Raw genomic sequence first — 57,671 nt, forward strand, 5'->3', positions numbered from 1 at the left:
TCCTTCTGGTCCTCCGCCGCGGTATTGCGCAGTTCTTGCTCTGCCATCAGCTTGTCTCCTTCAATAGGCTATAAGTCATAGTAGTGGCTAGACTCGAATGAGACGACCAATTTTACGAAAATACGGCATCCTGCGCGGTGATTGCATGGCGACGGCACGTCGATCGCACTCCCGATCGCAGGGCGATGGCACGGCGAATGATCGTGGGCGGCCGCGAAATCGGGGATCGGAGCACAATTATGGCGGCACGACGGAAGACCGGGCGGCACGGCGTGAGGCGATCGTGGCCCACCACCGTGTCCATTGTGCTCATTCTGGCGCTCACCGGCTGGCTGCTCACCGTCAATGTGCGCATCAACCGCACCGCGTACGACACCTCGGACACGGCCGGGCTCGTGGAGGAGCAGACCAATCGCATGCAGCAGCTGAGCGGCGAGGTGAACGATCTGAGCAGCCAGATCGACACCCTGCAGGGCCTGATCTCCGACAGCTCCACCACCGGATCCTCGGCCAACGACGCCGGATCGGGCACCATGCTCGCCGCGCTCACCGGGCCGGGCATCACCGTGACGCTGGACGATTCGCCGCTGAGGGAGCAGGCCGCGAACGACCCGAAGAACGTGGACGCGTACGTGATCCACCAGCAGGACATCGAGGCCGTGGTCAACGCGCTGTGGAACGGCGGCGCGGAGGCGATGATGATCATGGACCAGCGCGTGCTCGCCAGCACGGCCGTGCGATGCGTGGGCAACACCCTGCTGCTGGAGGACAAGAAGTACGCGCCCCCGTACACGGTTTCGGCCATCGGCCCGTCCAAGACGATGATCGCCGCGCTCAACAATTCCGAGGCGATCAAGATCTACAAGGAATACGTGAAGGTGTACGGTCTGGGTTGGAAGGTGCAGACCGTGGACAGCCTTGATTTCCCCAAGACGTCGTCGCAGCTCCAGCAGCTCAAGTACGCGACCGTGGCGGAATCGGCCCAGCCCGGCGGCTCGGGCGATCAAGGCTCGGGCGATCAAGGCGCGCAGACCAATCAAAGCGCGCAGGGCACGCAGAAAGGGGACCAGTGATGGCGGGACGGCATGGAGCGCCTTCGCATGCAAGGGGCACACGCAACACGCAGGGCGCGCGCAACGGGCGGAACGCCGGATTCGCGGTGCTGGGCATCATCGGCGAGATCCTCATGACCCTCGCGGCCCTGTGCGCGCTGTACATCGCGTGGCAGATGTGGTGGACCGGCGTGATCTCCGAGCAGACCCAGATCCAGACCCGCGAGACCGTGGCGTGGTCGGATCCGGTCGCCGCGGGCAGCAGCACCAAGGTGGCGCAGGCCCAGCAGGGGGACGCCCCCGTGCAGCCCGAATCGGCCGCCGACGGCGATCTGGTGGCCCAGCTGTACATCCCGCGCTTCGGCACCAACTGGCAGCGCAACATCGTCGAGGGCATCAGCGGCGAGCAGCTGGCCAAGCACGGTCTGGGCCATTACCCCACCTCGCAGATGCCCGGCCAGGTGGGCAACTTCGCGATCGCCGGCCATCGCGGCGGCTACGGCGAACCGCTCGCCTACGTGGACCAGCTGCAGGAGGGCGACCCGATCATCATCCGCACGCAGGACTACTGGTACGTCTACCGCTACACCACGTACAAGATCACCGTGCCCACCGATGTGGCTGTGGTCTCCGCCGACCCGTTCAACGCCGGCGGCACGCCCACCAAGCGCTACATCACGCTGACCACCTGCGAGCCGCGCTACAGCCCCACGCCGGCCTCCAAGCGCTGGATCAGCTGGGGCGAACTGGAATACTGGGCCAAGGTGTCCGACGGTGTGCCCAAGGAGCTCGCCACCACGGACTCCTCCGGGCAGGTGAAGTTCACCGCGCAGGAGTCGCCCTCGGTGTTCGCGAAGGTCGGCTCGCTGGACGGCGTGGTGGCCTGGCTGCTTGTGGCGTACGCGGTGGTGTATCTGGCCGCGCTGGTGGCGTGGCGCTATCCGCTCTTGAGGGCCATCCGCGATGGGGAGCGCAGGCGGCCCGATGCGAGCTTCTACGGGTGGATCGATCGCCGTCAGCCCGGCCCGATGCCCGTGCGCCTGCTGCTCATGATGATCCTGATCGTGGCGGCTTCGGCGGCCCTGTTCCAATGGGTGTTCCCGTGGATGGCCGCGAACATCCCGATGTTCCAGCAGATGAGCGCTTACGTCTCTGTGGAATAGGAACGGCCGATCGGACGCGGGTGCCGTCGGGTGCCCAAATGGACGCAATCGCCGCCGATTCTGTCCATTTGGGCACCCGCCGGCCTCTGTTACCCATAAGGGGTACAGTGGCCCTATGACTGATTCCGCGCGCATTCTCGTCATCGACAATTACGATTCGTTCGTCTACACGATCGTCGGCTATCTGAAGACGCTCGGCGCCACGGTGGACGTGGTGCGCAACGATGCCGTCGACCCCGCCAAGCCCGGTCTGCTGGACGATTACGACGGCGTGCTGATCAGCCCCGGCCCCGGCGCCCCGGCCGAATCGGGCGCGAGCGAGGACATGATCCGCCTGTGCGCGAAGACCGGCAAGCCGATGTTCGGCGTGTGCCTGGGCATGCAGGCGCTCGCGGAGGTGTTCGGCGCCACCGTGAGCCACGCGCCCACGATCATGCATGGCAAGACCAGCCCGGTGGAGCATATCGACGATGAGATCTTCGCCGGCGTCTCCAACCCCATGACCGCCACCCGCTATCATTCGCTGGCCGTGGAGCCCGATTCGATCCCGGACACGCTGGAGCTGACCGCGTGGACGCAGGGCGATCATATTGTGCAGGGCCTGAAGGTCAAGGGCAAGCCGATGTACGCCGTGCAGTTCCACCCCGAATCCGTGATGACGCAGGACGGCTACCGCCTGCTGGCGAACTGGCTCGCCGTGTGCGGTCAGGAGAACGCCGTGGCCAAGTCGATCGGCCTGCAGCCCAACGTGGCAAAGTAACAAACGAAGGGGCGAATGCGCAGAGCGGATTAACGTCATTCTGAGCACTGAGCCGTTAAACGGGTCCTTCTCTTTGTCATCCTGAGCGCTGAGCCGTTAAGCGGGCAGCCCTGTGGGCTGCCTGTAGGCGAGGGGAGCCGCCGCCAAGGCGGCGACGGTCCGGCGCAGCCGGACACCGTAGGGTGAAGTCGAAGGATCCTTACTACTCGCATCGAGTCACCGTCCCCGACATTGCGCGGGGAAGTTAAGGATCCTTCGACTCCGCCCTATCGGGCTCCGCTCAGGATGACAAAGAGGGAGCCGTTACGGCTCAGTGCTCAGGATGACGGAGAGAGGACTCTGCAAACTGGGCAGATCGGGACGCTGATTTTGCAAACTGGGCAGATCTGGGTTTCTAGAGCTCCAAATCGGCCTCCAGATGACCGGATTTGCCCAGTTCGCGAATGCAACGGCCGGATTTGCCCAGTTCGCGTCACCAGCTAGGTCAAACTGGGCAAATCCGGCCGTTGGAATGGGGTAATGGGCGTGGTTAAGGATCCTTCGGCTGTCCGCTTCACGGCTCAGTGCTCAGGACGATGGTATGGGAAAGCCCCGCACATTGCGTGCGGGGCTTTCCCATACCATCAGTTGGACCCGGTCGTGCCGCTGCCGGTTCCGGAGCTGGACCCGGTTCCGGAACCCGTGGACCCGGACCCGTTGCCGTTTCCGGAGCCATTGCCCGTGCCGCTGCCCGATCCGGATCCGTTCCCGGAGCCGGACGATCCGGCGGCGCGCGCGGTCAGCGTGATCGTGGTGCTCTTGTCCACCGGGGCGCTGGTGCCCGCGGTGGGGCTCTGCGCGGTGACGATCGCCGTGTCGTCCGAGGAGCCGGTGACGGTCACGGTGTAGCTGGACAGCAGCTTCTTGGCCTGCGCGACCGTCTTGCCCACCACGTTCGGCACGGCTGCGGAGGCGGCCTGCGTGGTCAGCGTGACCGTGGCGCCCTTGTCCGCCGTGGAGCCGGCCTCGGGGGACTGCGAGACCACGGTCGCGTCGTTGTCCGAGGAGCCGCTGATGCTCACCTCGAAGCCGGAGAGCATCTTCTTGGCCTGCGCCACGGTCTGGCCGGTCACGTCCGGCACGTTGACCTGCGTCTTGCCGCCGGAGACGTAGACGGTGATCGTCTCGCCCTGGGACATGCGCGTGCCGGAGGCCGGGCTGGTGCGGGTCACCGAGCCGGCGGCCACCGAATCGGATGCCTCGGTCTGGAAGACCGCGGTGAACTGGCTGTAGTCGGACTTGAGCGTGCTGGCCGCCTCGGACTGGGTTTTGCCGGTCAGATCGGGCATGGTGGCCATGCCGTTGGAGATGTACAGCGTGATCTGCGAGCCCGCCTGCGCGCTTTCGCCGGCCGCGGGCGAGGTGCGGGTCACCTTGTCCTTCTCGATCGTGCCGCTGTTCTCGGTCTTGTTGGACGGATTGACCGTGAAGCCGAGCGCGGTGAGCTTGGCCGTCGCCTCGCTCGGGTCCAGACCCTCAAGGCCGGACGGCACCTGCTTGGTGGACGGGCCGGTGGAGAACCACACCTTCACCGAGCTGCCCTCGACCACCTGCGTGCCGGCGGCCGGATCCTGCTTGGTCACCGTGCCCTCCGCCTTGGTGGAGTTCGCGTCCTCCTGCTTGTCCAGCTTGAGGCCCGCGTCCTCCAGGACCTTGCGCACCTGCGCCTCGGTCATGGTGTCCGTGATCTGCGGGACGACCGCGTACTTGGTGGTGTCGCGGCCCATGTAGGCCCATGCGCCCACCACGATGCCGGCGAGCACCAGCAGGCCCACGATGATGCCGATCACCGTGTTGCGCTTGCGCTTCCTGGCGGCCGCCGCGCGCTGGGCCGCACGGGTCTGCGGCAGCGTGCCGGTGGCGGTTGCGGCGTTCTGCGCCGGCGGGACCACCTCGAACTGGCCCGTGAGCGGATTGAAGGCCTGCGTGGCCGTCTGGGCGGCCTGGGGATTCTGCGCCGGGGACGACGGCATGCCGGCCTGAGCCGGGGACGTCGCAGACACGCCGGGCATGTTGAGCGCCTGCGTGGTGGCGGCCGTGTCCTGCGCCGGTGGCAGGGCCACCGTGGTGGTGCCCACGCCCGTCGCGCGCTGCTCGGCGGCGGTCTCCGCGGCCTTGCGCGCCTTGATGTTGTTGAGGTCCGTGAGCGGGTTGAACGCGGCCGCCACGGGCATGCCGCCATTCATGAAGGTCAGGACGTCGTTGCGGAACTCCGCGGCCGTGGCGTAGCGGTTCATGCGGTCCTTGGCCATCGCCTTGCCGCAGATCGAGTCCCACATGGTGGGCAGGCCCGGCACGAGCGTGCTGGGCGGCGTGGCCACCTCGGAGACGTGCTGGTAGGCGATCGCCACCGCCGAGTCGCCGGTGAAGGGCGGACGGCCCGTGAGCATCTCGTACAGCACGCAGCCGGCCGAGTACAGGTCGGAGCGCGCGTCCACGACCTCGCCGCGCGCCTGCTCCGGGGACAGGTACTGCGCGGTGCCCACCACGCCCTGCGACTGGGTCATGGTGGCCGCGGAATCGTCCAGGGCGCGCGCGATGCCGAAGTCCATGACCTTGACCATGCCTTGGTCGGAGATCATGATGTTGCCCGGCTTGATGTCGCGGTGGATGATGCCCATGCGGTGCGAGTAGTCGAGCGCGTTGAGCACGCCCAGCATCACCTGCTCGGCGTCGCGTTGGCTCAGCGGGCCGTTGGCCTTGATGATGTCCCTCAGGGTCTGGCCCTTGACGTACTCCATGACCAGATACGGGACGCGCTCGGACTGGCCGTTGCCGGCGTCGAACATCTCGTCGCCCGAATCGTAGATGGATACAATGTTCGGGTTGTTCATCTTGGCCACGGACTGCGCCTCGCGGCTGAATCGGGCCAGGAAGATGGCGTCGTTGGCCAGATCGGATCGCATGATCTTCACGGCGACGGTACGGTTCAGGCGCGTATCCAACGCCATGTAGACCTCGGCCATCCCTCCATGGCCGATGACGCTGTCCAGCCGGTAGCGGCCGTTCGCCAGCGTGCGGGGAGTAAATGCGCTCATCGCGATACCTCCTGATTGGTCCTGTTCATTCCCGCGGCGTCGAGCAGGCGGGCCGTGTGCGGCGCGCTCATCACCATGCGGGGAAGCTTCTTGCCGGCGCCGAGGATCATCTCGGTGTTCGGCGTCTCCTGATCGAGCAGCCGGCGCTCGATCTTGGCCAGCGTGCGCGCCACCATGAGCGCGTCCGTGGGCCGGTCCTTCGGGTCCTTTTCCAGCATCGCCATCACGAAGCGGGCGAGCTGCGTGTCCACGGCGTCCGGCAGCGGCGGGACGGGGTCGTTCACGTGCGCGGCCGCGATGTCCACGGCCGTGGCCCCGGTGAACGGGCGATGCCCGGCCAGACCCTCGTAGGCCACCACGCCGAGCGAATAGATGTCCGACTGAGGCGTGGCCGTGAGCCCCTGCGCCTGCTCCGGGGAGATGTACTGCGCGGTGCCCACCACCATGCCGTCCTGCGTGATCTGCGCCTGATTGGTGGAGTACGAGACGCCGAAGTCGGTGATCTTCACCTCGCCGGTGTCCGAAACCATGATGTTGGCCGGCTTGACGTCGCGGTGGATCACGCCGTGGCTGTGCGCCACGAACAGGCCGCGCGCGGTCTGGATGAGGATCGGCAGCAGCTCGAGGGCCGGCATGGCCCCGCGCTCGTGGTAGATGTCCGCCAGCGACTTGCTGGGCACGTATTCCATGATCAGGAACCCGATGCCGTCATGCTCGTAGTACTCGAACAGCGCGGCGATGTTGGGATGCGCCAGATTGGCGGAATTGTGGGCCTCCGCGCGCAGGCGCTTGAGCTTGGCCTCGGTGTCCTGCGTGTCCCGCCGCAGCGCCTTGATGGCCACCGGACGTCCCAGCTGGATGTCGTAGCCCTTCCACACCTCGCCCATGCCGCCCTGGGCCAAACGCCTGTCCAGACGATAGCGCCGGTGGATGAGCTGACCTTCGACGAGTCTCATTTCAGCGCCTCCTGCATCACTCTCTTCATCACCGGACCGGCGGTCGCCACGCCGAATCCCTTCACGTTGTGGACCACCACGGCCACCGCGATCCTGGGATTGTCCGCGGGGGCGAAGCCTACGGTCCAACCGTCGTTGCTGCCGTTGCCGATCTGCGCGGTGCCCGTCTTCGCGGCCACGCCTTGGCTCAGCTGCAGGGACGGGGCGTCGCTGTTGACCACCGAGACCATCATGTCCTTGAGCGCGCTCGCCGTCGAGGACGAGAAGGCCTGGGACATCACGGACGCCTTGGTTTCCGAGATCACGCTCAGATCCGCCCCGCGCACGCGATCGACCAGCGTCGGCTTCATGAGTTTACCCCCATTGGCCACCGCGGCCGCCACGAGGGCGTTCTGCAGCGGGGTGATCACGTCGTCGCCCTGCCCGATGGACGCGAGGGCAAGCTTGTCGTCGCTGGCGGTGTCCGGGAACTTCGAGGCGATCGCGCTGAGCGTGATGTCGCCGCCGGACTGCGAATCGTCCACCGTGATCGCACTGCCGAAGCCCAGCTTGCTGGCCTGCTCGGCGATCTTCTGGTTGCCCAAGGCCACGCCCAGCTGCGCGAATGCGGTGTTGCTGGACCACGTGAGCGCGTCCTTGAGGCTGATCTGCCCGTTGGAGCCGGCCGCCTGGGAGGTGGTGTTGGTGAGGTTCGTGACCGTGCCGGGCAGCGTGTAGCTGGATCCGGCCGGGATCATCGTGTCCGTCTTGTACTGTCCCGATTCCAAGGCCGCGGCGGCCACGACGAGCTTGAACGTGGATCCGGGCGGGTAGTGCTCGCTGGTCGTGCGGTTGAGCATCGGATTGCCCTTCGCGTCCACGGCCGACTGGTAGGCGGCGATCGCCTGCGAGCCGTCGTGCACGGCCAGCGGGTTCGGGTCGTAGCTCGGGGTGCTCACCATGGCCAGGATGCGTCCGGTGCTCGGTTCGATCGCCACCACGGCCCCCTCGCGGTCGCCCAGCGCCTCCAGCGCGGCCTTCTGCAGATCGGGGTCGATGGAGGTCTCGATGCTCGCGCCTTTGGTCTCCGAGCCGGTGAACAGGGTCTTGACGCGATCGAGCCACAGGCTGTCCGACTGGCCGGACAGCAGCGCGTTGCGCGAGGCCTCGATGCCGCGGTCGGACCGGCTGGTGATCGAATAGTATCCGGTGATGGCCGCGTATGTGGGGCCGTCGGTGTAGGCGCGCTGGTACTTGAACGAGTCGGTCACTGGGGTCGATTCGGCGATCACCGTGCCGTCCGAGGCCAGGATCGAGCCGCGCGGGGTGCCGTATTCGGCGTACAGGCTGCGGCGGTTGCGGGCGTCGGAGTTGAGCTCCTTGGCGCGGATGGCCGTGATCCACGTGGTGGACAGGCCGAGCACCACGAACAGGGCGATCACCGCGGTGAAGAGTTGGCGCAGCGATTTGTTCATCGTCCGTCCCTCCTCATGTCATTGGCGATGTCATTGGCGTTGCCGCCGGTCGTGCCGTTGTCTCCGGCGGCGTGCTGCGCGTGGCGCGCGTGCTCCTCAAGCATCTCGTCGTCGATCCGGGGCTGCTCGTGCGTTTCCTCGTCCACGATGTCCTGGTCGGCGGTCTCCTCGAACTCGTAGCCATCGTACCCGTCGTCCCCCTCATCGGGGTTCGCGCCGAGCAGGGGCTTGGTGCTGATCACCTGCGTGGCCAGCGCGTTCTGCGCCTTCTGGGCCTCCACCTGCGCGGCCCGCTCCTTGACCTCCTGCTCGCGCAGGGCGGCCAGCGCCTCGTACTGGAAGGTGTCCGACGTGGTGTCCGGCTGCGGCTTGTTCGCCGCGTTGGAGATCACCACCAGCAGCATGGCCAGCAGCATGTTCGCCACCAGGCTCGATCCGCCGGCGGCCATGTACGGCATGGTCAGGCCGGTCAGCGGGATGAGCAGCGTGACGCCGCCCACCACCGTGAACACCTGGAAGGCCATGGTGAACACCAGTCCGGAGGCCAGCAGCTTGCCGAACCCGTCCTTGATCTTCATGGCCGTGACCATGCCGGTGGCGATGATGATCAGATACAGCAGCAGCACGGCGAGCAGGCCGGCCAAACCCAGTTCCTCGCCCACCGAGGTGTAGATGAAGTCGGAGAAGCTCAGCGGCGTGATGTACGGATGGCCCTGACCCAGACCGGTGCCCGCGAGCCTGCCGGCGGCCAGGCCGAACACGCCTTTGACCAGCTGCTCGGAGCCGCCCACCGCGTTGTACACGTCGGCGTCGAACGGGTGCAGCCAGGCGGTGATGCGGTTGCCCACATGGCTGAAGATCGAGGATGCCGCCACCGCGCCCACTGCGAACGCGCCCACGCCGATCGCGATCCAGCTCGCGCGGCCCGTGGCCACGTACAGCATGGAGACGAACATCGCGAAGAACATCAGCGAGGTGCCCAGATCGCGCTGCATCACCAGCACGCCCATGGACACGAGCCACACGATGATGATCGGGCCCAGGTCCCGGATGCGCGGCAGACGGAAGCCGAGCACCTTCTTGCCGCCCACGGCCAGCTGGTCGCGATGGTCGAACAGGTACGCGGCGAAGAAGAACGCCAGGAACAGCTTGGCGAATTCGGCCGGCTGCATGGTGTAGCTGCCGAACTTGAGCCAGATGCGCGATCCGCCCTCCTCATGGCCCACCAGGGGCAGCATGGGCGCGAGCAGCAGGGCCAGGCCCACCACCATGCTCACATAGGAGAACCGGCGCAGGATGCGGTAGTCATGCAGACCCGCCACCAGCGCGCAGCACAGCACCAGCGAGACCATGATCCACAGCAGCTGGCGGCCGGCCACGCCCGTGTTCTGGGCCGCGTCGATGCGCGCGATCAGCATCACGCCGATCCCGGAGAGCAGGACCAGACACGGCACGAGCGTCTGGCTGCCGTAGGGCTGGAACTTGGCCATCAGCGCCCACAGGACCACGAACAGCGCGGCCACCACGATCAGGCGGATCGTGAAGTCCATGGGCATGGATCCCTGGGTGCGCATGAACATCTGGAAGAAGCCCACGCCCACGATCAGGAAGGAGAACAGCAGCAGGAAGAACTGGCGCAGGCGGATGGCGGTCATTGCTGGCTCACCTGCCCTCCTGTGCTCGCCGTGCCGGTGCTCGCCGTGCCGGTGTTCGCAGTTCCGGTGCCCGCCGGGGAGCTTTGCCCGGCCGCGTCGCCCGAGGTCCCGCCGGCGCCCGTGCCCTCCGCGCCGGATGCCGTGGCGGAGGCGGTGGGGCTCGGGGTGGCCGCGGCCGATTCCTTGGCCGCCTGCTGCGCCTGCAGGTCCTTGTTCTCCTGCCCTATGTACCGCGCGCGCTCGCGGGCCGCGTCGAGGCTGTCCACCGAAATGCCCTGCCTGAGCTGCTCCTGCCAGCTCTGCGGCAGATCGCTGATGGGGATGGGGGTGTCCTCCACCTCATGGGAGAGCTGGAAGCCGAAGATGTTCGTGGGCACGCCCTGGTAGATGGACACCATGCCATCCGATTCGCCCAGGTAATAGCGCGTCTGGCTCCACGCATAGGTGCCGTACGCGCCGCCGCACAGCACGGCCGCCACCAGCAGCACGGCGATCGTCACGATCATGCGGCCCCGGCGCCTGCGCTTGCGGTTGGAACGGTCCTTGGCCTTGTGCTCGCGCTGGATGGCGTTGACCACATCCGGATCGAACGGATCGTCCGTGGTGCGGCCGTCGCGCTTCATGATCACCGGGATCTCGCCGGTGTCCGGCATCTGCAGCTCGCCGGTCTCCGCACGGGTGGTGGACGGCTGGGCCACGCGCTGGCCCTCGTCGGGCTGCGGCTGGTCCTCCGCCTTGCCCTGCAGCTTGCCTTGGAGCGAGGGTTTGCCGGATTTGGCGGACGGGGTCATGATCTCGTGCTCGGTCGATTGGATCAGCGCCGCCGCGCGGCTGGCCGGGGATCCGGCGTCCTTGAGCTTGGGGGCTGCGGCCACCGGCTTGTCCAGAATGTCCGCGATCGGCTCAAGGCTCGCGCTCGCGGCCCCGCCGATCAGCGGGGTCTGGTGGGGCAGATCGAACGCATTCGCGTCCAGGGCCAGCGTGGCGTCGCCCACCACGGCGGTCACGTTGTCCGTGCTGCCGGCCTTGAGGGCCATCTGCACCAGATGCTGCGCGCACTCGTTCTGATCGGGCGTGGTGGCGAGCGTCTCGGCGATCGTCGAGTCCTCCAGCACGCCGCACAGGCCGTCGGAGCACAGCAGCCAGCGGTCGGCCGGCTTGGCGGTGTGCACCAGGATGTCCGGACGTGGGTCGATGTCGAAATCGCCCAGCACGCGCATGACCACATTGCGCTGCGGGTGGGTCTTGGCCTCGGAGGGCGTGATGTGGCCGGTGTCGATCAGGTGCTGGACGTAGCTGTGGTCCTGCGTCATGCGGATCAGATGGCCGTCGCGCAGCAGATAGGCGCGCGAGTCGCCGATGTGCGAAAGCACCCAGTAGCCGCCCACAAGGGCCACGGCGGTCACCGTGGTGCCCATGCCGGAGAGCTTGCGCTCGCGGCGGGCCTTGCCCACGATCGCGTCGTGGGCGGCCAGCACGGAGGCCTCCAGCATCTCGGCGACGGCCTTCACATCGCCGGTGGTGTCGTCGTGCTCGATGTGCGCGAGCGAGCGGATCGCGATGGTGGACGCGGTGTCGCCGCCTGCATGGCCTCCCATACCGTCGCAGATGGCGATCAGATGTTCGCCGGCGAACGACGAGTCCTGGTTGTTGCTGCGAACGTACCCCACGTCCGAAATGGTGGTGGAGTAGAGGAAAAGCTGTGCGGAATCAGGCATTGGCGACTACCTCAATTCGAGGGTGGTGGCGCCGATGCGCACCGGGACCCGGGCGGGAAGGATGGTTGGACTGGAGATGCGCTGGCCGGCGACCACGGTGCCGTTCATGGAACCGAGGTCCTCGATGGCCCACTGGCCGGTGTTGGGATCCACGTACACGCGGGCGTGGTGGCCGGAGACGAACTCGTCGTTCAGCACCACGGTGTTGGAGGCCGCGCGGCCGATCGTGATGGCATCGCCGCTCAGCGGCACGGTGGCGCCCGCGAGCGGGCCGTCGATCACCACAAGCAGGGCCGGGCCGCTCTGATTGGAGCCATCCGGGCTGGGCGGGGCGGGCGCGGCATGCGAGGCGTGTCCTCGGGGCGCGGGCGCGGGATTCTGCGGCCTGGCCTGGGGCACGGGGGCCTCCGCGGCCTTGCGCGCGGCGCGTTCCCTGCGGCGGCGCGAACGGGACGGCTTGGGGCTGAACGCGGCGATGTCGCCGTGCAGGGAGCGCACGGCGAGCCATACGAACGCCCACAGCAGCACGAGGAATCCGTACTTGAGGAGCGCGAACGTCAATTCGGTCATGATCGGGACCTTCGGGACCTTGGGATCCGCCGGATGTCGGCGGACTAGGCCTGCTCCTGGGACGAGGCCCAATAGAGGATGCGCGTGCGGCCGATCGTGATGGTGTTGCCGTCCAGCAGCGTGGCGGCGGGCACCTGGTGGCCCTCCACGTAGGTGCCGTTGGTGGAACCGAGGTCGCGCGCGATCACGCCCTTGTCCGTGATGTCGATCTCCAGATGCTTGCGGGAGATGCCCGGATCGTCGATCACGATGTCGCAGTTGGAGCCGCGGCCGAGCGTGGTCTGCTGGGCGGTGAGCAGGTACTGGCGGCCGTTGATCTCCAGCACCGGGCAGTCCTTGGTCTCGCTCGGCGTGGTGACGGGCGCGGCGTTGCCCTGCACGGACTCGGAGGTGAGGTGGAAGTCGCCCTTGGTCAGGTCCAGGTCCTCCTCGAAGATCACCACCACCGGGCCGATGAACGCGTAGTGCTGGCTTTCGGCGTACTTGGTGAGGTTGTCCGCCAGCTCGTTGGCCATCGCTTCGCTGCCCCAGGACTCGATGCGATCGAAATCGGGGGTGCTCAGCTTGAAGCGATATTCGTTGGGTGCCACGGTGCGATCGCGGCCGACGGGCATGGCCTGCGCGTCGATCTCGCGTTCCAGGGCGCTGGAGAGGTCGACCGGCTGCAGGTCCTTGGAACCGAACTTCGCGAAGACGCCGTTGACCGTTCCTTCGACTTTCTTCTCAAAGCGATCGAGAAAGCTCATGGTACTCCCTTTCTTCATACTGCTTCAATGGTACGCGGGTTGGCGCTTGGGGAACATTCGTCTTGTGAAACACTTGCAAGTATTCGGCGTGTTTCTGGTGAAATATGGTGAAATCGCCATCGATTTGCCTATATTTGCGCCCGATTTTGACGGCTGGGTGGGGAAGCGCGCGTGGAAATGCGCGAAAGTGCCCTGCGCAGGCGCGTGTCGGGCGGGGCTGTCGGGCGGGGTGACGGCGGCCACCGGATCTGCTCATTTTGCGCTTCGCAGTGTGCAAAATGAGCGGATTCATTGCGGTGGGGGCCCGATTCGGTCAGTAAGCCATCGGATTTGCTCATTCTGCGGAGATTGCGTCGCAGAGTGAGTGGAATTCATGGCTCAGCGCCCAGGAAGTCGTGGATTTCGCCCTGCGGTGCCCGGTATCCGGCGCCCGGTGCCCCGACCAAGTTGCACGATCTGCCAGCAAGTCGTTCGTCTTTCCTGTTTGCTGGCAGATCCTGCATCTTAGCGGTCTGCTGGAGGCTCTCAGATGCAAGTTCTGCCAGCAAACAGGAAAGCGGGGGAAGTTGCTGGCAGATCTTGCAATTCGGCGGGGTGGGAGCTACCCCCGGTCATTGCACGCATGGGCAGCCCATCGGATTTGCTCATTTTGCGGTCCGTGGCGTGTGGAGTGAGCGGATTCATTGCGGTAGGGGCCCGATTCGGTCAGTAAGCCATCGGATTTGCTCATTCCGTGGTTCCGCGGGTGCAAAGTGAGCGGAATTCGTGGCTTGGACGCCCCCGAAGCCTGTTCCCGGTCCTCCTGAGTGGAGGCGCAGCCGGAGTCGAGGAATCCTCAACCTTCTGCACTGTGACTGTGTGCGAAGGGGCGAAGGATCCTTCGACTCCGGCTGCGCCTCCACTCAGGATGACGATGGAAGGGCCGTCGCTCGCTCAGGATGACGTGGGGAACCGCCTGCTGTCATCCTGCGCGGCGGGGACTGCGCGGTGATAGCGTGAGATCGTCATCAAGCCAGACAAGCCAGACCAAAGGAGCGGCACATGAGCGGTGAGACCGGCGAAACCGGAAAGACCGGCGCAATCAATGAGGCAATCAGGCAATTTCCCCGCAAGAGGGCCCGCACGCTGAGGTTCTCGGGAGCCGCGCCGCGGTCCGCGAAGCTGCTGGGCGATGGAGAGCGCGCGTTGTTCCTGCGCTCGGACGGGCAGGAGGATCTGGTCACCAGCCTGTGGCTCAGCTGGTTCGACGCGGCCGGCGTCCACCACGAGACCAAGCTGGCCGACCCGCGCGAACTGCTGGCCGACGCGGACAACGAGGACGTGCCGGCCGAGGAGAAGGCCCGCCGCGAGCGTGCGCGCGAAGGCGGCGCGGGCATTGTGAGCTATTCCGTGGATGTCGCCGGTCGCCGCGTGGTCTTCACGATCAACGGCCAGCTGTTCCTCACGGAGATCGTGGACGAGGAGGACGCCGACGAGCCGACCGCCCGCACCCGCCAGCTGGGCGCCGATGCGTCCGGGGCCAGTGAGCTGGGCGTCGACGAGTACGGCCCGGTCCTCAACCCGCGCATCAGTCCCGACGGTCGGCGCGTGCTGTACACCACCGGCGCGCATCTGGTGCTGGTGGAGATCGGCGATTGGCCGGCCGAGGATGCCGCGCAGGCCGATGCGCTGGAGTCGCTGGAGTCCCTGGAATCGTTCGAACAGGCCGAGGAACCGGCCGGCGACGCGCACGATGGCGTGTTCGTGGAGGTCAGCGCCGATGAGGCCGCCCTGTCCGAAGGCCTGTACGCCGAGGACGCCGGGGAGATCGAGGGCACCGAGGAATCCGAGGGTGCCGCGGAGGCCCCCGCGCCCGTCGACACGTTCGGCATCATCTGCAGCGCCGACGAGGAGGACGACGAGGCGGAGAACACCTGGAAGATCGGCCTGGCGGAATTCGTGGCCGGCGAGGAGATGAACCGCTACGACGGCTTCTGGTGGGGCCCCGATTCGCGCCACATCCTGTTCGAGACCTTCGACACCCAGTACGAGCCGATGTGGTACATCAGCGACCCCACCCACCCCGACCAGCCCGCGGCCGGCCGTCGATACCCGCGCGCGCTCACGCACAACGCCGACGTGTGCCTGACGATCGGCGAGCTGGAGTTCGACGGGGACGGCTCCTGCACCGGCTTCACCACCGCCGAGGTGCAGTGGGACGCCGACGCCTACGAGTACGTGGCCGCCGTGAGCTGGCCCAAGGATCGCGATCCGATCGTGCTGGTGCAGGACCGTTGTCAGCGCAACGATCAGGTGCTGTCCGTGAACGCCGATCTGGACGCCGACGAGGCCGGCGAGACCACCGTGCTCGAAACCCACCACAACGACCAGTGGATCGACATCGTGCTCGGCACGCCTGCCATGACGCCGAGCGGCCATCTGGTCTGCGCGCTCAACGACATGGAGGCCGACACCAACCGCCTGACCGTGGACGGCGAGCCCTTCACGCCGGCCGGATGGAACGTGCGCCAGGTGCTGGACGTGACCGACGACGACGTGCTCGCCATCGTGCAGCGCGAGCCCGATCTGACCGGTCCGATCGACGCGACGCAGCCCGACGAGCGCAACGCCGGCGGCTGGATCGACCCGGACGATCATGACGCCCGCTGCTTCGACGTGGTCTCGATCGGCTACGACGGCACGGTCAGCCCGGCCACGCCGCTCGTCGCCAAGCCCGGCGTGTGGCATGTCTCCCGCGCGGCCAAGGGCATGATCGTCTCCGGTCGCGGCATGGACGACGCCAAGGGCCACATGATCCACGTCCGGCTCAACCAGCCCGGCTTCCCGGACGCCAGCGAGATCACGAAGGCCGAAATCGCCAACGACGCCGCCACGCCCGGCTTCACGCCGAACACCACGTTCGTGCGTCTGGGCGAGCACCGCCTGTACACGGCGATCACCCGCCCGTCCGAGTCCTCCGAGGCCGCCAAGCGCATCAGGGAGGCTAACGGCGGCAAGCTGCCCGTGCTGCTCAAGCCCTACGGCGGTCCCGGATTCCAGCAGGTCGTGCTGCAGCAGGCGTACTACTGGGAGTCCCAGTGGTGGGCCGATCAGGGCTTCATTGTGGTCACCGCGGACGGCCGCGGCACCACCGGACGCGGCCCGAAGTGGGATCGCGAGATCTTCGAGAACATGAAGGACGTCACGCTCGCCGATCAGGTGGAGGCCGTGCGCGCGCTCGCGGACGTGCCCGAGGCCGTGGACGCCGATCTGGACAAGGTGTGCATGATCGGCTGGTCGTACGGCGGCTTCCTGTCCGCCCTGGCCGTGCTGGACGCGCCCGATGTGGTCAAGGCCGGCTGCGCGGGCGCCCCGCCCACCGACTGGACGCTGTACGACACGCACTACACCGAGCGCTATCTGGGCCTTGACCCGGCTGTGTACGAGCGCAACGGCATTGTGCAGGACGCCCCGAAGCTCACGCGCCCGCTCATGCTCATCCACGGCTTCGCGGACGACAACGTGACGATCGCCCATTCCCTCAAGCTCTCGCAGGCGCTCATGGCCGCCGGCCGCCCGCACACCTACCTGCCGCTGACGGGCATCACGCACATGACCAACGACGAGACGGTGGCGGAGAACCTGCTCACGCTGCAGCGCGACTTCCTGTACGAGGCGTTCGGACTGAAGTAGCAGCAACGGTTTGGTCGGAATGGCGGTCCGGGCCGCAGAACGTCCGGATCCGCCGTCCGCACCGCAAAACACGGTCATGAAACACGGCCGGGTCGATTGTCGAGCACAACCGCCGACGATCGGCCCGGCCGTTGTCTATACTCGTGCCCGATGGCTTGGCGCGGGCACATCCCGATCGGGATCGCGGCCGGGGACCAAACCGCATCAACGTCGTGAGACATGGGGTGTGGAGTGAGCACGGTTTGGCGTATTTTCCTGCGCGATGTCAGGCGAATCCTGCGCAATCCCGTCGCGCTCGTGGTCACACTGGGCGTGGCCCTGATCCCGTCCCTGTACGCGTGGTTCAACATCGTGGCCAACTGGAACCCCTACGGCAACACCGGCAACATCCAGGTGGCCGTGGCGAACGAGGACGCGGGCGCGGACAACGAGCTGACCGGCCATCTCGACGCCGGCGGGCAGGTGGTGGAGCAGCTCAAGGCCAACACCGAACTGGGCTGGCGGTTCGTGCCCACGCAGGAGGCCATCGAGGGCGTGCATGCGGGCACCTACTACGCGGCCATCGTGATCCCCAAGGACTTCAGCGCCGATCTGCTCGGCACCATCACCGGCGGCAGCCCCCGTCCGACCATCCAGTACTACGTCAACGAGAAGAAGAACGCGATCGCCCCGAAGATCACGGACACCGGCGCCACCACGATCGACCGGCAGATCAACCAGACCTTCGTGTCCACCGTGGCCGGCACGGTCGCCAAGGAGGTGGAGGCGGCCGGCGGGCTGGCCAAGGACCAGGCCGGCCAGACGCGCGACCAGGTGCTCGCCGATCTCGATTCGGTGGGCGGCCAGCTTGCCGACGCCCGCACATCGATCGCCGCCGTGTCCAAAACCGCGCAGGACGGCGTGGCCACCGTGGCCGCCGCGAAGGATGCGATCGGCGCGATGGACGGCCAGATCACCTCGATCAACGATGCCCTGAACACCGCCGGCACGCTGCTATCGAACGTTCGATCCGCGTCCGGCTCCTTCACGGGCGCGGTGGACGGGGCCATGAACCTGGGCGCGGCCAAGCTCTCCGGGCTCGCCGTCGCCACCGACACCGTGGGCGGCGCGGTCTACGGCGGCTTCGCGACGGCCCAGAACACCGTGGACGACGTGACCCACACCGTCTCCGCCGCGATCGACACCCAGCGCGCGGTCCGCGACGCCCTGCAGAACCTGCTGGACAACGGGGCCGCCAACGGCACCCTGCCCGAAGGCGACCCGCTGCGCGCGCGCATCCAGGACCAGATCGACCGGCTCAACGGCGACATCGCCAGCCAGCAGAGCAGGCTCGACGACTTCTCCACCACCGCAGGCACGCTCATCACCGCCGGCAAGGACGCCACCGTGAACCTCACGAACGCGACCAGCGGCACCACCAGCGCCGGCATCATCGCGCTCAACGCCAGCCGGGACGCGCTCAACAACAACCTCCTGCCGGGACTGGCGAACGGGCTGGACGCCTTCGCCGCCACCACGGGCACGCTCTCCGGCACCATCGCGGGGCTCGACGGCACGCTCGGGCAAGCCTCCGCGCTGCTCGACCAGCTCTCCAACACCCTCACGCAGACGCATGCCACGCTGCAATCCACGGATGCCGCGCTCGCCGGCCTTGAGACCACCGTGGGTTCCGTGCGCACCGACGTGGCCGCGATCGACAGCTCGGCCGCCTACCTGAAGATCCAGGACGCCCTGAATCTGGACCAGGCCGGCATCGGCGACTTCATGGGCGCCCCCGTGCAGCTGGAGAACAAGATCATCTACCCCTCGCTCAGCTACGGTTCGGCGGTCACCCCGTTCTATACGAACCTGGCCCTGTGGGTGGGCGGTTTCGTGCTGATCGCCATCTACAAGCTCGAGGTGGACCGCGACCGTGAGTTCGACGGTTTCTCCGCCACGCAGGCGTACATGGGCCGGTGGCTGCTGTTCATGACGATCGGCGCGATGCAGGCCGTCATCGTCACGCTGGGCGATCTGGTGCTGGGCGTGCAGCGCGCCAACGCGTTCCTGTTCGTGCTGGCCGGACTTGTGATCTCGTTCGTGTACGTGAACATCATCTACGCGATGGCCGCCGCGTTCCGGCACATCGGCAAGGCGCTGGCCGTGGTGCTGGTGATCGTGCAGATCCCGGGCGCGGCCGGCATGTACCCGATCGAGATGATGCCCGGATTCTTCCGCAATCTCAAGCCGTTCCTGCCGTTCACCTACGGCATCAACGCCATGCGCGAGGCGCTCGGGGGCATGTACGGCAACCATTATTGGCGGGATCTGGGCATCCTGCTATGTTACGTGCCCATCGCCCTGTTCACGGGACTCGTGGTGCGCCGCGCGTCCATGAACCTCAATGCCCTGTTCGATCGCCGCCTGCTGGACACGGACCTCATGATCACCGAGAAGGACAGCGTGCCGGATGAGCGCGTGGACCTGAGCCGCCTGATCCACGTGTTCATGGCGGACGAGGGATACCGCACCAAGCTGCGCCACCGCGCCAACCGATTCTTCGGCATGTATCCCAAGCTCATCCGCGGCGGTCTGGTGCTGATCTGCGTGCTGCCGTTCCTGTTCCTGGTGCTGTTGTTCGTGATCGATCAGAAGATGCTGATGCTGTCCCTGTGGATCGCGTCGATCGTCGCGATCGACGCCTATCTGATCGTGGTGGAGTACGTGCGCGACCGGTTCGCCCGGCAGCTGGGCATGTCCGAAATGACGCCCGAGCAGTTCCGCAGCGCGATGGCGTCCGGGCTCATGCGCCACCATCATCTGCATCTGGGGTTGGCCGGGCTGTCCGGACTCGTGGGCGGCGGTTCGGCGGGCCGGCATGCGGCCGGGCAGGATGCCGGTCAGCCCGGCCATAACGGGAGCGACGGGGAAGGAGCCGCGCGATGAGGATCATCTGGCGCATCTTCGTGCAGGACGTTCTGCATGCCACCCGCAACGTGATCGCGATCATCGTGGCCATGGGCCTGGTGATCGTGCCGGCCCTGTACGCCTGGTTCAACATCGCCGCCAGCTGGGACCCGTACTCCAACACCAAGGCCCTCAAGGTGGCCGTGGCGAACGATGACGACGGCTACAAATCGGACCTCATCCCGGTCAAGGTGAACGTGGGGGAGACCGTGGTCTCCGCGCTCAGGGCCAACCACGATCTGGACTGGCAGTTCGTGGACCACGATCGGGCCGTGGACGGCGTGACCTCCGGCGACTACTACGCGGCCATCGTGATCCCGAACGGCTTCAGCTCGGACATGATGACCCTGTTCTCCTCGAAGGTGGAGCACGCCAAGCTGGAGTACTACGTCAACGAGAAGATCAACCCCATCGCCCCGGAGATCATGGACCAGGGCGCCGGAACCGTGGCCACCACGATCGACCAGACCTTCGCCAAGACGATCGGGCAGGTGGGGCTCGACTTGGCCTCGCAGGTGCTCAAGTACGCGCAGAGCCCGGAAATGCAGGACTACGTGAAGTCCGCCACCGGCAACATCACCGGCGCGCGCGACCAGCTCAACACGGCCGCCGCGCAGCTGGACGCCTATGCCGGGCTGCTCGGATCGGTGAACGGCATCCTCGACTCCACGAACCAGCTGCTCGGCAAGTCGGGATCGGCCGCGGACGGGGCTCGCACGGCGCTCGATCAGGCCGTGTCCGGGGCGAATTCGGTGTCCTCCGCGCTCTCCGGAGCGTCGGGCACGATCGGCACCGCGCTGAGCCAGTCGGCCGCTGCGTACGACGAGGTGTCCAAGCAGGTGGACGAGGCCTTCGCGAACATCGGCACCCAAACCGACCAGATCTCCAAGGTCCTCGCCACCCGGCAGGCCGATGTTGAGACCATGGCCGCCGCGTTCGGGGCCTTCGCGGACGCCACCGCGAACATGGCCGCATCCGCGTCGTCGCAGGCGGTGAAGGACGTGCTGAACGCCCAGGTCCAGCGGGCGCGCGACGCCCAGGCCGCGCTGAATGGCTTGGCGGACGCGTTCGGGCGCGCCTCCGTGGGCGTGGCCGGCGGCATGGCGGACGTGAACCAGAACCGCGACCAGCTCAAGCAGGAGATCGCCGGCGCCCGGGCCGCCGTGGACGCGGTGGGCTCCGACTACCAATCCAACCTCAAGCCGCAGCTCGATTCGCTCGCCGCCTCGCTGTCCGATGCGACCGGCCAGACCGGCACCGTGCTCAGTGCGCTGGACGGCGTGGTCGCAAATGTTTCCGGACTGTCCGACGATCTGGGCGGAGGCGTGGCCGGGCTCACGGACGTGATGGGCAAGGCCTCCGCCGCGCTCAAGGACTCGGCCGCCAAGCTCGACGATCTGGCCGGCAAATTTTCGTCCGCCGTCACCTCCGGATTGGGCGACGGGCTCTCCTCGCTGTCGGGCGCCGATCCGGACACGATCGCCGCGCTGCTGTCCGCCCCCGTGAGCGTGAACCGCGTGGCTGTGTTCCCGATCGCCAACTATGGCTCGCAGATGGCCCCGTTCTATACGATCCTGTCCATCTGGGTGGGTGCGATCGTGCTCGCGGCCATGCTCAAGGTGACCGTGTCCGATCGTCAGAAGGCGCGCATTCTGGGGCTTTCCGCCCTGCCCGACTCGCTGTTCGAGCCCCGGACCGTGGCCGGCATCAAAATCCCCGCGCCCGGCCGCGAAGCCCCCGGCAACGCGGCCCCGCTGGGCATTCTGCCGCATCACGAGTACCTAGGCCGATACGGTATCTTCATGCTGCTGGCGCTGCTGCAGAGCACGCTGGTGTGCCTGGGGGACATCTACTTCCTGGGCGTGCAGGCCGATCATGTGCTGCAGTTCCTCGCGGTGGGCTGGCTCGCCTCGATCGTGTTCTCCAACATCGTGTACACGCTGACCGTCTCGTTCGGCGACATCGGCAAGGCGATCGCCGTGGTGCTGCTGGTCATGCAGGTGGCCGGCGCGGGTGGCACGTTCCCCATCCAGACCCTGCCCGGCTTCTTCCAGGCGGTCTACCCGTGGCTGCCGTTCCCGCACGGGATCGACGCGATGCACTCCGCGATGGCCGGCGCGTACGGCAACGAGTACTGGATCTCCATGCTCGAACTCGCCATGTTCCTGCTGCCCTCGCTGCTGCTGGGCCTGGTGCTGCGCGCGCCCGTGATGCGGCTCAACACCTGGGTCATCCGCAATCTGGAAAGCACCAAGGTGATGTGAGTCGGGCTCTGGGGCGGGTGCCGTCATCCTGAGCGCTGAGCCGTGAAGCGGGTAGCCTCCGATCCTGAGCGGAGCTGAGCCCGCCTTCCGCCATCCTGGGCGGAGCGTGGCCTGCCCCGTCATCCTGAGCGGAGCGCAGCAGTCCCTTCGTCATCCTGAGCGCAGCGAAGGATCCTTGGCCATTTCGCACCAAGTCCTTGCTGTTGACTGTGCGCGCAGTATTAAGGATCCTTCGACTCCGCCCTGGCGGGCTCCGCTCAGGATGACAACGGGGACGACCGGGGACGACCGGGGGCGACTCGGGATGGCGGGATCGACCGGGGACTGCCCAAAACGACCGGGGCGGCCCAGAACGGGATATAACCAATCATCCTTCCCGTCACCGGGCGCGAACCCACCGTCACCCGGCGCGAGGCGCGTCACCGGGCGCGGCCGCTCCCCGTGACGCCATCCCGGAGCCCTACTGCCGCAAGCCCTCCCAAACCCCGTCACCCGGCGCGACCGCACCACGTGACGTCATTCGCACCCCGTGACGCACCCTTCGCACCCTGTGACGCACTTTTCGCGCCCCGTGACGCACGCCAACCCGAACTGGCACCCGAATCCGCCAAATCCGCACTCCCGCGGCCCGCAAACTGGGCAGATCCGGCCCCTCGCGCCGCAAACTGGGCAGATCCGGGCTTCTGGGGCCCAAAATCGGCCCCTAGAAGTACCGATCTGCCCAGTTTGCAAAACCAACGTCCCGATCTGCCCAGTTTGCGCCCGTCTACCGTCCCTGATCCCGAGCCCCGGCGGAGTCCGCCTTCATCCTGAGCGCTGAGCCGTTAAGCGGACAGCCCAGTGGGCTGTCCGTAGGCAGGCCGAGCCGTGAAGCGAACGCCGGCGGCGTTCGCAGGCGAGGGCGAACGACAGTGAGCGAATGAAGCCGCGGCCGCAGGCCGACCGCAGTTGCGGTCGAGCCGCCGCCAAGGCGGCGACGGTCCGGCACAGCCGGACGCAGCCGGAGTCGAAGGATCCTTAATCTCCTGCACAAAGTTAAGGATCCTTCGACTCCGCCCTAACGGGCTTCGCTCAGGATGACGTTGGACGCCCTGCTACGCTCAGGATGACGTTGGGCCTTGCTGCGCTCAGGGTGACCAAGCGGGCCCGCGCCCCGGCGACGAGGCTCACACCCCGCGACCCGGCCCTGCGGTACCGTGGAGGTATGCAGATCACGCTCATCGATGAGAACGACTATCGCCGCCAGATGGAGACCAAGGTGCTGCCCGCGCTCAGCGCCTGCCGCGACGAGGGCTGGTTCACCCCGCCCGTGCCGAAGGATCTGGGCCCCGCGCCCACCTCCGGCCGGCTGCACTACGTGTGCTACGACGCCGCGCGCTTCGACGCGATCAAGGTGGCCGGCGCCGACGCCACATTCCGCGGGGCGATCGTGATCAGCCACGGCTTCACCGAGTTCGCCTCCAAGTACAGCGAAATGGTCTGGTACTTCCTGCTCGCCGGCTATTCCGTGTGCGTGCTCGAGCACCGCGGCCATGGACGGTCGGTGCGGGACGTCGGCGACAAGTCCCTGGTGTGGATCGACGATTGGCGCCGGTACGTGTCCGATCTGGCGGCCTTCGCGGAGACGATCGGCCAGCAGTACGCCGGCGGCAGCCCGCTCAATCTGTATGCGCATTCGATGGGAGGCGGGATCGGCGCGGCCGTGCTCGAACAGTACCCGTCGCTGTTCGATCGCGCCGTGCTCTCCGCGCCGATGATCGCCCCGGCCACCGGCATGCCGAACTGGGCCGCGCGCATCCTGTCCGAAGGCCTGTGCGCGTTCGGATTGGGGCGGCATGTGGTGTTCGGCCAGGGCCCGTTCGATCCGAATCTGGACATGACCGAGCATCAGGGCGCATCCGAGGCCCGCGTGCGCTGGTACCATCATCTGCGCTGCGAGGACAGCAACCGCCAGACCAACGCGGCCACCTTCGAATGGGTGCGTCAGGCCCTGCGGCTTTCCAGCGCGGTGACCCAGGAGAAGGCCTGCGCGAATGTGGAGACGCCGATCCTCCTGTTCCAGGCCGATCACGACATCTGGGTCCTCAACCAGCCGCAGGACCGATTCGTTAAAACCGTGCGCGAATCCGGCTGCGAGGCCACGTTGATCCACGTGCCCGGCTCCCTGCACGAGATCTTCAGCATGCCCAACGCGATCCTTGGCCCGTACCTGAGCCGTATCCTCGACTTCTTCGACGATCGTGTGACCGCTGCGCTGTAGTATTGACATGATGGTGAAGGTTATAGTATGCTTCTCCTATATTTACAAAGGTTGTAAATATAGAAAGGTATTGCAATGCATAAAGGTGTGCGGAAGATCGTAGTTTTTTTTAATGTCGATATTGTTTATGCTTAGTGGTACAAGTGCTTATGCCGATGATGCAAATCCGTCTGGGCCTAAGAATAATGAGTTAATTAATGTTTCTCAAATGGAACCAAGTCCTCTATCCTTGAAGAGTGCGAGTAGACCATCTCAGGTGTGGAATATTGCTACGCAAGGCACGTATGATTTTGCTGGATGGTCATATGGTAAGACTTTGTATACGAATTACAAATTTAAAGGAAAGTAATCGTATGCAATTTATGTCCGTAATACTGGCAGCAAAAAGTTGACAGTAAAAGCTAAAACTTTCTGGCATACTTTTGCTAAAGTTGAACTTAGTGAGGTAGTAGTCAAACTTTTTATGTCTACACCGGTGATGTCGGCAAAGAATTCTATATTACTTTTGATGGAAATGATTTCTCTTTCAGTGGGAATATTCATTAATTCTCTATTGTAAATGAGTTTATGAATTATGGTCTCCTAAGCCAAGGTAGGTGAAATGCGAAAGTTCCTGTTTTCTGTGGCCGGCTTCGTTCTGGGCGGAGCATTGGGTGGTGTCCTATTTTGGCGCATTGTCTATTATCGAATTTCTACTACCTTGGCTTTGGAAGACCGTCCAAGCATGTCCATTATTCTGCTATGTTCAGCCATTTTGGCAGGTGCGGTGATTTGCGCCACCAATGTCTACTTTGTATCTGCAAGACATTTTCCGAAGTATTTTCTTCTCGTTGAAAAGGTGTTGTACTGTGTCATCCTCCTGCTGTGCCTTATGTTCCCCAAGCCGCAGTCCCTTATTAATCTCAATCCTCTGAGGATGGCTGATGAACTTATTCCTCTGTCTCCTACGCTTGTGCTGAACATCGCATTGTTCATACCGATTGGGATGATGTTTTCCTCTTATTTTGAGAGATCAAAATGGTATTATTGTGTGCTTCTATGCGGTTTGATTGTAATTGAGTCTGTGCAATATGCATTCTCCATAGGAATTTGCGATATCAATGATGTGATCGAAAACTTCCTTGGTGCATATTTGGGCGTTATTGCCATGAGACTGATTGCCGTATGCGGCAAACGAGCGGGTAGATAAGTCACTATCTGCTACAGCGTCCGGTTTTGTATCGGATGATATGAAAACGGACACTTGGGACGGCGGAGGAAGAATAGGCAGAAGGGGCGACCTTGTCGACTGCTCCGGTCTGATTACTCATATCTGCAGCCATCGAATCCGCTCACTTTGCGCGCGCCGAGCCGCAGAATGAGCGAATCCATTGCCGTAGCGCCCCTAAACCGCCTCCAGGACACGGGATTTGCTCATTCTGCGATTTCGCGCGGGTGGAATGAGAGGATCGAATGCGCGGGTTGAGTGCGGGCGGGGCAAACTGGGCGAATCTGGTCATCGGCCGCACAAACTGGGCAAATATGGCCTTCTGGAACGCGAAATCGGCCCGCAGATGACCAGATCTGCCCAGTTTGCAAAAAGTTCATCCCGATCTGCTCAGTTTGTGCCCGGCTTGGTTCAGTTGGCCCGCAAACTGGGCATATCCGGTCATCGGTCCAGTAAGCTGGGCAGATCAGGTCGTATGGAGGCCGATTCTGCCGTCCAGTTGCACGAGTCTGCCCAGTTTGGAAAATCGGCAGCCATCGAATCCGCTCACTTTGCGCGCGCCGAGCCGCAGAATGAGCGAATCCATTGCCGTAGCGCCCCTAAACCGCCTCCAGGACACGGGATTTGCTCATTCTGCGATTTCGCGCGGGTAGAATGAGCGGATTGAATGCGGCAAGCTGAGCGCGCCTGAGCGCGGCAAACTGGGCGCAAACTGGGCAAATCCGGTCGCCGACCCAACAAACTGGGCAGATCGGGATAGCTGGAGGCCGATTTTGCCGTCCAGATGTACGGATCTGCCCAGTTTGGAAAATCCGTGTCCTGATCTGCCCAGTTTGTACTCAGTCGGGGCGCAAATTGGGTGATCGGGACATCTGCCGCCCTTCTTCCAACCCTTCCGCCCTTCCGCCCGCCGCCAACGAGGGTAGATCGATCGACTACGTAGTCGCCCCCAGAGATTCACTTCAACTTCACATGGCGTTCATCTAACCGCCTCCACAACGAAGCACCGGTGGCCCACAATGGGGCTATGAGTACCATGGGAAAGCGTATCCTCAGGGCGGTGGCCGCGCTCGCGGCGGGGGCGATGATGCTCGCGGGCTCCGGCTGCGCATCGCTCAACGGCAACGGCAGCAACGGCACAAACGGCACGCCACAGAATAGCGACAAGGTCCAGACGTTCACGCCATCGGGCGGCAAGGCCAGCGCCACGCTCAACATCGCGTCGGGCTCGGAGAACCGCGAGGTGGCCGCGGCCGTGCAGAAGGCCGCCGACGAATCGGGCGTGGCCGTCACGCTCAACTACATGGGTTCGCTGGACATCATGGCCGCCCTCGAGAACGGCGGAACGAGCGGCGGGACCACCTACGACGCGGTCTGGCCCGCCTCCAGCATGTGGATCTCCATGGGCGACACCAAGCATCTGGTCAAGGACGCGGCCAGCACGTCCACCACGCCCATCGTGTTCGGCATCGAGAAGCCCAAGGCCGTGGAACTCGGCTGGGCGGACGCCTCCGGCAAGACCAAGCCCGTCGCCACCACGGACATCATCGACGCGGTGACCTCCGGCAAGCTCAAGTTCTCCATGACCTCCGCCACGCAGTCGAACTCCGGCGCATCGGCCTATCTGGCCTTCGCCACCGCGCTCACCGGCAAGAACGAGCCGCTGTCCGCGGACGATCTCAACAACGCGGACCTGCAGAGCAAGGTGGCCGCGCTGCTCAAGGGCGTCGACCGCAGCTCCGGCAGCTCCGACTGGCTCAAGGACATGGTGGTGGCCAATCCGGACCGCTTCGACGCGATGGTCAACTACGAATCGCTGGTCATCCAGGCCAACAAGCAGCTCACACAGGCCGGCCACGACCCGCTGCTGGCCGTCTACCCGGCCGACGGCATCGCGGTGTCCGATTCGCCGCTGGGCTACGTGGACCGCGGCCAGAACCTCAAGGACGCCTTCTCCAAGTTCCAGCAGGCCCTGCAATCCAAGGACTCCAAGCTCGAATTCGAGCGCGCCGGTCGCCGCACGGGTCTGGGCGGCACGCTCACCTATGCCTCCGACGCGCAGGTCCAGCAGTCGTTCAAGGCCGATTGGGGCATCAACACCGACGCCAGCGCGCTCAAGACCATCGCGCTGCCCGCCGCGAACGTGATCGATCAGGCGCTGAGCGTGTACCAGACCGCCCTGCGCAAGCCCAGCTACACCATCTGGGTGGTCGACTACTCCGGCTCCATGAAGGGCGAGGGCAAGCAGGGCGTGGTCGACGGCCTCAACGCCGCCCTCAACCCGGAGCAGGCCAAGGCGTCGCGCATCGAACCGTCCGGCAAGGACGTCAACATCCTCATCCCGTTCGCTTCCAAGGCCGACGAGCCGGTGACCGCCAACGGATCGGACACCGCGTCCCTGCTGTCCGCCGCGGCCAATCGGGACCCGCGCGGCGGCACGAACATCTACGACGGCCTGAGCAAGGCGATCGCCCAGCTGCCCTCCAACGTGTCCGACTACACCACCGCGATCGTGCTCATGACCGACGGCATGTCCGAGACCGGCGACCGCTCCAAGTTCCAGTCGGATTACGCGGCCAAGGGGCAGGGCCTGCCGATCTTCTCGATCATGTTCGGCGACGCCGACCCCACGCAGCTGGACGAGATCGCCTCGCTGAGCAACGCGAAGGTGTTCGACGGCCGTTCCGGCGACCTTGCCGCCGTGTTCCGCCAGGTCAAGGGATACAACTGATGCTGCAGGTGATTCTGGGATTCGCGGCCGGTCTGGGACTGGGCGTGGCCGGCTTTCTGATCGCCGGCGGGGGAGTGCCGGGGTTCGTGGTCGCGCTGGTCGCCGCAGCCGGCGGATACGTGGGCGTGAGCGCGCTGACCACGCCCGACCGCAAGATCGGCAAGGTGCTGGCCTCCGCGCTGCCGAACGGGCAGAAGGCGGCCGACGCGATCGACGACGCCAACGAGCGCCTGAAGCTGATCGAGGGCACGCTCCGGGAGATCCAGGACCCCACCGTGCGGGCCGAGGCGAACGATTTCGTCGTGGCCACGCGCGATCTGATCCGCTACGTGGGCACGGATCCGGGGGCGTGGAGCACCTTGCGCCACTACATAACCGTGTACGGCGAGCAGACCTCGAAGCTGCTCGAATCGTACGTGGACGTGGAGCGCTCCGGTGCCGGCGACCAGCTGTGGAAGGCCCGGCAGGAGACGATCGAGGCGCTGCAGGTGCTGGAGAAGACCGCGGCCGGCGAGCTTTCGCGCGCGGTGTCGTCCAAGACGCTGGGCATATCGGCCGATTCCGATGCGATCGTGCGGCTCGCGCGCATGGACGGGTATGAGGTGGACGATGACGATCGGCATGCGCCCAGAAGGATGCCGGCCCCGCCCGATCCCGGCACGCGGATTGCGAACGGACCCGCCGCGCCGAACGATGAAACGACCGCGCAGGGGACGGAGGAGAAGCAGTGAAAATCACCAAAAGCAAAATCATCGGACTGCTCGCGCTGCTCGTGGTGGTGGGCGTGCTCGCCGGCGCCGCGGTCTGGCAGCAGAGCAAACCCAAGCCCGCCGCGCCCGTGGAGGCCACCAAGGTCACCGGATATCTGGGAGGCGAGAAGATCGGCCTGTTCGACGATCCGCAGTTCGCCCAGCTGGCCGCCGCGCAGGGGCTTGACGTGGACTACCGCAAGGCCGGATCGCTGGCCATGATGGACGCCGACCGCACCGGCATGGACTACCTGTTCCCGTCGTCGCGCGCGGCCGTGGAGTACGGCAAGGCCAAGGGCGTGAACGCCGCCAAGCAGGACATCGTGTTCAACTCGCCGATCGTGCTCTACACGCACAAGGCCGTGGTCGACGGGCTCGTCTCCGGCGGGCTGGTGAGCAAGGACGGCGAAACCTACCACATGGACATGGCCAAGGCCGTGGACGCCATGAAGAACAACAAATCGTGGGCCGACGTGGGCTATCAGGCCGGCTACGGGCAGTTCCGCATCGACTCCACCGACCCGGTCCAGTCGAACTCCGGCAACGAATACGCGGCCCTCGTGGCCACCGTGCTCAACGGCGGCCAGCCCGCCACGGTCGATTCGGTCAACCGCGACGCCGCCACGATCAAGGCGATCTTCGCCAAGTCCGGATGGATGGAAACCAGCTCGGAAGACAGCTTCAACCAGTTCCTCACGCTCGGCGTGGGCTCCAAGCCCATGATGGTGGGCTACGAGTCGCAGATCCTCGATCTGGCCGTCAACCAGCCCAGCGCCTTCCAGCAGATCAAGGACGATGTGGTGATCGTCTACCCCACGCCCACCGTGTGGAGCACGCACACGCTCATGGCCTTGGACGACAATGGCGCCAAGTTGCTCGATGTGCTCAAGTCGCCGGACGTGCAGAAGCTCGCATGGGAGCGCCACGGATTCCGCGCCGCCAACTTCGCCGGCACCGATTCGATCAGCCGCTTCGGCGTGCCCTCCGCGGCCGACCAGCTCACCGCCGTCAGCGAGCTGCCCAACAACGACGCCATGCAGGCCATCATCGCCGCGCTGTCGTAGCCGCCGCAGGCCGGATTGCCGCAGCCATTCCACGGACTCAACGCAACCGCACACATCGTCATAGCAAGCCAAGAAAGGACCAACCAATGGCTAACATCACCCTCGCGGATCTCACCGCCAACTCCACAGCCGCCGCGTCGCCCGCCACCCTGGCCGACCCGAACGCCAACGCGCTCGTCCCCACCGCCAGCGAGGCCGCCGCCGACGCAGCCCTCAGCCCCGACCAGCAGATCGCCAAGCTGCCCCCGGAGGCGCAGGAGCAGATCGCGCAGATGGCCCAGGCCATCAACTTCACGCAGCAGGGCATCGAATCGTCCTACGGCAAGGACGTGCAGCGCGCCACCAGCAGCTTCGCCGACGAAATCCTCTCCGACACCCGCTCCAAGGACACCGGCGAGGCCGGCGAACTGCTCACCACCATGCTCGTCACCATCGACGAGGCCGAGCTGGGCGGGTTCAGGAAGCTGCCGATCATCGGCCAGGTGGCCGTCTCGATCGACAAGCTGCGCCGCCGCTACCAGAAGGTGGATGCGCAGATCGACGACATCGTGGCCAAGCTCGAGACCGCGCAGGCCCGGCTCGTGGCGGACATCTCCATGTACAACACCATGTACGATCAGAACGCCCAGCAGTACCGCGAGCTCAAGATGACCGTGCTGGCCGGCAAGAAGGCGCTCGCCGACTTCAACGCCACGCAGCTGCCCGCGCTGGAGGCCGAGGCCGCCAAGTCCGGCGATCCGATGCAGGCGCAGGTGCTCAAGGACTTCAAGTCCAAGCTCGACCGCTTCGCCAAGCGTCTAGATGATCTGGACCGCATCAGCGTGGTCACCCTGCAGACCGCCCCGCAGATCAAGATCATCCAGAACGCCGACCAGACGATCGTGGACAAGATCGACACGACCATCTCCACCACCATCCCGGTGTGGAAGAGCCAGATGGTGATCGCGCTCGGCCTGTCCAACCAGCGCAAGGCCCTGGATCTGCAGAACAAGGCCGACGATGTGACCAACAAGCTGCTGCAGCGCAACGCGACCGCCCTGCACCAGGGCGCGGTGGACGCCGAGAAGGCCAACCAGCGCTCGGTGGTGGAGATCGAGACGCTGGAGAAGATCAACAACGAGCTGATCTCCACCCTCAAGGAGACCGTGCAGATCCAGAAGCAGGGCAAGGCGAACCGCGAGGCCGCCGAGGTCAAGATGCGCAAGCTGGAGTCCGACCTCAAGCAGGCCCTGATCGACAACGCCCGCGCGATGTAGGGCGCTCCCAACGTCATCCTGAGCACTGAGCCGTGAAGCAAACGCCGGTGGCGTTTGTAGGCGAAGGCGAACGACAGTGAGCAAATAATGCTGCGGCCGCAGGCCGACCGCTATTGCGGTCGAGCCGCCGCCAAGGCGGCGGCGGTCCGGCGCAGCCGGACACCGTAGTCGGAGCCGAAGGATGACGGGGTAGTCGCTTTCTGTCATCCTGAGCGAAGGCGTAGCCGGAGTCGAAGGATCCTTAACTGTCTGCACTATGACTTTAGCGTCGAAAGTGACGAAGTATCCTTCGACTCCGCCCTGCCGGGCTCCGCTTAGGGTGACGGGCTGGGCGGTCTCGATCTAGTCCGCGTCCCGGGCGTCCTCAAGCCGCGCGATCAGATCGCCGTACCCCTCCTCGGCCATGCGGCTCTTAGGCACGAAGCGCAGCGCGGCTGAATTCATGCAGTAGCGCAATCCGCCGCGATCGGCCGGCCCGTCGGCGAACACGTGGCCCAGATGGATCTGCGTGTCGGCCGTGCGGATCTCGATGCGCGGGCGGCCCGGCACCCGATCGTCCTCGTGCTCGGTGAGCAGATCGGGGCTGATCGGCTTGGAGAACGCGGGCCAGCCGCAGCCGGCGTCGAACTTGTCCGTGGACAGGAACAACGGCTCGCCGCTCACCACGTCCACGTACACGCCCGGTTCGAAGGTCCGGTCGTACGCGTTGACGAACGGGCGCTCGGTGGCCGCGCGCTGGGTGACCGCGAACTGCTCGAGCGTCAGGTCCCAGATCCGCTCGATGTACTTCTGGCGGCGGCGCACGTTCGCGATGGCCGCGAGCGGGATGTGGCAGTAGCCGCCCGGATTCTTCTCGAGGTAGTCCTGATGGTGCTCCTCGGCCGGGTAGAAGTTGCGCAGCGGCTCCACGAGCACCGCGGGCCGGCGGGGATCGCGGTCGATCAGCTGCTCGAGCGCGGCGATGTACGTGTCGCGCTGGGCGTTGCCGGTGGCGTGGGCGGCGATGCTGCGGGCGGCGATGGGTGCGCTGTCGGCCGGGGCTGCGGCTGTCGGCTCCGGCTCGGCTGTCGGCTCCGGCTCGGCGGGGGCGCTGGATTCGGCGGTGGCGTGCGGATCGGTGCCGTCCTCGGTGCCGCCCGACTTGTCTTCCGCGCCGTCGAGGTAGAACATGCCCGTGCGGTACTGGCGGCCGTGATCGGGGCCCTGCGCGTCCACGCTGAACGGGTCGATCACCTCCAGGAACAGCAGGGACAGCGTGCGCAGGGTGACGCGCGACGGAACGAACGTGACCTTCACGGTCTCGGCTGCATCGGTTTCGCCCGAGCAGACCTGCTTGTAGGTGGGGTTCGCGACCTTCGACTGCGCGTATCCCACGGTGGTGTCCACGACCCCGTCCACGGCTTGGAAATACCGCTCCAGCCCCCAGAAGCAGCCGCCCGCGAAGTACGCGGTTTCGGTGTGTGATGTCTTGTTTTCGCTCATGCGCCCAGTATGCCACCGCATGCCGTCCGTCGGGCTGTGCAGCGCATCCGATCTGCTCATTCTGCGTGCCAATCGTCGCCAATCGTCGCAAAATGAGCAGATCCATTGCGCAAGTGGCCCAAATCGGCCCGTTGCACAGCGGATCTGCTCATTCTGCGCGTCGGTCACCACAGAATGAGCAAATCCGATGCGGCAGGACATCAATCGGGCCTTCAATCGGCCCGCGGCCCATTGAATTTACTCATTCTGCGTCCGGGCGCTTCGGGACCGGGGCTTCGGGTCCGGGGGACGGGGCTTCGGACCGGGCGAACTGGGCAAATCCGGCCGTCGCGTTTCCAAACTGGGCAGATCGGGCTGGACAGATCGGGCAGATCAGGACTGGTGGTGCCCTGTGACGTTTTGAGTCGGGACAAACTGGGCAAACCGGGACATTGGCCGGCCTCATCGCGTCTTGGTGTAGTAATTCCGGACGAAAATCGGGCCGAAACCGTCCGGAATTACTACACCCCCGCCGCCAAAGCCCATCCCCGCCCAGTTCGCCCAGTCCTTCGCGGCCCGCCCAACCCCGATTTCACTCACGGTGAAATCACGGAATGACTGCCCGGCGGGAATGTTGGGGGAAGTGACAAGGATGACGATGGAGCCCCGGGAGGGGTTCCGGGAACGGCAACGATAGGCGCGGCGCCCGAAAGGACGCGACGCCAAGCCAAACCGCTCCAGCTCCTGACAAGGAGTATTGGTTATGGCTATGTTTCCGGCTTTGATGAATGACACGATGTTCTCCGATCTGTTCGACGACCCGTTCTTCGAGGGTTGGCGCCAGACGGACAACGGCGGTGCGATGAGCGCCGCGATGGCCAACGGCATGATGTGCACGGACGTCAAGGAGACCAAGGACGGCTATGACGTGGACATCGACATGCCTGGCTTCAAGAAGGAAGACATCAACCTTGAGCTCAGCAACGGCTATCTGACCGTGTCCGCCCGCCGCGACGGTTCGCACGAGGACAAGGGCGAGGACGGCAAGTGGCTGCGTCGCGAGCGCTACGCCGGCTCCTGCTCTCGCAGCTTCTACGTGGGCGAGGACATGAAGGAGTCCGACATCCACGCCAGCTACAAGAACGGTACGCTGTGCCTGCAGGTCCCGAAGATGGACGCCAAGCCGCAGGTCGAGGCGAAGCATCAGATCGCCATCGAGGGCTGATTTTCCCTTCGATCGCGATCGCTCAGGCGGGATTTCCGCGGTCTGCCGGCTGCGCCCGCCGTTGATTTGGCCTTCTCAGTGGCCTGATTTGTGAATCGCTCTTGGTTGGCGCTGTTCCCATGCGCCGCCCGCCCTACGTGTCCTACGCCGACTAGTCTCGCGGACGACCAATGGAAGCAAGCCAATCATCCGAAAATGCCGTGTGGAACGCTGCCGAGTTCCGCACGGCATTTTTGCGTTCTGGGGCGGATTGGGGGCTGCGCAGAATGAGATTCGCGGGACAGCGCTCGGAAGTATGAAGTATTGAACGCGAGCAAGCCACCATTATTGGCCGCGGGATCCGCGCTCGGGATCCGTTCGCGGCAGTTGTAAGAAGGGTTTCGTGCCTATCTGGCGAAGTGGGGGCGGATTTCGGCCTTTGCAGAATGCTATACATGAAAGTGGGGGCGTCGACAGTCCGTCCTCGACCTCGATGGGGCCTGTCGCAATGCCAAAAACGCCCCAATATGGCATGTTTTGCATGCCGATTATTCGGTCTACGCGCCCCCACTTTCATGTATAGCGCTCTGCAACCCTCAAAATCCGCCCCCACTTTGCCAGATAGACGGTCAGATAGGCCGGATACACAGCCAGATAGACCAGATAGCCCCGCGCAGTCCTCGAAATCCGCCTCGCCAACGGTCGGCCCCGGCCGGCAGACTGGGGCAGACTGGTTCCGATGCGGTCGAATGGCCGCGTCGCAGCCATAAGCGGAGAAAGCGAGAGTGACGGCATGACGACGAACGGCGACGACGGGCACGTGATTTCCTCGCGAGCCACATCGGTGGGACTGATGGCGATCCTGCTGTGGAGCATGATGACGGGTCTGGTCCGCGTTGTCGCGGAATCCTTCGGCGCCACGCTCGGTTCCGCGCTGATCTACACCTTCGGCACCGTGCTGCTCATGATCTTCCGCCGCCCGGCGCCCCTGCGCGAATGCCCGCGCAAGTATCTGGTGTTCGGCGGCGTGCTGTTCGTGTTCTACGAATCGGCCATCTCCCTGTCGATCGGGCTGGCATCCACGCCCGAATCCTCGGTGGAGGTGAGTCTGGTGAACTACCTGTGGCCCACCATGATGGTTCTGCTCGCCGCCGCCTTCGGGCCCGCAGTGAAGTCCGCGAAGTCCGCGAAATCTGCGAAGTCCGCGCTGACCTCCCGAGCCCGCGCGATCATCCGCGTCCTGCCCGGCGCGATCGTCGCCACCGCCGGCGTGGTTCTGGCCGTGGGCGGCAACAGCGGCCTCGACTGGGGACTGGCCGCCGGCCACATCGCCTCCAACCCGCTGCCGTACCTGCTGGCCTTCTGCGGCGCCGCCGCATGGTCCGTCTACGCCGTGTTCACCCCGGTCCTCGCCAAGGGCTACGACGGCACCTCCCTGTTCTTCCCCGTGGTGGCCGTGGCGATCTGGATCATCCACTTCATGTCCGGTCAGGGCTGGCCCGCCGTGGCGCCGCCTTGGTACGGCTGGATCGCGGTCCTGGGCGCCGCCGCGTCGATTGCCGGCGGCTATGCCTGCTGGGGCCACGGCATCCTGCACGGCAGCATGACCACGCTCGCCATGGCCTCCTACGCCACCCCGGTGCTGTCCACCGCCGCCAGCGCCGTGCTGCTGGGCCTGTCCCTCACGTTGCCGTTCTGGTGCGGCGCGCTGCTCGTGGCCGCCGGCTCGATCCTCAACTGGTGGATTTCCTCGCGCAACCGCGGCTGACCCTGATATCGTGGAACAATCCGGTCGAGCAACAGGAATGGGAAGTCAGATAGTGTCAGACAACGTAGTCGCGACGGTTGGCGCCGCCAATCCGCGCGCCGCCGCAGGGCATATCCGTTGGTTCGACCCCGCCGCGCTGATCGTGGCGATTCTGGGATACGGCATCGATTTCGCCGGGGCGATTGTCAACAACACCAGGCTCTTCGAGGATCCGATCACCGACCAGCTCATCCGCGAATCGGCGCAATCCGGCATCCTGTTCTCCGTGGTGGTGTACGTGGCGGCGCTCGCGGCTTACAACTGGGCCGATTTCAGCACCCGGTCATCCGCCGCCCAGTTCGCCCGGCAGGACGCGCCCGCCGCAGTCGGAACGCCTGCCGGCCAGTCCGAATCGCAGCCCGCCCAAGCTGACTCGCAATCCGCCCAGCCCCCGCGCAACCCCATCCTCCGCGCGCTCAACGTCTGCCTGCGCGCCCGCCGCCCGATCACCTTCAAGGCGTCCCTGCGCAAATACTTCCTCCTCTACTGGCTCGCCACACTCCTCGGCTGGTCGCTGTGGATCGCCGTCACCTGGCCCGGCGCCATGCGCGACGACACGATTGCCCAGTTCATGCAGACCTCCGGCAACATCCGCTACTACACCCAGCACCCCCTGCTGGACACCATCGTCTTCGGCTGGTTCTGGCGGTTCGGCGCGGCCACCGGCAGCCTGATGAACGGCCTGGCCGCCTACACGGTCGCGCAGGTCCTGGCCCTGTCGCTGTGCTGCGCCTTCGCGCTGTGCTACATCCGCAAGCTCGGCCTGCCCTTCCTGGCCTCCCTGCTCGCGGTGCTCTACTACGCCCTGAACTACGTTGTGGTGGGCGGCGTGACGATGATGGGCAAGGACACGCTGCATGTGATCGCCATGCTGCCCACGGCCGTGCTGTTCGTGGAGATCTGCCGCACGCGCGGGCGTGTGCTGCGCCGATGGCCGGTCGCCACGGCGTTCATCCTGCTCGTGGCCCTGTCCGTCGCCTCGAAGCGCACCGCGCTGATGATCCTCGTCCTGGCCTTCGCGTTCGCGCTGATCGTGGTGCGCGGCAACCGCAAATGGTTCTTCGCCTGCGCGATGGCCGGCCTAGTGCTGGCCCAGTGCGTCTGGGGGCCGCTGAGCGTGATGGCCACGGATGCGGCCGTCACGGAAAGCCGCGAATTGTACGGGGTGATCACGCAGCCGGTGGGCCGCGTTCAGGCCAAAAACCCGAGTGCGATTAGCGCGCATGATCGCGAGCTGCTCAAGGGCTTCATGGATGTGGAGGGGGCCGGCGATCGCTACAACCCCTCCCGCACGGACGAGACGGTCTGGTCGCTCGTTCCCCACGCGTCCACGGCCGCCAAGTGGGATGCGGTCCGGGCGTGGGCGTCGATCGGCCTGAAGAACCCGGCCGACTATGTGATGGCCTATGCGGGCACGACGATGAACTGGGCATACACCGGCAAGGGCTCCAACTTCACGTACCCCACCGATGCCGACTATCTCTTCAGCGAGTCGTACATGAAACAGTGGGCCACGTTCATGACCCACACGCCACAGGACGATCGTCTGCCGGCCGCATACCGTCTGCTGGGCGATCTGATGGGCACGTCGAACAAGGCCGATTGGCAGCGCAACGTGGCTGAATCGGTCAGGCGCGCGGCGGATCAGGGCAACCGATGGATGAGCATCGGCCTGTACGTCACCTACGTGCCGATGATCCTCGTGGGCTACCTGATCTCCCGCCGCCGATGGGTGGCGCTGGGGGCGACCTCGCTGCTGCTGCTCACGGTCGCCTCCCTGTACGCCAGTCCGATCGTGCTGTTCTGGTACCCGGCCTCCGAGTACTTCATCCTGCCCCTGTTCACGGCCCTGCCGTTCTGCGGCACGGAGGTTCGCCCGCGGTCATCCTGAGCGAAGGCGCAGCAGTCCCTTCCTGTCATCCTGAGCGGAGCGCAGCGGAGTCGAAGGATCCTTAATTCCCCGCACTAGTGCATACAACGCTTAGTGCACAGTGGCCAAGGATCCTTCGACTCCGCTCCGCTTCGCTCAGGATGACAAAAAGCAACTCCCTAGTCATCCTGAGCGGCAGCGAAGGATCCTTCGACTCAGCCCTGCGGGCTCAGCGCTCAGGATGACGTTGATGGGCGGGCCGGCCCGCCCATCAACGTCAGATCCCCAGGTACTCCTTCCAGGCCTTGACGGTGGTCATGCGGCGGAAGGCCTCGTGGTACAGCTTGTCCAGCTCGGCCTTGCGCTCGCGGTACGCCTTCACGTCGTCCTTGTAGCGCTTCCAGATCTCGTTGAAGCGCGCCTGGTCCTTGTGGCGGATCGCGGCCTTGCGCTGCGGGATGCTCACCGCCACCACGGTCTCCGCCTCGCGCAGGGCGCCGCCGATGTACGCGCCGCCGGACGCCTCGCAGATCGCCACCTTGCCGTGCTTGGTGTAGGGCAGCGGCGTGCGCTGACCGTTGAAGGTCATGAAGTCGAGGCCGCGCTGGAAGAGCGAGCGCGGCTTGTCGCGCGCGATGTCCGCGCTGGTGAGCGTGCGGAAGTCGATGCCGAGCTTCTTGAGCTCGTCGTCCAGCTCCTCGAGCGGCACGAGCTTCTCCGCCTTCTTGTGCGACTCCAGGAACTTCTTCTCCGCGAAGCCGGGCGCGAAGGTGGTGTCCGGGCCCTTGAGGAAGTCCTCGAAGCCCTCCAGCGCCAGCTCGGCGTCGGCGTAGTTGAAGCGCTTGAGCTCGATCTGCACCTGGCGGTACAGCGCGTCCTCGAAGTCGGAGATGGGCGCGGCCCCGGAGGCGTGCCGGATGATGAACAGGTTGCGCGCCACCTGGTAGCGCTCCACGGCCGCGTCGTAGCGCATGAAGAAGGGGGAGTGCCACACGCAGATGCCGTTCATGCTCATGATCTTCGGGGGATTGCGCAGCGAGTACTCCACATCGTCGTAGCGCACGAACAGCGGCAGCGGCAGGCCGCGCAGCTCGATCTGCGTCATCGGGATGCAGCAGTACCACCACGCCTGGTACTTCTGCGTGCGCTGGTCCTCGCAGCCGGGCAGATCGTACGGCGGCTTGAAGGCCTCGTTCTCGATCACATCGTGCAGCACGCTCATGCGCATCACCGGCTTGAGGGACTGGCACCAGCCGTCCTTGTTGAAGAAGCCGATGTCCTCGTGGCGGATGTCCGGCTCGTCCAGGCTCATCATGCCGCCGGAGACGAACGCCTCGCGCCACTCGTCCTTCACGGCCTGCAGCAGGCTGTACGTGCGCAGCAGCGACTCGGGGGACAGGGAGATGTCGTCGTCCATGAGGATCACGTGCGTGGCCTTGGGCTCCTGCTCGATCGATTCGATCATGCCGCGCGCGAAGCCGCCGGCGCCGCCGGAGTTGACGTTCGGGTGCAGCTGGATGCGGTCGGAGGCGAACACCTCGTCCTCGCTCAGCGTGCGGCCGTTGTCCACGATGTGCAGCGTGAAGTGCTTGCCGGCCTCGGTGCCGGAGCCGATCACGGAGTCGCGGAAGATGTGCGCGTTGCGGCGGATGTACGGCTCCTTCTTGAACGTGGTGATGCACACGGCCACCTCCACGTGCCGCACGTCCTCATCGTCCAGATCCATGTCCCAGCGGGCGTCGCGCACGTCGGTGACGCCGGGGGCGGTGATGATCGCGCCGAACAGCACCGGCGTGCGGTCGTTCGCCAGGCCCTGCGGCACGTCGATCGTGATCTCGTGCCACTCGTCGTCCGCGGGCGCCTCCACGCAAAAGCCCTTGCCCTCCACCACGGTGGGCTGGTAGGAGTAGGTGTCCGCCATGGTCAGGGTCACGCGGATCGACGCCTTGCCGTCCTCGTCCACCACGGCCGGATCGATCGCCACGAACGGCGACGCCTTGACCGCCATGCGCAGGTGGAAGGCCTTCGCGTTGGTGTACTTGCGCCACTTGGCCACGGACAGCGCGTTGAAGAAGGTGGTCAGATCGTAATCGCCGGCCACGGGCAGCTGGAACTCGCGGTGGCCGCCGTCGATGTAGGAGGGCGTGACGGGGTGATCGGCCCGCATCCACAGCGTGGGCTGCTTGGCATATTGCGGGATGTCGTCGATGCCGATGTTCTGGGCGGTCAATGTCTTCATGTTCCGGAACGCTCCTAGTCCGTTTGATTACCATTGCAAGCCATGGCCCGATCCAAGCCATGGCACGATCGGTCCGCGGTTCGCAAGCTCTCCGCCGCGGCGTGTCTTCACACCGGAATGCTAGCAGATGGCGCTTGCCGACGGCGCTGATAGGATGATGCCGTGACGAAAAACGCTCAGAATACCCAGAATGCGGAGAACGCCGAGGATCTGCTCTCCGAGGACGGCACCCTGGACTTCACCAAGGCCCCCGTGGTGCTCAAGGTCGATCATGTGAGCAAGTCCTTCCGTCTGCCCACCGAGCAGGCCACGGGCCTCAAGCAGGCGTTCATCAACTGGACCAAGGGCATCAAGGGATACCGCATGCAGCAGGTGCTGGACGACGTGTCCTTCGAGGTGCATCAGGGCGAGTTCTTCGGCATCGTGGGCCGCAACGGCGGCGGCAAGTCCACGCTGCTCAAGCTGATCTCCGGCATCTACTGCCCGGACAAGGGCACGATCGAGACGCACGGCGATCTGGTGCCGTTCATCGAGCTGGGCGTGGGTTTCAACCCGGAGCTCACCGGTCGGCAGAACGTCTACCTCAACGGCGCCCTGCTGGGCTTCAGCACCGAGCAGATCGACGCGATGTACGACGACATCGTCGATTTTGCGGAGCTGGGCGATTTCATGGACCAGAAGCTCAAGAACTATTCCTCCGGCATGCAGGTGCGCTTGGCGTTCTCGGTGGCGATCAAGGCGCAGGGCGACATTCTGGTACTCGACGAGGTGCTGGCGGTGGGCGACGAGGCGTTCCAGCGCAAGTGCGCCGATTTCTTCTCGCAGATCAGCACCGACCCCACGAAGACCGTGATCCTGGTGACGCACGACATGGACGCGGTCAAGCGCTATTGCACGCGCGCGATGATGATCAAGGACGGCAAGGTCCGCGTGATCGGCGACAAGGAGAGCGTGGCGCAGGAGTACACGCTGGCCAATCTGGAGGCCGAGCGCGCCAAGCAGCGCAAGGAGCGCGAGGCCCGCGGCGGCTACCCGAACGGTCTCAACGCCCGCTGCCCGATCCTCAGGACCGTCCCCGTCTCCAAGCCCATGTGCACCACCAAGGACATGTTCCGCTTCGATGTGGAGTACCAGTTCGACGAGCCGGGCGACTTCTACCTGGCCATCGCGATGAACGACATCCGCCGCGGCGGCATCACGTACGACACGGGCGCGAAGATCATCAAGATGACCAAGCACGGCCATCAGACGGTGCATTTCGAGCTGCCCTGCAAACTGTTCAACGATGGCGAGTTCCGCCTGATCACATCGCTGCGCACCCCGTCGCTCACCGATCCGAACTTCACGGACACCGTGGCGGTGGCGATCGACGAGAACGCCTGCACGTTCGTGATCCGCGATCCCGATTGCCGCGATCCGTACGCGCTGTTGAACGACGACGCCATGCGCATCCATCAGATCGACGACGACGGCAACATCATCCCCGACCTGATCGATCTCAAGGCGGCGGAGCAGGCGGCCGGGCGGTAGGTGCTTCGCAGGCCCGTCTCGTCATCCTGAGCACTGAGCCGTGAAGCGGACAGCCCGGTGGGCTGTCCGTAGGCGAAGGGAGCCGCCGCCAAGGCGGCGACGGTCCGGCGCAGCCGGACACCGTAGCCGAAGTCGAAGGATCCTTGGCCATTACGCACAAATCGGCGGTTCCAATGAGTGCAGGGGATTAAGGATCCTTCGACTCCGCCCTTCGGGCTTCGCTCAGGATGACGTAACCTCAGCTTCCCATACTCGGCGTGACCCGGCGTGTGACTCGGTGTGGGTTGTGACATGGGGCGTGACCCGGCGTGCCCACTCCCAGTCACGGTGGGGTTCAAAATGGCTTTATTTCAACGATTTTGAAACCCTGTGACCCGGCGTGTCCACCCCATGTCACACGCCATGTCACCAATGCACGCCCCGTCACGCACGCCGAGTCACGGTCTGCACGCCCCGGGTCACACTTCCGTTACACCTCCGCGTCGCGGAAGATCCGCTCCCAGCGTCCAATGCTCGCGAAATCGTACCGCCGGTAGGCCTTCGCGATCTTCCCCCAATTGCGGTACAGCTTCATGTAGAGCCGCGCATTGCCGCGGATCATGCGCCGGTAGAGCCGGCTGTCGCGGCGGAACCATTCCACGCCGTCGCCGTCGGGCGTGGTGACCAGCGCCGAATCGATGCCCTTGAACGTGGTCCAGAAGGCGTCCTTGTACGGGACCATCACCTGCGGGCGGGTCGACTTCATGCCGTTTCCGCGGCCCAGCAGCGTGCCCAGATACGTGCGCAGGAGCAGCAGGCTGATGCCCCTGCGGCCCAGATGCCGTTGCTTGGGAATGAACAGCCGCTCGGGGATGGGCGCCGCGTCCACGTCGATCACCGTGGAGTCGGGGAAGCCCTCGCGGGCCTTGCGCACATCGGCGATGATCGTGGGGAACGTGTCCACGATGTGCTGCGGTCCGGCCAGCAGATCGACCATGGCCTTGTGCCTCAGCGCGATCGCCGAATACGTGAGCTTGCAACCCGCGTTCACATCGCCGGCCACCATCTCGCGCATGAAGTGCCAATTCGGCTTGTCGCAGTACAGCACGCCCTGAATCCACCGGTTGCGCAGCACGAAGTATTCCTCCCACGTGCGCAGCGGGTCCTTGTCGTGCCAGGCCTGATGCCAGACCGCCACGCCGGGCAGGCTGACCGTGCGGAACCCGTGTCTGCGGGCGCGCAGACCGTATTCGATGTCGTCGTGCTTGATGAACACCGGCATGGCCAGGCCGATCTCGCGCACCACCTCGGTGGGGATCAGGCACATCCACCAGGCGTTGTAGTCGGTCTCGATCCGCTGGTGCCAATTCGGGGACTCGGCGAGCGGCTGCTGCGCGAAGTCGTGGTTGTACGGGCGGCCGATCACCGGGCCGTGCATGTTGGTCACCGGGTTCCAGTGCTCGCCGAGCGTGAACATGACCGTGCGGTTGTCCAGATGGAACATGCCGCCGCCCACCAGCGTGGGCTTCTTCGTGTAGTCGGCGAAGTTGAGCGCGCGCAGGATCGATTCCGGCTCGCTGATCGCGTCATCGTCCAGCAGGAGTACATAGTCGCTGCGGTTCGCGCGGACCGTTTCGAACATGCCGCGCGAGAATCCGCCCGATCCGCCCAGATTCCGCTGGCGCAGGTAGGTCAGCTGGCCGCCCATGTCCGCGGCGGTGTCCTGGAAGCCGGGCTGGTCGCGCACCAGATCGGTGCCCTGATCGGTGCAGTAGACGGTGTCCAGACGCTCGCGCAGGGCCGGCTCGCCGGCGATGGCCTTCAGCTGGTTGTGGCAGTACGACGGACGATTGAACGTGGTGATCGCGATGGACAGTGTGCTCGCCTCGTGCGTGCGACGTGCGGAGACGGGCACCGACCATGCGGCGTCGATGATGGTCAGGGGCCGATCGTCCCCGGCCGTGGCGTCGAACCAGAAATAGCCGCCGTCCAGCATGCCCTTGAGCGGCATGTCGTAGGAGATGGTGTGCGATTGTGCTGCGGCAGGCGTGCTCGCCGGCAGATCCTTCACGGGCGCGATGAAGCCGCGCGCGTTCGATTTGTGCAGGGTGACGGTGCCCTCGCCGCGCACGGTGGCCGTGAACCTCACCGTGCGCACGGCTGTCCATCGGCGCCAATAGCTGGCCGGGAACGCGTTGAAGAACGTGCACAGGGAGATGCGCTTGCCCGGTTTGACGGTGATCGACGTGCGGCCGTCAACCGTGAACACATCGCGGCTGATCGTCTGCCGTACTCCCGCGTCCGCGCCATCGCCGCTCGCGAGCCCGTTGCCCGGTCCCTTGCCGCGCACATGCGCCAGAGGGTCGAGGGCCGCCTCGGTGAGGCGCGGACGGGTCCATTCCACCGCGTACAGCGGCATCGTCAGATCCCGATCCTTCACCGGATAGACGACCCGGTTGACGACTTCCCACTGCTCCTGGGGGTTCTTGGCGTTCGGCATAGGGCTCATTATACAAACGGATTTCTCATGTCCTGCTTGGCGGGGGTGCGCTGGGGCCGGGCGGCCCTCTGCTCGGCGGGGTGCGCTGTGATTGGGGCGGCCCTCATCCTGAGCACTGAGCCGTTAAGCGGGCAGCCCTGTGGGCTGCCCGTAGGCGAGGGGAGCCGCCGCTAAGGCGGCGACGGTCCGGCGCAGCCGGACACTGAAGGGCGGAGTCGAAGGATCCTTGGACATTTCGCGGAAAATCATAATGCGGGGAGTTAAGGATCCTTCGGCTCCGCGCTTCGCGCTACGCTCAGGATGACGAAGAAGACCGCTGGATGGGACTCGGAATCGCAGGACCGCCCGACTACGCCGCGAGTCTGGCCTTGTAGTCCTCGCCCCAGCTCCACAGGGCGTCGATGACGGTCTTGAGGCTTTGGCCGGTGGCGGTCAGCGAGTACTCCACGCGCGGCGGCACCTCCGCGTAGACCTCTCGGTGCACGAGCCCGTCGGCCTCCATCTGGCGCAGATTCGCGGTGAGCACCTTCTGCGAGATATGTCCGATCGACCGGCGCAGCTCGCTGAATCGCTTGGTGCCGTCCAGCAGATCGCGGATGATCAGGATCTTCCACTTGTCGGAGATGAGCGTGAGGGTCGTCTCCACGGGACACGCCGGGAGCGTGTTGACATCGACCATGATCGTACCTTCCATAATCGTTGGAATCATCCAATGGTTCCTTTTGGGTAACTATAGCACTTTATTGTGCCTTCTTCCTTTTTGGGATGTACTTCAATATCGTAAATCATGTCTGCGCGGCTTCGGTCGTGCATTGAATAACGAAAGCAAAACGAGCATTCAATAAGGAGCGCATCATCATGACCCAGAACACCAAGCGCATCGCAGTCATCGCCGCCAACGGCAAGTCCGGGCGGGCCATCGTCCAAGAGGCCGTCGATCGCGGCTTCGACGTGACCGCCATCGTGCGCGGCGAGAACAAAACCGTGGCGCAGCACGCCCTGTCCAAGGACCTGTTCGATCTGACCGCCGATGATCTGACCGGCTTCGACGCGGTCGTCGACGCGTTCGGCACGTGGGCGCCGGACACCCTGTCCCAGCACTCCGCCTCGCTTAAGCTCCTGGCGGATGCCCTGTCCGGTACCAATGTCCGACTGATCGTGGTCGGAGGCGCGGGCAGCCTGTACCTCAATCCCGAGCACACCCTGCAGTTGAGCCAGTCCGAGGGCTTCCCGGCCGCGTTCCAGCCGCTCGCCACCGCGATGGGCGAGTCGCTCGCCGAACTGCGCCAGCGCTCCGACGTGAAGTGGACCTATGTTTCCCCGGCCGCCGATTTCCGCGCCGACGGCCCCCGCACGGGATCGTACGTGCTGGCCGGCGAGGAGTTCACCACGAATGCCGACGGCGAAAGCGCCATCAGCTACGCCGACTACGCCATCGCGATCGTCGACGAGCTGTCCGCCGATCCCGCCAGCGCGCACATCGGGCAGCGCATCTCCGTGCGCTGGTAGGGCCGCCGCGGATTGCGTTCCCGCCGGTGGGGCGCAATCCGCAGGGCCCTTCCTATGCGTTCATCGTCTGGATGCGCCGCAGGTCGGCCAGCACCCGCTCCGGCTGCGCGGACGGCGGGAAGTTGTCGTCGTCGTGCACGCCATCGAGACTGCCGGGGAAGTCCGGCTCCAGTGCGGCGAACAGCGGCGTGAGGTCCGGTTGCTCATCGCCATGCTCGGCGATGAGCTCGAACGTCTTGCCTGTGGCGTCCGGGCAGTCGAGGGCGTCCACCAGCGTGCGGGCGATCTGGTCGCGCGGGACGGCCCCGTCCGTCGGGCTGCCGGTTCGCCGGCTGTCTCCCTGCAGCAGCACCAGGCGACGATCGTCGGGCGAACCGTAGTCGAACCATCCCGGGCGCACGATGGTGTATTCGTTGCCGCTGGCCCGCACCAATCGCTCCGATCGGCGCTTCCAATCATGGTTCCGGTATTGCCTGTTGCGGGGCGTATCCATGTTGGTGATGCCGATCGCGGTCATCAGCGAGATGCGCACCTTGCGTCCATTCAATGCGATGAGCGCGTTGCGCACCGCGCCGTAGTCGACTCGCTCGATCATCGCCGCGCTGACGTGCGAGCCCATGGTGAACACAATGCCGTCGATGCCATCCAACGCGCGGGTGAACGATTCGACCGAGGTCAGGTCCCCCTCGAAGAGCTCTGCGCCTTGGGGCAGGCCGGCATGCGAGATGTCGCGCACCATGGCGCGCACGCGGTATCCCCGTCGCAGCGCCTCGGCGACGGCGAGCCTGCCGACGCTGCCGGTGGCGCCGACGAACAGTACGAATGATGGTCTGGTCATGATCCATGGCTCCTTATGCTGCGTGCCTATGGCTGGGGGAATTGTTGCTTTGCGGGCTTATGCGCATGCTCACTCGGTCGGCCTGAGCGGGCCGTAGAAGTAGCTGGCCGTGGCGCCGCCGTCCACAAGCACGTCGGTGCCGGTGATGAACGCGCCGCGCTCGCTCATGAGCAGTTCGGCCACATTGGCGATCTCGTCGGCCGTGCCGGGGCGTCCGGCCGGGCATTTGGCGAACATGTTCTTGTAGAAGTCGCCGCGCGGACCGTTGAACTCGTCGATGGCCAGCGGCGTGACGATGATGCCCGGGGAGATCGAGTTGAGCCGCGCGCCGCGCTCGCCCCATGCCACGGCTTGGGCCATTACGCGCTTCTCGTTGCAGCGCTTGGCCATCTGGTAGGCGTGCAGCGTGTCCGTGATGTTGCCGGGCTGGAGCATGTCGAGACCGAGCAGTTCCTCGGTGGGCGTGGTGGCCAGCAGACGGTCCTCCTCGGTGGTGAGCTGCTTCATGCGATGGCCGGACTGGCTGGAGATCGTCACGCCCACGCCTCCGGGGGCGATGATCTTGCCCACTTCCTCGAGCAGCACGGCCGTGCCGTACAGGTCCACGTTGAGGATCGTCTCGATGGATGCCTGGCTGGGGGAGACGCCGGCCGCGTTGACCAGCATGGTGACGTCGCCGAGGGAGGTCGCCTTGCCGATGAGTCCGACGATGGATTCCCGTGAGGCGAGATCCATGGTCTCCGGGCGGGCGTCGAAGCCGGCGTCCGTCATGGTCTGCGCGATGTCGGCGGCATGATCGGGGTTCTTGTCCGCCACGAGGATGGTCATGCCGTAGCCCATGCGGCGGGCGATGGCCATGCCGATCTGTCCGGCGCCGACCAGGATCATGATGTTGCGGGTGGAATGGGGTGCTGCCATGTGCTGACCTTTCATTGGGTATGTCCGCCCGGTCGTGGTTCCGGTTCCGGACGTTGGTTGACAGCAATGGTAGAAATTTCGATTTAATATTACAAATGTTGTAATATCATTAATATATATGCATTTTATGCATGCATAATCAGTATGGCTTTCGATGTGGGGGAAGCGTATGGAGCTCAGGTCGCTGCGCCATTTCATCGCGGTGGTTGAGGAGGGCGGCATGACCGCCGCGGCCGATGCGCTGCGTATCAGCCAGCCGGCGTTGTCCCGGCAGATGAGCGGTCTTGAGGATGAGCTCGGAGTGACCCTGTTCATCCGGGGCAATCGCGCGCGTGAGATCGAGCTGACAAGTGAGGGGCGTCTGCTGTATCGGCGGGCCAGGGAGATCATGGAGCTCGCCGACCGCGCCCGTTCGGAGATGCGGGACGGTCATGACATCGCCGGCGACGTGCATATCGCCGCCGCTCAGAGCGCGGTGATGTGCGTCGTTGCCCGGGCCGCCGTGCTGTTGCGGGAGCGGCATCCGAACATCACGGTGCAGCTGCATGACGATTTCGGTGCCAACATCATGGAGCGCCTCGACAATGGTCTGGCCGACTTCGGCGTGCTTGTGCAGCCGGCGGACATGGGGCGGTACGGATCCGTGCCGTTGCCGGGCGGCGATCCCATGGGCCTGCTCATGCGCCGCGATCATCCGCTTGCCGGGCGGATCGGAATCGGACCGCAGGATCTTGATGGTGTGCCGCTGATCGTGCCGCGGGGTGTGCTGGGCCGCGGCGACCTGTCGGGATGGCTGGGACGTTGTGCGAAGCGACTGCGGGTGGTCGGCACGACGAATCTCATGTACAACGCCGGCTGCTTCGTGCGGGAGGGGTATGCATGCGCCGTCGGACCGCGGGGGATGGTCGATACGTCGCCGGAGAGCGGCCTGTGCTTCCGCCCCTTCGAGCCTGCGGTGTCCACGCATCTGGCGATCGCGTGGAAGGATGACCGGCCTATGCCTCCCGCGGCCGAGGCATTCCTCGAGGCGTTGCGGGAGGTGCTGTAGTCGCATCGACGCCCGCGTCAATCGGTGACGCGCCAGCAGCGCGCGAAGAATAAGACCCGCGTTCTGCCCGCTAACCCGAAATGACGCCGTTTCCGGCATGAAAAAGGGCTTCCGGATTGCTCCGAGAACCCTGTTGGCGGAGGATGCGAGACTCACAACTTCATGCCGAAGAACTGGCGGTATTCCAACAAAAATCGTCGTACCGCCCAACTGCCTTATCGCTTAAGTTGCCGCTCTCTCCGGCGTGTCGCGAAGATTTGCGGGTCGGCGTCAATGAGTTGGTCAATGAGTTGGTGCCTGCTCTGCGGATTTTCAGCCTACGTCACATTGCATAATCTCAAAGCCGTTATTCGCGTCCTGCGCGTTCCTTGATGAGACGCACCATCATGTCGACGGCTTCGGGGGATTGGTGGTCGAAGAAGAGGCTGGTGGCGGTGTCGAGCGCGGCGATGGCGGTCATGTCGGCATCTGACAGCTGGAAGTCGAAGATGTCGATGTTCTCTCTCATACGTTCGATGTGCGTGGATTTGGGCAGGGCGATAATGTCGCGCTGTGTGAGCCAGCGGAGGATGACCTGCGCGGCCGACTTGCCGTAGTGTTCGCCGATGGCCATGAGCGTGGGGTTCGTGAACATGTCGGACCTGCCTTCGCCGAACGGTGCCCACGCCTCCTGAGCGACGCCGCGGGCGGCCATGTTCTCGTGCGCCTTGATCTGCTGGTTGAGCGGGTTGGTCTCGACCTGGTTGACCATCGGGGCGATCTCGTTGAACGCGACCATGTCGGCGACGCGGCCGGGGTCGAAGTTGCTCACGCCGATTGCGCGGACGACGCCCTCGCGGTAGAGCTTCTCGAGCGCGTGCCATGCGCCGTAGTAGTCGGAGTATGGCTGGTGCAGGAGCACAAGGTCGATGTAGTCGGTCTTGAGTTTGGCGAGCGATTTGTCGATGGATGTGAGCGTGTTCTCGTACCCGTAGTTGCCGATCCATACTTTGGTGGTGACGAAAAGGTCTGTGCGGTCGATGCCGCTGTCCTTGATGCCGTCGCCCACTTCAGATTCGTTGAAGTACGACTGCGCGGTGTCGATGTGCCGGTAGCCGGTTTCGATGGCCTCGCGCACGCAGCGCGCCGTCTCGTCCTTGCCGATCTGGAAGACGCCGTAGCCGATTTTCGGAATCTTAACGCCGTTCTTCAGAGTGGTGGTTTCCATGATGTGTCCTTTCCGGTTCTTTTTGAGGACTGTTTCCCGACGGCTTCAGCGGTCCGATATGGTCCGGCGTGGGGTGTGCGTCGGGTTGCCGTCGTTGGTTTCGTACCGTATAAGTCGGTAGCTGCTACCGGTCAAATCGCGACACGCCGGGAGAGGCTACCGGTGGCGGAAGGCGTCTGATTAGGTGATGATATGGCGGACAGTGGCTGACGGGAGTCTTTGATGGGCGATGAAGCGAACGAACACGAGGATGGGCGCGAGCGTCTATATTCGATGAAGGAGACATGCGCACGCACGGGCATGAACTACGAGGCGCTGAAGTTCTACTGCAATGAAGGACTCGTGCCGAACTTGCAACGAGACGAGCACAATCACCGCGTATTCACCGAGCATGACATCGCATGGTTGCAAGGCCTCGGATATCTGCGTCGTTGCGGCATGGGGATCTCCGAGATGAAACGGTACATGCAGCTGTGCATGGCGGGGCCGTCCTCAATTCCGGAGCGCAAACGCATGCTCGGCGTCAAGCGTGAGGCGCTGCTCGCCAAACTCGCTGAAGTCAACGAGACCATCGCCTATATTGACGACAAGCAGCGTCTTTACGACGACATCCTTGCCGGTCGTGCCGAATACCACAGCAACCTGTTCCCGACGACGGTTCAGCCTATCGGACATGGGCAGCGCAAGAATTGGAATGGTCTTGTGATCGCGTCATCGAAGCAGTAACTGATGCTTCCGGACCTTTTTGTGGAACACCAGCGTCAGCGCGTAGTACTTGGATTGGAATCCCTGTTCGCCGCTTTCGTCGGCGAAGACCGAGACGTCCGCCATGATTCCCCCCTGAAAATAAAAATGCCGGGGGACTCCCCCGGCTCTTGGAAGTCTCACATTGCTGCGGACCTGTGTATGGGACGCAGTATCGGATGCCGCCCCGGATTGCAAAGCAATGGTCGGCTGTGGGGAAAATCGGGGGCCTATATTTTGTCAACTCTTGTTTGGGGGTGGTTTCGGGTTCCGTCCGGTTGTAATGGTTGTGCCCCCTGTTGTGTCGCAAACTGGGCAGATCGGGACTGTTGTTTTGTGAACTGGGCAGATCTGGTCGTCTGGACACCAAAATCGGCCTCCAGATGTTCCGTTCTGCCCAGTTTGCAAATCGAACGTCCTGATTTGCCCAGTTTGTGTTGCGATGATCCCGATTTGCCCAGTTTGTGGCCGGGCGTGGCCGAGCGTGGCCGGGAGTGGGTGGGCATGGCCGGGCGTGACATGGCGTGCGTTGTGACGCGGGGTGTGACCGGGTGTGCCCATTCCCGGTCACAGGGGTTTTGAAATGGCTTTATTTCAACGGTTTTGACGCCCCGTGACCGGGTGTGTCCACACCATGTCGCACGCCGGGTCACAACGCACGCCGGGTCACACATCCAGTCACACGCCTCGTCACGGCACTGAGTGGGGGAGGGACGGCGCGGAACAAAAAGCTCCGAACATGTCGCACGGTAATAACACCGCGCCCCGTGAAGAAGCCAAGAAAAAAGCCGGAAGCCTTTGAAACCAAGACTTCCGGCGATGGCGGAGGATGCGAGACTCACGTTTTCCAGCCGTGGAACTGGCGGCATTCCAACGAAAATCGTCGTACCGCCCAACTGCCTTATCGCTTAAGTTGCTGCTCTCTCCGGCGTGTCGCGAAGATTTGCGGGTCGGCGTCAATGAGTTGGTCAATGAGTTGGTGCCTGCTCTGCGGATTTTCAGCCTGCGTCACGTTGCTGATCTAATGGATGGGTCTACTTTTTGACAGTTGCATTGTTTATCGACAGTTGTCGAAGAGTGTTTGCTATGATATTGCCGAGACAACGGACCATGCACAACAACGAAGGTCCTGATATTTCGACCAGCGTGGCGTGACGGATCGAATCATTGGAGGTACGGAATGGCAGAGGCGGGCACTCGTACGGGTATCGGCGAATCTGACGAAGGGCAATCCAAGCCCATGGACAGGCGGTCGCGCCGCACGCGGGCGATGCTGCAGAATGCATTGGTCAAGCTGCTGGAGACCAAGCCGCTCAACAAGATCTCGGTGATGGAGCTCACCCGTCTCGCGGACGTCAACCGGGCGACGTTCTAGGGTGTGTTTACACTATTTGGGTTTTGTGTGATAATTGGGGTATGTGTACGCCGAGGTATGACATCACGTTGGACCAGTTCATGAGGATCGCGCATCTGCTGCCGCGCCAGCGGGGCAACGTGGCGGTGGACAACTACACGTTCGTCAACGCCCTGCTGTGGATGTGCCGCACCGGCGCGCCGTGGCGGGACCTGCCCGCCTGCTACGGCAAGTGGATCACCGTCTACCAGCGGTTCAACCGCTGGTCCAGGAACGGCGCGGTGGAGCGCCTGTTCGCCGCCCTGCAGGAGGAGCGGATCATCGGGGTGGAGGTGCGGGTGCTCGCCATGGACTCCACGAGCGTGAAGGTCCACCAGCACGCCACGGGCGCCCCGAAAAAGGGGGGCCGCAGTGCGTCGGGATCTCCCGGGGAGGCAGGAACACCAAAGTTCACGTGGTATCCGACAGCGAGTCGACGCTCGTCGAGATCCACCTGAGCCCGGGCAACGAGCACGACGCGGCCCACGGCCGCGTCTCCATGGCCGCGCTCGGCCCGTTCATGGGCGCCAGGCTGCTCATGGACCGCGCCTACGAGGGCGACCCGACCCGGCTGCTGGCCGAATCGTTCGGCCTGACGCCGGTCGTGCCGCCCAAGAGGAACCGGACGGACCCATGGGAATACGACAGGCAGGCGTACAAGGACAGGAACATCGTGGAACGCGTCTTCAACCGCATGAAGCACTACAGGAAAGCCGCCACCCGCTACGACAGGCTCGACGCCACCTTCCTCGCCAACCTCCAACTCATCCTCATCGCCATCCAACTCAAAACACCATCAAAAAACAAACTAGTGTAAACACACCCTACGTGCACTACAAGGACATCTACGCCCTGTTCGATCAGCTCAAACGCGAGCTCATCGATTCGTACAAGGACATCATCGCCCGTCATCGCAGGGAGATCCTCCAGGACGATTACGAGCCCCTCATCCATGAGATCTTCGAGTTCGCCGCGGCCAACGAATCCGCATCCCTGTTGGTGGTCGGCAAGTCCGGCGACGCGCTCTCCGGCGACCTCATCGATACCATAGGCGCGTACTGCAACGAGCTCATCGACCCTCTTTCCGCAACGCAGGTGGACCCGGTGGGACCGGCGGTGGACGGGCGGACGGCCGGAGCCGTGCGGGATTACCACTTCGTGTATCTGGCGGCCGGGATCGTCGGTTCGCTCAAGGAATGGTATCGGCGCGGGCGCAGGGAGCCCATCGACCTTGTGGTCAGGATCGCGGCCAACAACACGCATGCGATCGGGCTGGCCATGCTTGCTAGGAATATCGGCGCATCGGCCTGCGAATCGGCGGATGCCCAGACGAATCCGGCGCGGCGGTGACGGTCGGTAGGTGAATCCACAAGGGAACGGACAACTATCATGCATAACGTGTTGCGCGTCTTCATCCGCGATGTGAAGCGGATCTGCGCGGTGCCCTTCGCCGTGTTCATCGTTCTGGCGTCATGCTTCGTGCCGGGACTGTATGCATGGCTCAACGTTGCGGCGAACATGGACCCATATGCGAATACCGGCGACGTGCCGATCGCAGTGGTCAACAACGATGCGGGAACCATGGTGAACGGCTCCGAAATGAATGTGGGCGACCAGACCATGGACGCCTTGAAGGACAACCACGATCTGGGATGGCGCTTCGTGGACGAGACAGCCGCCGTCAACGGCGTGAAATCCGGCGAATACTACGCGGCCATCGTGATCCCCGAGGACTTCAGCAAGGATCTGACCAGCGTGCTACAGGGCGACTTCACGCGCCCCGAACTGTCCTACTATGTCAACGAGAAGGTCAACACGCTTGCGCCGCGTGTGACGCAGTCCGGCGCCGCGGCCCTTGAGCAGCAGATCAACGAATCGTTCGTCTCCACCGTCAGCGCGACCGTCACGAAGACGCTCTCCGAAGAGGCTGGCAAGATGAACGACCGGCTCGACGGGACGGCGAACCAGCTGGACGGTAAGCTGGGCGAAGCCCAATCCAGCATCGTGGCGGCCCGCGGAAAAGTGAATGATGCGCAATCTTCCATCACCGATGCGCGAGCGACAATCACGAGGGCCCGCCAAAGCATGACGGGCATCGCCGGTCGCGCCGACGCCCTTTCCACGAGCGTCAACGACACGGCATCCTCCGTCGACTCCGCACGTACCGGATTGTCGGCGTTCCAACACTCCATGAATACGACCATCGGACAGGTACAGTCCGGGGCGGGCTCCCTTAAGGGCCGCATCAACGGCATGGCGGACACCATCAACGGCAATGCTGCGGACATCTCCGGGCGTGTCGACGCCTCGCTGTCCACTCTCGAATCCGCGAACGATGCCTTAGGGGATGCGATCGAGGCGATGGAATCCGACCCGCAGCTCGCAGACTCGGACGCCCTCGCACAGGCGAAACGGCATCAGAGCGACCTCGCCGCACAGATCGAAGCGATGAGGCAACTGAACAATGGCATCCCCTCGGCGATGCAGGCGGGCGGCAAGAAGCTCTCCGATTCCCTAGACGCATTGAACGGCAAGGCCGACGGGCTTTCCAGCCTGTCCTCGGACGCTTCGAGCAGGATTGATTCCACCCTCACAGGTGTCTCCACCCAGCTCGTCGGACTGTCCGGAACCGTGGGTGGGGCCGCCGAATCGCTTGGTCGCATCGATGCCGATCTCGCGCAGCTCGACACGACGCTCGAATCGGCGTCCAAGGTGATGGGGCAGACGGGCAAGGCCCTCGATCGCGTGGGTGCATCGGTGCAACGCACGCAGGCCGATTTTGCCGTCCTTCGGGCGAGCGATGCGTGGGCCGGCGTCAAGGGCCTTGCGCATGTGGACGCTGATCAGGTGTCCTCGTTCCTCGCATCCCCGGTCGGTCTGGAGACCCGCGAGTACTATCCGATGAGGAACTACGGCACCGCCATCGCCCCGTTCTTCACGAACCTGGCATGCTGGGCGGGCGCCTTCGTGGCACTCACCCTATTGCGCAACGACGCCGATTCGGAAGGCATTGACGCGCTCACGCCCAAGCAGGCGTTCCTCGGACGATGGCTGCTACTCATGGTTGTTGCGGTGCTGCAGGGCATCGTCATCGCATCAGGCAACCTCGTCATCGGCATCCAATGCAACGTGCCATGGGCGTACTATCTGGGCACCATCGTATGCTCGATGACCTATATCTCAATCGCGTACAGTCTGGTCATGATGTTCCGGCACATCGGCATGGCGTTGAGCGTGATCTTCCTGATACTGCAGGTGCCGGGCGCGGGCGGTATGTACCCGATCGAGATGATGCCCCACTTCTACAGGCTGCTGTACCCGATGCTGCCGTTCACGTATGGCGTCGAGGCGCTGCGCGAATCGATCGGGGGCTTCTATGGCACGGACTTCTGGACGCGCATCTGGCAGACCTCCATGTTCGCCGTGGTGTTCCTGCTCGTGGCGATGCTGTGCCGTCCGGCTCTCGCCAATCTCAATGATCTATTCAACCGCGAACTGGCGGATACCGATTTGGTCAACGTGCAGCGATTGGAGATCGTCGGTTCCGAACGCAATGTCATGATCACCGTGCGCAAGATGCTCGCCGATCCGACTTGGGGCGCCGGCGTACGACGCCGGGCGAGGAAGTTCGAGCGGCTGTACCCGCATCTGGTGCGCATCGGGTTCCATCTTATCTGGATCATCCCCGTCGTGTTCCTCATCGTCATGATGGTCGTCGGGCCGAGCATCGGATTCCTCGTGGCCTGGCTGGCGATGGTAATCGTGGTGGACGTCGCGCTGATCATCCTCGAATACATCCACCTTCACCTACCGCGACAGGCACATGACAGCACGATGGGCGCCGAAAGCCTGCTGCGCTCCGTAGCGGCCGCCGGGCGCGCCGTGATAGCCGACGGCATCGCAGGAAACGCCGGCGGAAGCGTCGCCCGGCATGCCGCGGGGAACGCCGGCGACGGGGGCAATATCAATGAGGGCGCCGGCGTCGAGGCCAATGCCAACAGGACCAATGCCAACGGAAAGGATGTCCACTGATGAGGAACGTATGGACCATATTCCGCACCGATATGCGGCACATCCGCAGCAGCGTGATCGCGCTCATCATCGCCATCGGCCTGATCCTCATGCCGTCGTTCTACGCATGGTTCAACATCTACGCCAACTGGGATCCATACAGCAACACCGGCGGCATGAAGGTCGCCGTCGCCAACTCGGACAAGGGCTATCAGGGCGACCTGCTGCCGGCGAAGGTCAACGTGGGCGATCAGGTCGCCAATGCTCTCAGGGCAAACGACAGCCTCGACTGGACGTTCGTGACCGAGGATGAGGCCAAGAGTGGCGTGGAATCCGGCGAATACTACGCGGCCATCGTGATTCCCGAGGGCTTCAGCACAGACCTGTTCTCTCTACTGAACGAAGGGGCATCGGACTCCGCGAAGGTAGGCGAGACCAAGGAGCGACAGGCTCAGCTCGTCTACTACTCCAACCCCAAGAAGAATCCCATCGGCTCCACCGTCACCGATCAGGGCGCCTCCACCGTACGTCAGCAGATCAGCGACACCCTCACCTCGGCCGTTGCTCAGGCCGCCGCCGGCATGCTTGATTCCGTGTCCGCCTATCTCGACACGGACCAGAGCACACGATCCATCAGTGCATTGAGTGCCAATCTGCGGCAGCAATCAAGCGATCTCGCCGACGCTGCCGATCTCGCTTCGAGCTACGCGGATCTCGCCGATTCCGCGGCATCCCTGCTCGACGCATCCGGCAAGTCGATGGAACGGACGAAGCGGTCGCTGCAATCCTCCACCGTTGACATGGACGGCATCACCGGCAAGCTTGGAGACGCATCCACGTCGATCGACCGCATCAACGAGAACATGACCAACGGACTCGATTCCGCGGCGGACGCCTTCGATACCGTCGGCGACAACGCCGAGGAGACGCTGGGCAAACCCGCCGAGGGAGCCGCCAACACTGCGGTGGCCCTGCGCGAGATCTCCACGAACCGCGTCAGGCCAATGATCGCGAGCCTGACCCAATACCGCAATACGCTGGTCTCCATCAGGGAATCGTTGCACACCGAACCGGCCAAGGCCTCGATCGACCGGGCCATCGCTGATGTGGACCGCACCCTCACACGTCTCAACGACACCGACACGAAGATCAACGACGCCGCGGACCAGGCCGAAGCCAAGGGGCAGACGATCACCGACGCCGGCAAGGACATCGCCGCGCAGGCGCAGGCCAGCGCGCAGTCGATCCGCGATCTGAACAAGTCGTACCAGAACAACGTCGTCGCCACGCTCTCCGGCGTGACCGACTCCGCCAAGCGGACCGGCGCGGATGCCAAGGCATTGGTCGACGAGGCCACCACGACGCTCGCCGCCGTGGCCGGTCAGACCGACGGCAGCGGCTCGGCCGGTGCGCTGACTGACATCCGTGAGGTGACGGATAATATCAACACGGCGCATGACACGTTGCTCGAGCAATCGAAGAAACTCGGCGAGACCGCCGATAAGCTGGACGAGGCCATGACATCCGGCGGCGTGGACGAGGTGCGCAAACTGCTCTCCCAACCCACGGACACCATTGCCCTGGCGATGACCACGCCCGTCACGACAAAGCGCATAGCCGTGTACCCGATCGCGAACAACGGCTCCGCGATGACCCCGTTCTACACGCTGCTGGCCATCTGGGTCGGCGCGATGTTCCTGGGCATCGTCCTCAAGGCGAACGTATCGGACAAGATCGCCGCGACCTTGGACCATCCGAAGCCGTGGCAGCTGTATCTGGGCCGCGGCCTCACCTTCGTCGCGTTCTCGCTGGCGCAAACCACCGTGCTGGGGCTCGGCGACCTGCTGTATCTGCGTGCGCAGGCGGAGAATCCGTTCCTGTTCATGCTATGCCTGTGGTGGTCGTCGCTGGTGAGCTCGACGCTCGTCTACACGCTGTCGGCCGTGTTCAGCACCGTCGGTAAGGTGATTTGCGCCGCGCTCATGGTCTCGCAGATCGCCGGCATCGGCGGCACGTTCCCGGTGGAGATGCTCCCGGGCGGGTTCAGGCAGCTGTACCCCTACCTGCCGTTCTCGCACGGCATCACCGCGTTGAGGGAGACCGTCGGCGGGTT

General features: G+C 64.6%; 37 protein-coding genes and 2 pseudogenes (2 of these 39 cut by a window edge). 24 read left to right on the forward strand and 15 right to left on the reverse strand.

All coding sequences use genetic code 11. The features are described 5' to 3' along the window. On the reverse strand, nucleotides 1–47 hold the start of the coding sequence (crgA, locus tag EMO90_RS04790) for a cell division protein CrgA (protein ID WP_150353819.1). It extends 376 nt beyond the left edge of the window; the window shows 47 of its 423 coding nt (coding positions 1–47); it begins with the start codon at nucleotides 45–47; the stop codon falls past the left edge of the window. A gap of 192 nt (nucleotides 48–239) precedes the next feature. On the opposite strand from crgA, the gene EMO90_RS04795 reads away from it, so the two are divergent. From EMO90_RS04795 to EMO90_RS04805, 3 genes are all read left to right on the forward strand, one after another. Next, nucleotides 240–1,073: a DUF881 domain-containing protein gene (locus tag EMO90_RS04795; RefSeq protein WP_150353818.1), complete on the forward strand. Its 834-nt coding sequence runs from the start codon at nucleotides 240–242 to the stop codon at nucleotides 1,071–1,073. Continuing rightward, nucleotides 1,073–2,215, forward strand: coding sequence for a class E sortase (locus tag EMO90_RS04800; protein WP_150353817.1), 1,143 nt, complete (start codon nucleotides 1,073–1,075; stop codon nucleotides 2,213–2,215). The genes EMO90_RS04795 and EMO90_RS04800 overlap by 1 nt, the downstream gene beginning before the upstream one ends. Nucleotides 2,216–2,330: 115 nt before the next feature. Further along, on the forward strand, nucleotides 2,331–2,975 hold the full coding sequence (locus EMO90_RS04805; protein ID WP_150353816.1) for an anthranilate synthase component II: 645 nt from the start codon (nucleotides 2,331–2,333) through the stop codon (nucleotides 2,973–2,975). Between the two features lie 788 nt (nucleotides 2,976–3,763). On the opposite strand, the pseudogene pknB reads toward EMO90_RS04805, so the two are convergent. From pknB to EMO90_RS04840, 7 genes and pseudogenes are all read right to left on the reverse strand, one after another. Beyond that, a pseudogene (pknB, locus tag EMO90_RS04810) lies at nucleotides 3,764–6,052 on the reverse strand (Stk1 family PASTA domain-containing Ser/Thr kinase); the annotation flags it as partial. Next, on the reverse strand, nucleotides 6,049–7,008 hold the full coding sequence (locus tag EMO90_RS04815; protein WP_150353814.1) for a serine/threonine-protein kinase: 960 nt from the start codon (nucleotides 7,006–7,008) through the stop codon (nucleotides 6,049–6,051). The gene EMO90_RS04815 and the pseudogene pknB, both read right to left, overlap by 4 nt. Continuing rightward, on the reverse strand, nucleotides 7,005–8,462 hold the full coding sequence (locus EMO90_RS04820) for a peptidoglycan D,D-transpeptidase FtsI family protein (protein WP_150353813.1): 1,458 nt from the start codon (nucleotides 8,460–8,462) through the stop codon (nucleotides 7,005–7,007). The genes EMO90_RS04815 and EMO90_RS04820 overlap by 4 nt, the downstream gene beginning before the upstream one ends. Continuing rightward, entirely contained in the window at nucleotides 8,459–10,117 is a 1,659-nt protein-coding gene (locus EMO90_RS04825; protein WP_150353812.1) for an FtsW/RodA/SpoVE family cell cycle protein, read from the reverse strand. The genes EMO90_RS04820 and EMO90_RS04825 overlap by 4 nt, the downstream gene beginning before the upstream one ends. Beyond that, nucleotides 10,114–11,835 carry a BofC C-terminal domain-containing protein gene (locus tag EMO90_RS04830; RefSeq protein ID WP_150353811.1) on the reverse strand — a complete coding sequence of 574 codons (1,722 nt, stop codon included), beginning with the start codon at nucleotides 11,833–11,835 and terminating at the stop codon, nucleotides 10,114–10,116. Before EMO90_RS04830 ends, EMO90_RS04825 begins: the two co-directional genes overlap by 4 nt. Nucleotides 11,836–11,841: 6 nt before the next feature. Then, complete coding sequence (locus tag EMO90_RS04835) at nucleotides 11,842–12,405, reverse strand: FHA domain-containing protein FhaB/FipA (protein WP_150353810.1); 564 nt, start codon at nucleotides 12,403–12,405, stop codon at nucleotides 11,842–11,844. Nucleotides 12,406–12,449: 44 nt separating this feature from the next. Further along, the gene (locus EMO90_RS04840; protein WP_150353809.1) at nucleotides 12,450–13,151 is read right to left on the reverse strand and encodes an FhaA domain-containing protein; all 702 of its coding nucleotides are present in this window, start codon (nucleotides 13,149–13,151) and stop codon (nucleotides 12,450–12,452) included. Nucleotides 13,152–14,192: 1,041 nt separating this feature from the next. On the opposite strand from EMO90_RS04840, the gene EMO90_RS04845 reads away from it, so the two are divergent. The 9 genes from EMO90_RS04845 to EMO90_RS04890 all read left to right on the forward strand — a co-directional run bounded on the left by EMO90_RS04845 (nucleotide 14,193) and on the right by EMO90_RS04890 (nucleotide 31,300). Continuing rightward, nucleotides 14,193–16,823, forward strand: a complete 2,631-nt coding sequence (locus EMO90_RS04845) for a prolyl oligopeptidase family serine peptidase (RefSeq protein WP_150353808.1) — start codon at nucleotides 14,193–14,195, stop codon at nucleotides 16,821–16,823. A 231-nt stretch (nucleotides 16,824–17,054) separates the two neighbouring features. Continuing rightward, complete coding sequence (locus EMO90_RS04850) at nucleotides 17,055–19,748, forward strand: YhgE/Pip domain-containing protein (protein WP_150353807.1); 2,694 nt, start codon at nucleotides 17,055–17,057, stop codon at nucleotides 19,746–19,748. Beyond that, entirely contained in the window at nucleotides 19,745–22,033 is a 2,289-nt protein-coding gene (locus EMO90_RS04855; protein WP_150353806.1) for a YhgE/Pip domain-containing protein, read from the forward strand. Before EMO90_RS04850 ends, EMO90_RS04855 begins: the two co-directional genes overlap by 4 nt. A gap of 1,204 nt (nucleotides 22,034–23,237) precedes the next feature. Then, the gene (locus EMO90_RS04860; protein WP_150353805.1) at nucleotides 23,238–24,293 is read left to right on the forward strand and encodes an alpha/beta fold hydrolase; all 1,056 of its coding nucleotides are present in this window, start codon (nucleotides 23,238–23,240) and stop codon (nucleotides 24,291–24,293) included. A gap of 601 nt (nucleotides 24,294–24,894) precedes the next feature. Continuing rightward, nucleotides 24,895–25,482 (forward strand): VanZ family protein, encoded by a 588-nt coding sequence (locus EMO90_RS04865; RefSeq protein WP_150353804.1) that lies wholly within the window; start codon nucleotides 24,895–24,897, stop codon nucleotides 25,480–25,482. A gap of 1,045 nt (nucleotides 25,483–26,527) precedes the next feature. Continuing rightward, on the forward strand, nucleotides 26,528–28,231 hold the full coding sequence (locus EMO90_RS04870) for a vWA domain-containing protein (protein ID WP_150353803.1): 1,704 nt from the start codon (nucleotides 26,528–26,530) through the stop codon (nucleotides 28,229–28,231). Continuing rightward, nucleotides 28,231–28,962, forward strand: coding sequence for a 5-bromo-4-chloroindolyl phosphate hydrolysis family protein (locus EMO90_RS04875; RefSeq protein ID WP_150353802.1), 732 nt, complete (start codon nucleotides 28,231–28,233; stop codon nucleotides 28,960–28,962). Before EMO90_RS04870 ends, EMO90_RS04875 begins: the two co-directional genes overlap by 1 nt. Continuing rightward, nucleotides 28,959–30,044 carry a hypothetical protein gene (locus tag EMO90_RS12375; RefSeq protein WP_223849721.1) on the forward strand — a complete coding sequence of 362 codons (1,086 nt, stop codon included), beginning with the start codon at nucleotides 28,959–28,961 and terminating at the stop codon, nucleotides 30,042–30,044. The genes EMO90_RS04875 and EMO90_RS12375 overlap by 4 nt, the downstream gene beginning before the upstream one ends. An 86-nt stretch (nucleotides 30,045–30,130) precedes the next feature. Further along, a complete protein-coding gene (locus EMO90_RS04890; RefSeq protein ID WP_223849720.1) occupies nucleotides 30,131–31,300 on the forward strand; it encodes a toxic anion resistance protein in 1,170 nt (389 codons plus the stop codon). Nucleotides 31,301–31,642: 342 nt separating this feature from the next. Here the strand turns inward: EMO90_RS04890 and msrB are convergent, their stop codons facing one another. After that, nucleotides 31,643–32,782, reverse strand: coding sequence for a peptide-methionine (R)-S-oxide reductase MsrB (gene msrB, locus EMO90_RS12380; protein WP_223849719.1), 1,140 nt, complete (start codon nucleotides 32,780–32,782; stop codon nucleotides 31,643–31,645). Nucleotides 32,783–33,524: 742 nt separating this feature from the next. On the opposite strand from msrB, the gene EMO90_RS04905 reads away from it, so the two are divergent. The 3 genes from EMO90_RS04905 to EMO90_RS04915 all read left to right on the forward strand — a co-directional run bounded on the left by EMO90_RS04905 (nucleotide 33,525) and on the right by EMO90_RS04915 (nucleotide 37,663). Continuing rightward, a complete protein-coding gene (locus EMO90_RS04905; RefSeq protein WP_150353800.1) occupies nucleotides 33,525–33,986 on the forward strand; it encodes an Hsp20/alpha crystallin family protein in 462 nt (153 codons plus the stop codon). 772 nt (nucleotides 33,987–34,758) lie between these two features. After that, nucleotides 34,759–35,733, forward strand: a complete 975-nt coding sequence (gene yddG, locus EMO90_RS04910) for an aromatic amino acid DMT transporter YddG (protein ID WP_150353799.1) — start codon at nucleotides 34,759–34,761, stop codon at nucleotides 35,731–35,733. Nucleotides 35,734–35,785: 52 nt separating this feature from the next. Next, on the forward strand, nucleotides 35,786–37,663 hold the full coding sequence (locus tag EMO90_RS04915; protein ID WP_150353798.1) for a DUF6020 family protein: 1,878 nt from the start codon (nucleotides 35,786–35,788) through the stop codon (nucleotides 37,661–37,663). A 256-nt stretch (nucleotides 37,664–37,919) separates the two neighbouring features. On the opposite strand, the gene EMO90_RS04920 is transcribed toward EMO90_RS04915, so the two are convergent. Continuing rightward, nucleotides 37,920–39,881 carry a glycosyltransferase family 2 protein gene (locus EMO90_RS04920; RefSeq protein WP_150353797.1) on the reverse strand — a complete coding sequence of 654 codons (1,962 nt, stop codon included), beginning with the start codon at nucleotides 39,879–39,881 and terminating at the stop codon, nucleotides 37,920–37,922. A 210-nt stretch (nucleotides 39,882–40,091) separates the two neighbouring features. On the opposite strand from EMO90_RS04920, the gene EMO90_RS04925 reads away from it, so the two are divergent. Continuing rightward, nucleotides 40,092–41,411, forward strand: coding sequence for an ABC transporter ATP-binding protein (locus EMO90_RS04925; protein ID WP_223849724.1), 1,320 nt, complete (start codon nucleotides 40,092–40,094; stop codon nucleotides 41,409–41,411). A gap of 469 nt (nucleotides 41,412–41,880) precedes the next feature. Here the strand turns inward: EMO90_RS04925 and EMO90_RS04930 are convergent, their stop codons facing one another. Together EMO90_RS04930 and EMO90_RS04935 are read right to left on the reverse strand one after the other, a co-directional pair. Next, entirely contained in the window at nucleotides 41,881–43,890 is a 2,010-nt protein-coding gene (locus tag EMO90_RS04930) for a glycosyltransferase (protein ID WP_223849718.1), read from the reverse strand. Between the two features lie 349 nt (nucleotides 43,891–44,239). Next, nucleotides 44,240–44,599: a winged helix-turn-helix transcriptional regulator gene (locus tag EMO90_RS04935; protein ID WP_150353794.1), complete on the reverse strand. Its 360-nt coding sequence runs from the start codon at nucleotides 44,597–44,599 to the stop codon at nucleotides 44,240–44,242. A 149-nt stretch (nucleotides 44,600–44,748) separates the two neighbouring features. Between EMO90_RS04935 and EMO90_RS04940 the strand changes: the two genes are divergently transcribed. Continuing rightward, the gene (locus EMO90_RS04940; protein ID WP_150353793.1) at nucleotides 44,749–45,399 is read left to right on the forward strand and encodes an SDR family oxidoreductase; all 651 of its coding nucleotides are present in this window, start codon (nucleotides 44,749–44,751) and stop codon (nucleotides 45,397–45,399) included. Between the two features lie 52 nt (nucleotides 45,400–45,451). Here EMO90_RS04940 and EMO90_RS04945 read toward each other — a convergent pair whose 3' ends face one another. Together EMO90_RS04945 and EMO90_RS04950 are read right to left on the reverse strand one after the other, a co-directional pair. Next, entirely contained in the window at nucleotides 45,452–46,237 is a 786-nt protein-coding gene (locus EMO90_RS04945; protein ID WP_150353792.1) for an SDR family oxidoreductase, read from the reverse strand. A 69-nt stretch (nucleotides 46,238–46,306) separates the two neighbouring features. Next, on the reverse strand, nucleotides 46,307–47,155 hold the full coding sequence (locus EMO90_RS04950; RefSeq protein WP_150353791.1) for an SDR family oxidoreductase: 849 nt from the start codon (nucleotides 47,153–47,155) through the stop codon (nucleotides 46,307–46,309). 169 nt (nucleotides 47,156–47,324) lie between these two features. Here EMO90_RS04950 and EMO90_RS04955 point away from each other — a divergent pair, with 169 nt between their 5' ends. Next, entirely contained in the window at nucleotides 47,325–48,203 is an 879-nt protein-coding gene (locus EMO90_RS04955; RefSeq protein ID WP_150353790.1) for a LysR family transcriptional regulator, read from the forward strand. Nucleotides 48,204–48,549: 346 nt separating this feature from the next. Here the strand turns inward: EMO90_RS04955 and EMO90_RS04960 are convergent, their stop codons facing one another. Then, complete coding sequence (locus EMO90_RS04960) at nucleotides 48,550–49,410, reverse strand: aldo/keto reductase (protein ID WP_150353789.1); 861 nt, start codon at nucleotides 49,408–49,410, stop codon at nucleotides 48,550–48,552. 222 nt (nucleotides 49,411–49,632) lie between these two features. On the opposite strand from EMO90_RS04960, the gene EMO90_RS04965 reads away from it, so the two are divergent. The 6 genes and pseudogenes from EMO90_RS04965 to EMO90_RS04995 form a co-directional block, all read left to right on the forward strand. Next, nucleotides 49,633–50,136: a MerR family transcriptional regulator gene (locus EMO90_RS04965; RefSeq protein WP_223849717.1), complete on the forward strand. Its 504-nt coding sequence runs from the start codon at nucleotides 49,633–49,635 to the stop codon at nucleotides 50,134–50,136. A gap of 1,198 nt (nucleotides 50,137–51,334) precedes the next feature. Beyond that, nucleotides 51,335–51,529: a hypothetical protein gene (locus tag EMO90_RS04970; protein ID WP_150353788.1), complete on the forward strand. Its 195-nt coding sequence runs from the start codon at nucleotides 51,335–51,337 to the stop codon at nucleotides 51,527–51,529. Between the two features lie 80 nt (nucleotides 51,530–51,609). Then, nucleotides 51,610–52,364, forward strand: a pseudogene (locus EMO90_RS04980) (IS5 family transposase). Nucleotides 52,365–52,375: 11 nt separating this feature from the next. After that, the gene (locus EMO90_RS04985; RefSeq protein WP_150353786.1) at nucleotides 52,376–52,897 is read left to right on the forward strand and encodes a hypothetical protein; all 522 of its coding nucleotides are present in this window, start codon (nucleotides 52,376–52,378) and stop codon (nucleotides 52,895–52,897) included. A gap of 39 nt (nucleotides 52,898–52,936) precedes the next feature. After that, entirely contained in the window at nucleotides 52,937–55,579 is a 2,643-nt protein-coding gene (locus EMO90_RS04990) for a YhgE/Pip domain-containing protein (protein ID WP_150353785.1), read from the forward strand. Further along, on the forward strand, nucleotides 55,579–57,671 hold the 5' portion of the coding sequence (locus tag EMO90_RS04995; protein ID WP_150353784.1) for a YhgE/Pip domain-containing protein. The gene runs 148 nt beyond the window's last position; the window shows 2,093 of its 2,241 coding nt (coding positions 1–2,093); the start codon lies at nucleotides 55,579–55,581; the stop codon falls past the right edge of the window. Before EMO90_RS04990 ends, EMO90_RS04995 begins: the two co-directional genes overlap by 1 nt.

The organism is Bifidobacterium vespertilionis (genome assembly GCF_008698145.1).
Taxonomy (GTDB): Bacteria; Actinomycetota; Actinomycetes; order Actinomycetales; family Bifidobacteriaceae; genus Bifidobacterium; species Bifidobacterium vespertilionis.

Excerpts from the sequence above, each read along its gene's own strand:
- EMO90_RS04795 (WP_150353818.1), top strand. The coding sequence starts at position 240 with ATGGCGGCACGACGGAAGACCGGGCGGCACGGCGTGAGGCGATCGTGG.
- EMO90_RS04800 (WP_150353817.1), top strand. The coding sequence starts at position 1,073 with ATGGCGGGACGGCATGGAGCGCCTTCGCATGCAAGGGGCACACGCAAC.
- EMO90_RS04805 (WP_150353816.1), top strand. The coding sequence starts at position 2,331 with ATGACTGATTCCGCGCGCATTCTCGTCATCGACAATTACGATTCGTTC.
- EMO90_RS04815 (WP_150353814.1), bottom strand. The coding sequence starts at position 7,008 with ATGAGACTCGTCGAAGGTCAGCTCATCCACCGGCGCTATCGTCTGGAC.
- EMO90_RS04820 (WP_150353813.1), bottom strand. The coding sequence starts at position 8,462 with ATGAACAAATCGCTGCGCCAACTCTTCACCGCGGTGATCGCCCTGTTC.
- EMO90_RS04825 (WP_150353812.1), bottom strand. The coding sequence starts at position 10,117 with ATGACCGCCATCCGCCTGCGCCAGTTCTTCCTGCTGCTGTTCTCCTTC.
- EMO90_RS04830 (WP_150353811.1), bottom strand. The coding sequence starts at position 11,835 with ATGCCTGATTCCGCACAGCTTTTCCTCTACTCCACCACCATTTCGGAC.
- EMO90_RS04835 (WP_150353810.1), bottom strand. The coding sequence starts at position 12,405 with ATGACCGAATTGACGTTCGCGCTCCTCAAGTACGGATTCCTCGTGCTG.
- EMO90_RS04840 (WP_150353809.1), bottom strand. The coding sequence starts at position 13,151 with ATGAGCTTTCTCGATCGCTTTGAGAAGAAAGTCGAAGGAACGGTCAAC.
- EMO90_RS04845 (WP_150353808.1), top strand. The coding sequence starts at position 14,193 with ATGAGCGGTGAGACCGGCGAAACCGGAAAGACCGGCGCAATCAATGAG.
- EMO90_RS04855 (WP_150353806.1), top strand. The coding sequence starts at position 19,745 with ATGAGGATCATCTGGCGCATCTTCGTGCAGGACGTTCTGCATGCCACC.
- EMO90_RS04860 (WP_150353805.1), top strand. The coding sequence starts at position 23,238 with ATGCAGATCACGCTCATCGATGAGAACGACTATCGCCGCCAGATGGAG.
- EMO90_RS04865 (WP_150353804.1), top strand. The coding sequence starts at position 24,895 with ATGCGAAAGTTCCTGTTTTCTGTGGCCGGCTTCGTTCTGGGCGGAGCA.
- EMO90_RS04870 (WP_150353803.1), top strand. The coding sequence starts at position 26,528 with ATGAGTACCATGGGAAAGCGTATCCTCAGGGCGGTGGCCGCGCTCGCG.
- EMO90_RS04875 (WP_150353802.1), top strand. The coding sequence starts at position 28,231 with ATGCTGCAGGTGATTCTGGGATTCGCGGCCGGTCTGGGACTGGGCGTG.
- EMO90_RS04890 (WP_223849720.1), top strand. The coding sequence starts at position 30,131 with ATGGCTAACATCACCCTCGCGGATCTCACCGCCAACTCCACAGCCGCC.
- msrB (WP_223849719.1), bottom strand. The coding sequence starts at position 32,782 with ATGAGCGAAAACAAGACATCACACACCGAAACCGCGTACTTCGCGGGC.
- EMO90_RS04905 (WP_150353800.1), top strand. The coding sequence starts at position 33,525 with ATGGCTATGTTTCCGGCTTTGATGAATGACACGATGTTCTCCGATCTG.
- yddG (WP_150353799.1), top strand. The coding sequence starts at position 34,759 with ATGACGACGAACGGCGACGACGGGCACGTGATTTCCTCGCGAGCCACA.
- EMO90_RS04920 (WP_150353797.1), bottom strand. The coding sequence starts at position 39,881 with ATGAAGACATTGACCGCCCAGAACATCGGCATCGACGACATCCCGCAA.
- EMO90_RS04930 (WP_223849718.1), bottom strand. The coding sequence starts at position 43,890 with ATGCCGAACGCCAAGAACCCCCAGGAGCAGTGGGAAGTCGTCAACCGG.
- EMO90_RS04935 (WP_150353794.1), bottom strand. The coding sequence starts at position 44,599 with ATGATTCCAACGATTATGGAAGGTACGATCATGGTCGATGTCAACACG.
- EMO90_RS04940 (WP_150353793.1), top strand. The coding sequence starts at position 44,749 with ATGACCCAGAACACCAAGCGCATCGCAGTCATCGCCGCCAACGGCAAG.
- EMO90_RS04945 (WP_150353792.1), bottom strand. The coding sequence starts at position 46,237 with ATGACCAGACCATCATTCGTACTGTTCGTCGGCGCCACCGGCAGCGTC.
- EMO90_RS04950 (WP_150353791.1), bottom strand. The coding sequence starts at position 47,155 with ATGGCAGCACCCCATTCCACCCGCAACATCATGATCCTGGTCGGCGCC.
- EMO90_RS04955 (WP_150353790.1), top strand. The coding sequence starts at position 47,325 with ATGGAGCTCAGGTCGCTGCGCCATTTCATCGCGGTGGTTGAGGAGGGC.
- EMO90_RS04960 (WP_150353789.1), bottom strand. The coding sequence starts at position 49,410 with ATGGAAACCACCACTCTGAAGAACGGCGTTAAGATTCCGAAAATCGGC.
- EMO90_RS04965 (WP_223849717.1), top strand. The coding sequence starts at position 49,633 with ATGGGCGATGAAGCGAACGAACACGAGGATGGGCGCGAGCGTCTATAT.
- EMO90_RS04970 (WP_150353788.1), top strand. The coding sequence starts at position 51,335 with ATGGCAGAGGCGGGCACTCGTACGGGTATCGGCGAATCTGACGAAGGG.
- EMO90_RS04990 (WP_150353785.1), top strand. The coding sequence starts at position 52,937 with ATGCATAACGTGTTGCGCGTCTTCATCCGCGATGTGAAGCGGATCTGC.